This is a genomic window from Actinopolymorpha sp. NPDC004070 (assembly GCF_040610475.1).
In the GTDB taxonomy this organism is placed as follows: domain Bacteria; phylum Actinomycetota; class Actinomycetes; order Propionibacteriales; family Actinopolymorphaceae; genus Actinopolymorpha.
In genome coordinates this window covers 172,416-230,086 of the sequence record NZ_JBEXMJ010000004.1, presented here as the reverse complement: position 1 = coordinate 230,086, position 57,671 = coordinate 172,416, and the positions used below count along the sequence as shown (strand labels likewise).

General features: G+C 72.1%; 51 protein-coding genes (2 of these 51 cut by a window edge). 29 read left to right on the top strand and 22 right to left on the bottom strand.

The annotated features are described in order from the left end of the window. The 4 genes from ABZV93_RS09880 to ABZV93_RS09865 form a co-directional block, all read left to right on the top strand. Nucleotides 1–273, top strand: the final stretch of a protein-coding gene (locus ABZV93_RS09880) for an aldo/keto reductase (RefSeq protein ID WP_354932975.1). 717 nt of this gene lie to the left of the window's left edge; only the last 273 of its 990 coding nucleotides appear in the window; its start codon lies beyond the left edge, outside the window; it ends in the stop codon at nt 271–273. Then, entirely contained in the window at nt 270–1,655 is a 1,386-nt protein-coding gene (locus tag ABZV93_RS09875; protein WP_354932973.1) for a GH1 family beta-glucosidase, read from the top strand. Before ABZV93_RS09880 ends, ABZV93_RS09875 begins: the two co-directional genes overlap by 4 nt. Beyond that, the gene (locus tag ABZV93_RS09870) at nt 1,652–2,476 is read left to right on the top strand and encodes an SDR family oxidoreductase (protein WP_354932971.1); all 825 of its coding nucleotides are present in this window, start codon (nt 1,652–1,654) and stop codon (nt 2,474–2,476) included. The genes ABZV93_RS09875 and ABZV93_RS09870 overlap by 4 nt, the downstream gene beginning before the upstream one ends. Nucleotides 2,477–2,545: 69 nt before the next feature. After that, complete coding sequence (locus tag ABZV93_RS09865) at nt 2,546–3,064, top strand: 2,4'-dihydroxyacetophenone dioxygenase family protein (protein ID WP_354932969.1); 519 nt, start codon at nt 2,546–2,548, stop codon at nt 3,062–3,064. Nucleotides 3,065–3,199: 135 nt separating this feature from the next. Here ABZV93_RS09865 and ABZV93_RS09860 read toward each other — a convergent pair whose 3' ends face one another. Continuing rightward, nucleotides 3,200–4,150 carry a hypothetical protein gene (locus ABZV93_RS09860; RefSeq protein ID WP_354932967.1) on the bottom strand — a complete coding sequence of 317 codons (951 nt, stop codon included), beginning with the start codon at nt 4,148–4,150 and terminating at the stop codon, nt 3,200–3,202. Between the two features lie 2 nt (nt 4,151–4,152). Further along, nucleotides 4,153–5,007, bottom strand: coding sequence for an alpha/beta fold hydrolase (locus tag ABZV93_RS09855; RefSeq protein ID WP_354932965.1), 855 nt, complete (start codon nt 5,005–5,007; stop codon nt 4,153–4,155). A gap of 266 nt (nt 5,008–5,273) precedes the next feature. Here ABZV93_RS09855 and ABZV93_RS09850 point away from each other — a divergent pair, with 266 nt between their 5' ends. The 5 genes from ABZV93_RS09850 to ABZV93_RS09830 all read left to right on the top strand — a co-directional run bounded on the left by ABZV93_RS09850 (nt 5,274) and on the right by ABZV93_RS09830 (nt 10,761). Continuing rightward, entirely contained in the window at nt 5,274–6,137 is an 864-nt protein-coding gene (locus ABZV93_RS09850) for a lysophospholipid acyltransferase family protein (protein WP_354932963.1), read from the top strand. A 12-nt stretch (nt 6,138–6,149) separates the two neighbouring features. Next, nucleotides 6,150–7,517, top strand: coding sequence for a DUF5931 domain-containing protein (locus tag ABZV93_RS09845; RefSeq protein ID WP_354932961.1), 1,368 nt, complete (start codon nt 6,150–6,152; stop codon nt 7,515–7,517). Between the two features lie 33 nt (nt 7,518–7,550). Further along, nucleotides 7,551–8,207 (top strand): response regulator transcription factor, encoded by a 657-nt coding sequence (locus ABZV93_RS09840; protein WP_354932959.1) that lies wholly within the window; start codon nt 7,551–7,553, stop codon nt 8,205–8,207. A gap of 90 nt (nt 8,208–8,297) precedes the next feature. Next, the gene (locus ABZV93_RS09835; protein ID WP_354932957.1) at nt 8,298–9,323 is read left to right on the top strand and encodes a 6-phosphofructokinase; all 1,026 of its coding nucleotides are present in this window, start codon (nt 8,298–8,300) and stop codon (nt 9,321–9,323) included. 109 nt (nt 9,324–9,432) lie between these two features. Beyond that, a complete protein-coding gene (locus ABZV93_RS09830; protein ID WP_354932955.1) occupies nt 9,433–10,761 on the top strand; it encodes a class II 3-deoxy-7-phosphoheptulonate synthase in 1,329 nt (442 codons plus the stop codon). Nucleotides 10,762–10,861: 100 nt separating this feature from the next. Here ABZV93_RS09830 and ABZV93_RS09825 read toward each other — a convergent pair whose 3' ends face one another. The 3 genes from ABZV93_RS09825 to ABZV93_RS09815 form a co-directional block, all read right to left on the bottom strand. Continuing rightward, a complete protein-coding gene (locus ABZV93_RS09825) occupies nt 10,862–12,178 on the bottom strand; it encodes a mandelate racemase/muconate lactonizing enzyme family protein (protein WP_354932953.1) in 1,317 nt (438 codons plus the stop codon). Continuing rightward, nucleotides 12,130–12,978 (bottom strand): RraA family protein, encoded by an 849-nt coding sequence (locus ABZV93_RS09820; protein WP_354932951.1) that lies wholly within the window; start codon nt 12,976–12,978, stop codon nt 12,130–12,132. The genes ABZV93_RS09825 and ABZV93_RS09820 overlap by 49 nt, the downstream gene beginning before the upstream one ends. Nucleotides 12,979–13,112: 134 nt before the next feature. After that, nucleotides 13,113–14,003 carry a phytanoyl-CoA dioxygenase family protein gene (locus tag ABZV93_RS09815; RefSeq protein ID WP_354932949.1) on the bottom strand — a complete coding sequence of 297 codons (891 nt, stop codon included), beginning with the start codon at nt 14,001–14,003 and terminating at the stop codon, nt 13,113–13,115. Between the two features lie 159 nt (nt 14,004–14,162). On the opposite strand from ABZV93_RS09815, the gene ABZV93_RS09810 reads away from it, so the two are divergent. Continuing rightward, entirely contained in the window at nt 14,163–15,230 is a 1,068-nt protein-coding gene (locus ABZV93_RS09810; RefSeq protein WP_354932947.1) for a threonine aldolase family protein, read from the top strand. A gap of 30 nt (nt 15,231–15,260) precedes the next feature. Here ABZV93_RS09810 and aroF read toward each other — a convergent pair whose 3' ends face one another. From aroF to ABZV93_RS09760, 10 genes are all read right to left on the bottom strand, one after another. Continuing rightward, complete coding sequence (gene aroF / locus ABZV93_RS09805) at nt 15,261–16,346, bottom strand: 3-deoxy-7-phosphoheptulonate synthase (protein WP_354932945.1); 1,086 nt, start codon at nt 16,344–16,346, stop codon at nt 15,261–15,263. Nucleotides 16,347–16,498: 152 nt separating this feature from the next. Continuing rightward, nucleotides 16,499–18,079: a Na+/H+ antiporter gene (locus ABZV93_RS09800; protein ID WP_354932943.1), complete on the bottom strand. Its 1,581-nt coding sequence runs from the start codon at nt 18,077–18,079 to the stop codon at nt 16,499–16,501. A gap of 146 nt (nt 18,080–18,225) precedes the next feature. Then, nucleotides 18,226–18,789: a molybdopterin-dependent oxidoreductase gene (locus tag ABZV93_RS09795; protein WP_354932941.1), complete on the bottom strand. Its 564-nt coding sequence runs from the start codon at nt 18,787–18,789 to the stop codon at nt 18,226–18,228. 294 nt (nt 18,790–19,083) lie between these two features. Next, on the bottom strand, nt 19,084–20,433 hold the full coding sequence (locus ABZV93_RS09790; RefSeq protein WP_354932939.1) for an ABC transporter substrate-binding protein: 1,350 nt from the start codon (nt 20,431–20,433) through the stop codon (nt 19,084–19,086). Nucleotides 20,434–20,507: 74 nt separating this feature from the next. Next, on the bottom strand, nt 20,508–21,404 hold the full coding sequence (locus tag ABZV93_RS09785; RefSeq protein WP_354932937.1) for a carbohydrate ABC transporter permease: 897 nt from the start codon (nt 21,402–21,404) through the stop codon (nt 20,508–20,510). 46 nt (nt 21,405–21,450) lie between these two features. After that, nucleotides 21,451–22,410, bottom strand: coding sequence for a sugar ABC transporter permease (locus tag ABZV93_RS09780; RefSeq protein ID WP_354932935.1), 960 nt, complete (start codon nt 22,408–22,410; stop codon nt 21,451–21,453). Between the two features lie 169 nt (nt 22,411–22,579). Then, on the bottom strand, nt 22,580–23,596 hold the full coding sequence (locus ABZV93_RS09775; RefSeq protein ID WP_354932933.1) for a DMT family transporter: 1,017 nt from the start codon (nt 23,594–23,596) through the stop codon (nt 22,580–22,582). Beyond that, entirely contained in the window at nt 23,593–24,570 is a 978-nt protein-coding gene (locus ABZV93_RS09770) for a deoxyribonuclease IV (protein WP_354932931.1), read from the bottom strand. The genes ABZV93_RS09775 and ABZV93_RS09770 overlap by 4 nt, the downstream gene beginning before the upstream one ends. Nucleotides 24,571–24,656: 86 nt before the next feature. Then, nucleotides 24,657–26,627 (bottom strand): Stk1 family PASTA domain-containing Ser/Thr kinase, encoded by a 1,971-nt coding sequence (pknB, locus tag ABZV93_RS09765; protein ID WP_354932929.1) that lies wholly within the window; start codon nt 26,625–26,627, stop codon nt 24,657–24,659. 254 nt (nt 26,628–26,881) lie between these two features. Next, nucleotides 26,882–27,691, bottom strand: a complete 810-nt coding sequence (locus ABZV93_RS09760; RefSeq protein WP_354932927.1) for a class I SAM-dependent methyltransferase — start codon at nt 27,689–27,691, stop codon at nt 26,882–26,884. 79 nt (nt 27,692–27,770) lie between these two features. Here ABZV93_RS09760 and ABZV93_RS09755 point away from each other — a divergent pair, with 79 nt between their 5' ends. The 3 genes from ABZV93_RS09755 (at nt 27,771) to ABZV93_RS09745 (ending at nt 30,027) form a co-directional block, all read left to right on the top strand. Then, complete coding sequence (locus ABZV93_RS09755) at nt 27,771–29,027, top strand: FAD-dependent oxidoreductase (protein WP_354932925.1); 1,257 nt, start codon at nt 27,771–27,773, stop codon at nt 29,025–29,027. Further along, nucleotides 29,024–29,473 (top strand): Rv2175c family DNA-binding protein, encoded by a 450-nt coding sequence (locus tag ABZV93_RS09750; protein ID WP_354932923.1) that lies wholly within the window; start codon nt 29,024–29,026, stop codon nt 29,471–29,473. Before ABZV93_RS09755 ends, ABZV93_RS09750 begins: the two co-directional genes overlap by 4 nt. A 128-nt stretch (nt 29,474–29,601) precedes the next feature. Next, the gene (locus ABZV93_RS09745) at nt 29,602–30,027 is read left to right on the top strand and encodes a barstar family protein (protein WP_354932921.1); all 426 of its coding nucleotides are present in this window, start codon (nt 29,602–29,604) and stop codon (nt 30,025–30,027) included. A 49-nt stretch (nt 30,028–30,076) separates the two neighbouring features. Here ABZV93_RS09745 and ABZV93_RS09740 read toward each other — a convergent pair whose 3' ends face one another. Further along, a complete protein-coding gene (locus ABZV93_RS09740) occupies nt 30,077–31,207 on the bottom strand; it encodes a polyprenyl synthetase family protein (RefSeq protein ID WP_354932919.1) in 1,131 nt (376 codons plus the stop codon). Between the two features lie 48 nt (nt 31,208–31,255). On the opposite strand from ABZV93_RS09740, the gene metF reads away from it, so the two are divergent. Beyond that, nucleotides 31,256–32,179, top strand: coding sequence for a methylenetetrahydrofolate reductase [NAD(P)H] (metF, locus tag ABZV93_RS09735; protein WP_354932918.1), 924 nt, complete (start codon nt 31,256–31,258; stop codon nt 32,177–32,179). Here the strand turns inward: metF and ABZV93_RS09730 are convergent. The 3 genes from ABZV93_RS09730 to ABZV93_RS09720 all read right to left on the bottom strand — a co-directional run bounded on the left by ABZV93_RS09730 (nt 32,176) and on the right by ABZV93_RS09720 (nt 36,028). Then, complete coding sequence (locus ABZV93_RS09730; protein ID WP_354932916.1) at nt 32,176–33,615, bottom strand: FAD-dependent oxidoreductase; 1,440 nt, start codon at nt 33,613–33,615, stop codon at nt 32,176–32,178. The two genes, metF and ABZV93_RS09730, sit on opposite strands and share 4 nt — an antisense overlap. Nucleotides 33,616–33,642: 27 nt before the next feature. Beyond that, entirely contained in the window at nt 33,643–34,236 is a 594-nt protein-coding gene (locus tag ABZV93_RS09725) for a DUF4126 domain-containing protein (RefSeq protein WP_354932914.1), read from the bottom strand. Nucleotides 34,237–34,570: 334 nt separating this feature from the next. Next, a complete protein-coding gene (locus ABZV93_RS09720; protein WP_354932912.1) occupies nt 34,571–36,028 on the bottom strand; it encodes an MFS transporter in 1,458 nt (485 codons plus the stop codon). Nucleotides 36,029–36,556: 528 nt separating this feature from the next. On the opposite strand from ABZV93_RS09720, the gene ABZV93_RS09715 reads away from it, so the two are divergent. The 3 genes from ABZV93_RS09715 (at nt 36,557) to ABZV93_RS09705 (ending at nt 38,640) form a co-directional block, all read left to right on the top strand. Then, nucleotides 36,557–37,051 (top strand): SAV_6107 family HEPN domain-containing protein, encoded by a 495-nt coding sequence (locus ABZV93_RS09715; RefSeq protein ID WP_354932910.1) that lies wholly within the window; start codon nt 36,557–36,559, stop codon nt 37,049–37,051. 95 nt (nt 37,052–37,146) lie between these two features. Further along, the gene (locus ABZV93_RS09710) at nt 37,147–37,956 is read left to right on the top strand and encodes a methyltransferase domain-containing protein (protein WP_354932908.1); all 810 of its coding nucleotides are present in this window, start codon (nt 37,147–37,149) and stop codon (nt 37,954–37,956) included. Between the two features lie 216 nt (nt 37,957–38,172). Then, nucleotides 38,173–38,640, top strand: coding sequence for a DUF3040 domain-containing protein (locus tag ABZV93_RS09705; protein ID WP_354932906.1), 468 nt, complete (start codon nt 38,173–38,175; stop codon nt 38,638–38,640). A 165-nt stretch (nt 38,641–38,805) separates the two neighbouring features. Here ABZV93_RS09705 and ABZV93_RS09700 read toward each other — a convergent pair whose 3' ends face one another. The 3 genes from ABZV93_RS09700 to ABZV93_RS09690 are packed head-to-tail and all read right to left on the bottom strand — an operon-like array spanning nt 38,806 to nt 43,666. Next, on the bottom strand, nt 38,806–41,163 hold the full coding sequence (locus ABZV93_RS09700) for a DUF3488 and transglutaminase-like domain-containing protein (protein WP_354932904.1): 2,358 nt from the start codon (nt 41,161–41,163) through the stop codon (nt 38,806–38,808). Beyond that, on the bottom strand, nt 41,160–42,635 hold the full coding sequence (locus ABZV93_RS09695; RefSeq protein ID WP_354932902.1) for a DUF58 domain-containing protein: 1,476 nt from the start codon (nt 42,633–42,635) through the stop codon (nt 41,160–41,162). The genes ABZV93_RS09700 and ABZV93_RS09695 overlap by 4 nt, the downstream gene beginning before the upstream one ends. Before the next feature lie 5 nt (nt 42,636–42,640). Continuing rightward, nucleotides 42,641–43,666, bottom strand: a complete 1,026-nt coding sequence (locus tag ABZV93_RS09690) for a MoxR family ATPase (protein WP_179787467.1) — start codon at nt 43,664–43,666, stop codon at nt 42,641–42,643. 936 nt (nt 43,667–44,602) lie between these two features. Between ABZV93_RS09690 and mraZ the strand changes: the two genes are divergently transcribed. From mraZ to murC, 12 genes are all read left to right on the top strand, one after another. Continuing rightward, the gene (mraZ, locus tag ABZV93_RS09685; RefSeq protein WP_092655852.1) at nt 44,603–45,043 is read left to right on the top strand and encodes a division/cell wall cluster transcriptional repressor MraZ; all 441 of its coding nucleotides are present in this window, start codon (nt 44,603–44,605) and stop codon (nt 45,041–45,043) included. A 197-nt stretch (nt 45,044–45,240) separates the two neighbouring features. Further along, nucleotides 45,241–45,468: a hypothetical protein gene (locus ABZV93_RS09680; RefSeq protein WP_354932899.1), complete on the top strand. Its 228-nt coding sequence runs from the start codon at nt 45,241–45,243 to the stop codon at nt 45,466–45,468. Nucleotides 45,469–45,483: 15 nt separating this feature from the next. After that, a complete protein-coding gene (gene rsmH, locus ABZV93_RS09675) occupies nt 45,484–46,476 on the top strand; it encodes a 16S rRNA (cytosine(1402)-N(4))-methyltransferase RsmH (RefSeq protein WP_354932897.1) in 993 nt (330 codons plus the stop codon). Continuing rightward, nucleotides 46,473–47,165 carry a hypothetical protein gene (locus ABZV93_RS09670; RefSeq protein ID WP_354932895.1) on the top strand — a complete coding sequence of 231 codons (693 nt, stop codon included), beginning with the start codon at nt 46,473–46,475 and terminating at the stop codon, nt 47,163–47,165. Before rsmH ends, ABZV93_RS09670 begins: the two co-directional genes overlap by 4 nt. Continuing rightward, nucleotides 47,162–49,255: a penicillin-binding protein 2 gene (locus tag ABZV93_RS09665; protein WP_354932893.1), complete on the top strand. Its 2,094-nt coding sequence runs from the start codon at nt 47,162–47,164 to the stop codon at nt 49,253–49,255. Before ABZV93_RS09670 ends, ABZV93_RS09665 begins: the two co-directional genes overlap by 4 nt. Before the next feature lie 248 nt (nt 49,256–49,503). After that, the gene (locus tag ABZV93_RS09660; protein ID WP_354932891.1) at nt 49,504–51,195 is read left to right on the top strand and encodes a UDP-N-acetylmuramoyl-L-alanyl-D-glutamate--2,6-diaminopimelate ligase; all 1,692 of its coding nucleotides are present in this window, start codon (nt 49,504–49,506) and stop codon (nt 51,193–51,195) included. After that, nucleotides 51,192–52,631, top strand: coding sequence for a UDP-N-acetylmuramoyl-tripeptide--D-alanyl-D-alanine ligase (gene murF, locus ABZV93_RS09655; RefSeq protein ID WP_354932889.1), 1,440 nt, complete (start codon nt 51,192–51,194; stop codon nt 52,629–52,631). The genes ABZV93_RS09660 and murF overlap by 4 nt, the downstream gene beginning before the upstream one ends. Further along, a complete protein-coding gene (gene mraY, locus ABZV93_RS09650; protein WP_354932887.1) occupies nt 52,628–53,713 on the top strand; it encodes a phospho-N-acetylmuramoyl-pentapeptide-transferase in 1,086 nt (361 codons plus the stop codon). The genes murF and mraY overlap by 4 nt, the downstream gene beginning before the upstream one ends. Further along, complete coding sequence (murD, locus tag ABZV93_RS09645; protein WP_354932885.1) at nt 53,710–55,221, top strand: UDP-N-acetylmuramoyl-L-alanine--D-glutamate ligase; 1,512 nt, start codon at nt 53,710–53,712, stop codon at nt 55,219–55,221. Before mraY ends, murD begins: the two co-directional genes overlap by 4 nt. A 37-nt stretch (nt 55,222–55,258) precedes the next feature. Continuing rightward, nucleotides 55,259–56,527 carry a putative lipid II flippase FtsW gene (gene ftsW, locus ABZV93_RS09640; RefSeq protein ID WP_354932883.1) on the top strand — a complete coding sequence of 423 codons (1,269 nt, stop codon included), beginning with the start codon at nt 55,259–55,261 and terminating at the stop codon, nt 56,525–56,527. A 4-nt stretch (nt 56,528–56,531) separates the two neighbouring features. Then, nucleotides 56,532–57,659 (top strand): undecaprenyldiphospho-muramoylpentapeptide beta-N-acetylglucosaminyltransferase, encoded by a 1,128-nt coding sequence (murG, locus tag ABZV93_RS09635; RefSeq protein WP_354932881.1) that lies wholly within the window; start codon nt 56,532–56,534, stop codon nt 57,657–57,659. Further along, nucleotides 57,656–57,671: the 5' end (the start) of a UDP-N-acetylmuramate--L-alanine ligase gene (gene murC / locus ABZV93_RS09630; protein ID WP_354932879.1), read on the top strand. It continues 1,421 nt past the right edge of the window; 16 of the gene's 1,437 nt are visible here — the first part of the coding sequence; its start codon is at nt 57,656–57,658; its stop codon lies off the right edge, out of view. Before murG ends, murC begins: the two co-directional genes overlap by 4 nt.

Below are 57,671 nucleotides of genomic sequence, written 5' to 3'. Positions count from 1 at the left end.
TACCGCGAGGCCGACGCCGCGCTGCTGGCCCGGGTGCGGGCGATGGCCGACACCTGTGCGGCGTACGACGTTCCGCTCGGCGCGGCGGCCCTGCAGTACTCCCTGCGGCAACCGCTGATCACCTCCACGGTGGTCGGCATCTCCGCGCCCGAGCGCGTGGACCAGACCCTGGCCTGGGCGACCTGGCCGATCCCGGACGAGCTGTGGGCGTCGTTGCGGACCCTTGCCGAAAGCGGGAACGACCCCGGCAGCGACGAGGAAGGTGGATCATGACGGACGCGACACCGGTGCGGTTCCCCGACGGCTTCTCCTGGGGCGTGGCGACCGCGAGCTACCAGATCGAGGGTGCGGTCGAGGCCGACGGACGCCGCCCGTCCATCTGGGACACCTTCTCGCACACGCCGGGCAACGTCAGCGACGGCTCCAGCGGTGACGTCGCCTGCGACCACTACCACCGCTACCGCGAGGACGTCGACCTGATCGCCGGCCTCGGCGTGGGCACCTACCGCTTCTCGCTGGCCTGGCCGCGGCTGCAGCCGGACGGGCGAGGGCCGATCAACCAGGCGGGCCTGGACTTCTACCTGCGGTTGCTGGACGCCCTGCAGGAGAAGGGGATCCGGCCCTGGGTGACGCTCTACCACTGGGACCTGCCGCAGACGCTGGAGGACGCCGGCGGCTGGCCCGCGCGGGACACGGCGTACCGGTTCGCCGACTACGCGACCGCGGTGTACGAACGCCTGCACGACCGGGTCGCGGACTGGACGACGCTCAACGAGCCGTGGTGTTCGGCGTACCTCGGCTACGGCATCGGCCAGCACGCGCCCGGCGTCCGCGACCCGCGGGCGGCCCTGCACGCCGCGCACCACCTGCTGCTCGGGCACGGTCTCGCCGTCCAGGGCATGCGGGCGGCCACCCCGCAGACGCAGAACAGGTTCGGCATCACGCTCAACCTGTGGCCGGTGTCGGCGGCCACCGACACGCCGACCGACGTGGACGCCGCCCGCCGGGTGGACGGCATCAGCAACCGCGCGTTCCTCGACCCACTGCTGCGCGGCAGCTACCCCGACGATGTGCTCGCCGACGTCGCGGGCACCACCGACACTGCGCACATCCGGCCCGGGGACACCGAGACGATCGCCGCGCCGATCGACGTCCTCGGCATCAACTACTACAGCCCGGCCTACGTCCGGGCGCGCGAGTCGGCCGGGCCCGCGGGCAGCACGCCCTGGATCGGCTGCGACGACGTGGAATCGCTCCCCCAGGGTTTCCCCACCACCGACATGGGCTGGGAGATCGAGCCGGACGGCCTGCGCCGGCTGCTGGTGAGGCTGCGCGACGACTACCCGTCGATCCCGCTGTACGTCACCGAGAACGGCATGGCGGTCGCGGACGTGGTCGACGACGAGGGCAAGGTGCACGACCCCGAACGCATCGGCTACATCGACGGGCACCTGCGTGCCTGCCGGCAGGCGATGGACGAGGGCGTCGACCTGCGCGGCTACTTCGTGTGGACGCTGTACGACAACTTCGAGTGGGCCTTCGGGTACAGCAAGCGGTTCGGCGTGGTGTACCTCGACACGAGTACGCAGGTACGGATCCCGAAGTCGAGCGCCGCGTGGTACGCCCAGGTCGCCCGCACCGGGGAGTTGCCGTGAGCGCCGAGAGCTCGGTGGATTCGGTGGATTCGGCGAACTCGGCGGCGGACGCCGCGGCCGGCCCGGCCGGCGACGCGGCGGCGCCGCACGCGGGCCGCTCGGTCGTCGTGGTCGGCGGCGGGGGCGGCATCGGCGGTGCCGTCGCCAGGCGGTTCGCCGCACTCGGCGCGCGGGTGGCGGTCGCCGACCTCGCCCGCCCCGACGTACGCCCTGACGGGGCGGACGGCGCCGACGGTGCCGACCACCCGGGCGCGATCGCGGAGTACGCCGCGGTGGACGTGACGCGGCCCGACGAGCTGGCCGACTTCCTCACCGGGCTGGAACGCCTGGACGTCCTGGTGAACAGCGCGGGCATCATCCGCCGCCGCGAGGAGTTCCGGCTGGAGGTCTTCGAGCGGGTGCTCGACGTCAACCTCACAGGCACGATGCGCGCCTGCGTCGCCGCCCGGCCGCTCCTGGCGAAGTCGGCCGGCTGCGTGGTCAACGTGGCCTCGATGCTGAGCTACTTCGGCGGCCCGCTGGTCCCGGCGTACACCGCCAGCAAGGGCGGCATCGTCGCCCTCACCAGGTCCCTCGCGGTCGCGTTCGCCGAGGACGGCATCCGGGTCAACGCCGTCGCGCCGGGCTGGATCAGCACCGAGCTCACCACCGCTCTTCGCGAGGACCCCGAGGCCGAACGCCGCATCCTCGACCGCACGCCGCTGCGCCGCTGGGGTACTCCCGACGACGTGGCCGGTGTCGTGGAGTTCCTCGCCTCGCCGGCGGCGGCGTTCATGACCGGTGCGGTCGTACCCGTTGACGGCGGCTACCTCGTCGCGTGAGTGTCGAGGCGAACCCCGAAGTTCGCGTACCCCCTGAGATCGCATATCCCCGAGACGAAGGGACCACCCATGAGTGAGGCCAGCACCCACGACGTGGTGTTCGGCAAGGTGACCGAGTCGTTCGGCGTGCAGCCGGAGATCGCGGTCGCCGCGATGCCGGACGACGAGCGGCTCTGGGTCGAGCAGGAGAACGGCGTGTTCTTCCGCCCGCTGCTGTTCAACACCGTGGTCGGCCAGTGGTGCAACCTGCTGCGCGTCACCCGGTCCGGCGTGGTGTCCCGGCACCGCCACCCGGCCGCGGTGTTCGGCTACGTGATCAGGGGCAAGTGGCACTACTACGAACACGACTGGGTGGCCGAGGCCGGGCACTTCGTGTTCGAGCCCCCCGGTGAGATCCACACCCTCGCGGTGCCGCCGGACTGCGAGGACATGGTGACGTTCTTCAACATCACCGGCGCGATGATCTACCTCGACGAGGAAGGCCACCAGATCGGGTACGAGGACGTCTGGACCAAGATCGAGCTGTGCCGCGCCCACTACGAGAAGGTCGGACTGGGCGCCGACTACGTGGACCAGTTCATCCGCTGACCGGTTCGGTCGAGAATGCCGGATACGCGGATCCACGCGTTTCCGACCCGCAAGCCGATCAACGAGGCAGCCACCGAGGCCACGCGTTCGTATCTCGTACCCATTGCACCTGTCAGGCGAGCTATGACGGTCCGATCAGACGATGGCGCCGTCGTCGTCGTCCGGTGGGCCGCCCTTCATCCGCACCACCAGGGTGAGGAACCCGCCGAAGAACGCCAGTACGCCGAAAGCGACCGTCCAGCTCGGGAGGTAGCCGCCGACGAACACGGTGAGCAGGAGGAGCGCCGGTCCGCCGAGCATGGCCGCCCAGGCGGCCTTCGTCACCGGATCCAGGCGAGGCAGTGGCGGGGGAGGCGGCGGGACGAAGCGTTCCTCCGGCGGGTTGGATGCGGACGGCGCCGGTCGCCGGGGCGCGGGCGCGGACTCCTCCCACGAACCGTCGCGCGCCGGGTCGCTGTCGGCCCTCCTGCTGTCGGCCTTCTTGCTGTCGGTCTTCTCATCGACGGCCGGCTCGTCGCGGCCGGTCCTTCGCCGGTCCTCACCCGACGAACGGTCACCCGCTGACCGGTCGTCAGCCTCACCGTGCTCGTCGGCGGAACCGTCCCGGCCCGGCGGCTCGGGCTCGACGTCCTCGATCGCCGGCCACCGGGGTACGGCATCCTGCAGGATCCGGTCGTACCCCGCCACGATCTCGGCCCAGAGCCGGTCCTCGTCGAAGGTCGCCATCCGGGCCGCGTCGGACCGATGGTCGTCGTCACCGGCACCGGTCCCGGACGGAGCGGCGTCGGCCAGGGGACCGTCGTCGGGCGCGCAGGGGGAGGGAGCGCCCTCACCCTCGCGGATCCTCGTCAGCTGCTCGCCGAGCAGGGCCTTGGCGCGGTCCTGCGCCCCCTCGTCGACGTAGAGCCGGTCACACGGCGTGAGTGGCAGCCGGATCTCGCGGCACGGCTCCGCGACCGGTGGGCACGGGTCGGCGTAGGCGGCCACCTCCGCGCCGGCCAGGATCGCCAGCATGGTGTCGGCGACCTCCGGGGCGAGGTCGGCGATGGCGACGTACGACGGAGCGCTCAGACCGTTGTCCCGCATCGCTACCTCCCGGAGTCGTTCCGAGCTGCCAGGTCCGGGCCTGCCGGATGCAACCCCTTCGGGGGCCGTCCGGTCGGCTGACCGGAGGAGCTCCGCCCGGTCAGGGTCCGGCACAGACGTTCGACGAAACCGGCCGTCTCGGTGAAGATCGTCGGTGCGTCGTAGTCGAGTGTGGCGACATGGTAGCTGTCGGGGAGCGAGTGTTCCTCGATCTCGCGAGAGCCGACCCTCGCGCGCAGCAGCCGCAGGCTCGACCCGTCGACCACGTGGTCCTGCGGCGAGCGGAAGACGAGCAGCGGCGCACGCACCGACGGCAGGTCGGCAGCCACCACCCGCCACAGCCGGGTGAGGGAGTGCAGCGCCGTCAGCGGGGTCCGGTCATAGGCGCCCTCGTGGTCGCCGGGTTTGTGGATGTCGCCGCCGATGGCGGGAACCGAGGCGAGGAAGTGGCGCAGCACGGGCAGCGCCGGAAGCCGGGGGTCGTTGCCACGCAACGCCGGGTTGACGAGCACGATGCCGTCCACGTCGTCGCCGTACACCTGCGCCAGGCGCAGGGCGAGGCACCCGCCCATCGACTGGCCGCCGACGACCACCACCTCGCACTCCTCGCGCAACCGGAGGAAGTCCCGCTCGAGCGCGGCGAACCAGTCCGGCCAGCCGGTGCGGTCGAGGTCGGTCCAGGTGGTGCCGTGGCCCGGCAGCCGGGGTACGGCGACCCGGAAGCCGCGTTCGGCGAGATGGGTGGCCCAGGGCCTGATCGAGGCGGGCGAGCCGGTGAAACCGTGGGACAGCACGACGCCGGCGGTACCGGTGCCGGCGTACAGCGGTTCGGCGTACGGCTTCACTCGCACAGGCACGCTCCTGAAGGTCGCGCGGCAAAGACGCGGAGGTCCGGTCGGCATCGTGTCACGGGCGGTTCGCCCGGGCGGACCCGGCCGGGGGTCGGCCGGGGGTCGGCCGGGGGGCCGGCCGGGCCGCAGGTCCGGTCGCGCCCGTAGAGGCGATACCCCGCCGCCCGGCCGGCATTACTCCGCGATGACCAGGTGACGACCCCGTGGGAGGGTCGCCGTTGCTCCGGGCCCGGACGAGGCCTAGGGTTCTCGGGCAAAGACGGAGGTGGGGTTTGTTCTACTGGTTCCTCAAGGTCTTCGCCCTGGGGCCGTTGCTGAGAACGGTCTTCCGCCCCTGGGTCGACGGCCTGGAGAACGTCCCCCGCGAAGGTCCAGCCATCTTCGCGAGCAACCACCTGTCGTTTTCCGACTCGGTGTGGCTTCCGCTGGTCCTGCCCAGGCGGATCACCTTCCCGGCCAAGATCGAGTATTTCATCGGTACGGGCATCAAGGGCCGCCTCACCGCGCTGTTCTTCCGCGGCATCGGCCAGGTGCCGATCGACCGCACCGGCGGCCGGGCCAGCCAGGTCGCGCTCGACGCCGGGCACAAGCTCCTGCAGAAGGGCGAGCTGTTCGGGATCTATCCCGAAGGCACGCGTTCGCCCGACGGCCGCCTCTACAAGGGCAAGACCGGCGTGGCCCGGCTGGCGCTGGCCTCCGGCGCCCCGGTGATCCCGGTGGCCATGATCGGCACCGACAAGATGCAGCCGCCGGGCAAGGCACTGCCGAAGCTGATGCGGCCCGGCGTGCGAATCGGCAAGCCGCTGGACTTCTCCCGCTACGAGGGCATGGAGGAGGACCGGTTCGTCCTGCGCTCGGTCACCGACGAGATCATGTACGAGCTGATGGAGCTGTCCGGCCAGGAATACGTCGACATGTACGCCCAGAAGGCCAAGGACGAGCTCGGCAAGCAGCGGCGCGGCGGCGACGCGGGCGAGCGGTCGGTGGGTTCCGGGCCGGGCAGCAACGGTGCGGGCAGCAACGGCTCGGGCAGCACGCCCGCGGCCGGCGCGGGTGCGGGCACCACCGGTGAGCCGACCGGCTCCGAACCCGACAAGCCGGGCTCGGACGGCGGCGCCGTCCGCAAGGCGAGCTGAGAGAGTCCGACCATGGGGGCGGGCGATCGGTCGCCGGTGCTGCCGGGATCCGGACGGACGCACGCGAACGCCGGCTCCGACGGCACCGCCTCGCTGTGGAAGGCCCTGGCGGTCCTGCGGTTCGTCGTGCTGGCGCAGGCTCTGGCGGTCAACCTGTTCCGTTGGGAGCGATTCGACCATCCGCTGACCGGCTGGCTGGTCCTCACCGTCATGTCGGCCTGGACGCTGGTCGTCACCTGGGCCTACGACGCACCCGAACGCCGCCGGTGGCCGTTCCTGACCGCCGATCTCGCGGTCGCGGTCGGCTCCATCCTGATCACGCCGTACGTCCTCAGCCCGGAGATGCTGAACCGCCACGACTTCACCCTGCCGACGTACTGGGTGACCGCGGCCGTGCTGGCGTGGGCGATCAGATACGGCTGGATCGGCGGCGTCCTCGCGGCGCTGGTGATCTCCCCGGCCGACATCGCCACCAGGGCGCACGTCACCTCCACCACCTTCAGCAACCTCTTCCTGCTGCTGCTGGCCGGGGCGATGCTCGGTTACGCCGCCTCACTCGCCCGCGACGCCGCGGCCGACCGCGCCCGGGCCACCGAACTGGCCGCCCGGACCGCGGAGCGGGAACGCCTCGCCCGGGCGGTGCACGACGGCGTGCTGCAGGTCCTCGCGTACGTCCAGCGGCGAGGGAACGAGCTCGGCGGGGAGGCCGGAGACATCGCCCGCGCCGCGGGGGAGCAGGGCGAGCTGCTGCGTGCACTGGTCAACGGCCAGCCGATGCCGGTGACGGGTGGGGGCGCCGGCCGGTCCGCCCTGTCGGGGCTGTCAGGGCTCTCGAGTCACGCCATGCAGCAGGCCGTCGACGAGACGGACACCGGCATGATCGACGTCGGTGGCCGGCTCACCGGGCTCGGCACCACGGGGGTCTCCGTCGCCACCCCGGCCGACCCGGTGCTGCTTCCCGGAGAGGTCGCCACGGAGTTGGTCGCCGCGGTCCGCGCCGCGCTGGACAACGTCGCCCGGCACGCGCCCGGTGCCAAGGCGTTCATCCTGCTGGAGGACGACGGCGAGGCGGTGACGGTGAGCGTCCGCGACGACGGGCCAGGCATCCCCGCGGGCCGGCTGGACCAGGCCGAGGCCGACGGCCGGATGGGCGTGAGCCGGTCGATCGTGGGCCGGCTGACCGAGCTCGGCGGCACGGCCACGCTGTCCACGAGCACGGGCGGCACGGAGTGGGAGCTTCGGGTGCCCCGCGCCGCCGCCGACCCGGCTTCCGCGTCCGCCGGACCCCGATGGACGACGCCGGCATGGCTGACGGGCAGACGCGGGGCGGCCGGACCGCAGGGGGATTCCAGACCGGATGCCAAAGCGGATATCGGGTGACGAACCGGCCCGCACGTTGCGTAAGGTCAGGGCATGATCCGGGTGATGGTGGTCGACGACCATCCGATGTGGCGCGGTGCCGTGTCCAGCGACCTGCAGCAGGCCGGATTCGAGGTCGTCGCGGAGGCCGGCGCCGGCGACGAGGCGTTGCGCCGCGCGGAGGCGACCCGGCCCGACGTGGTGGTGCTCGACCTGCAGATCCCCGTGCTCGGCGGAGTCGAGGTGACCCGCCGGCTGGCCGAGAGCGACTCCCGCACCCGCGTGCTGATCCTGTCCGCCAGCGCCGAGCAGCTGGACGTCCTGGCGGCGGTCAAGGCCGGCGCCGCCGGTTACCTCGTGAAGTCCGCCTCGCGGGAGGAACTGCTCGACGCGGTACGCCGCACCGCCGCCGGGGACGCGGTCTTCACGCCGGGCCTCGCCGGGCTGGTGCTGGGGGAGTTCCGCCGCCTGTCGGGTGCGTCCCGCGCCGCCGAGCCGGTCGCCCCGCAGCTCACCGAGCGGGAGACCGAGGTGTTGCGGTTGGTGGCGAAGGGGCTGAGCTACAAGGACATCGCCGACCGTCTGGTGCTGTCCCACCGCACCGTGCAGAACCACGTCCAGAACACCCTGCGCAAGCTCCAGCTGCACAACCGGGTCGAACTCGTCCGGTACGCCCTGGAGAGCGGCCTCGACGGCACCGACGAGACCTGAGGGCGCTGACGGCGGCCCTGCGGAAGGCGGCGAACCCGGCAGGGCTAGGCTCGACAGGACCTGTTCTTGCAGTCTTGGAAAGGACTGTCGATGCGCGTTGGTGTGCTCACTGGTGGTGGCGACTGCCCAGGACTGAACGCGGTGATCCGGGCCGTCGTACGCAAGGGAGCGTCCGAGTACGGCTATGAGTTCGTCGGGTTCCGCGACGGCTGGAAGGGCCCGCTGGAAAACGTCACCTGCGAACTCGGCATCCCGCAGGTGCGCGGCATCCTCCCGCGCGGCGGCACCATCCTCGGTTCGTCGCGGACCAACCCGTTCAAGGTGGACGGCGGCGTCGAGCGGATCAAGGAAAACCTGGCGAGCAACGGCGTCGACGCCTTGGTCGCGATCGGCGGTGAGGACACCCTCGGGGTGGCGACGAAGCTGTCCGAGCTCGGCGTCAACGTCGTCGGTGTGCCGAAGACCATCGACAACGACCTCGGCGCCACCGACTTCACGTTCGGCTTCGACACCGCAGTCAACATCGCGACCGAGGCGATCGACCGGCTGCACACCACCGCCGAGTCCCACCACCGGATCGTCGTGGTGGAGGTCATGGGCCGGCACGCGGGCTGGATCGCGCTGCACTCCGGCCTGGCCGGCGGTGCCAACGTCATCCTGATCCCCGAGGTGCCGTTCGACCTGGAGAAGGTCGTCGACCACGTGGAGAGCCGCTTCCGTACCAACTTCTCGCCGATCATCGTGGTCGCCGAGGGTGCCACGCCGAAGGAGGGCACCAACGCTCTCCAGAACGAGGAGCTGGACGCGTTCGGGCACGTCCGCCTCGGGGGCGTGGGCGACATGATCGCCGCGGAGCTTGAGAAGCGGACCGGCAAGGAGGCCCGCGCGGTCGTCCTCGGCCACACCCAGCGCGGCGGCACGCCCACCGCGTTCGACCGCTGGCTGGCCACCCGGTTCGGACTGCACGCGATCGCCGCGGTCCACGACGGCGACTTCGGCAAGATGGTCGCGCTGCGCGGCACCGACATCGTGCGGGCGCCGCTGGCCGAGGCCACCAAGGAGCTGAAGGTCGTCACCCCCGAGCTGTACGCCGAGGCCAGCGTCCTCTTCGGCTGACGGTTCGGCTGACCGGTTCGGCTGGCCGGTTCGGCTGGGCGGCCGCGATCAATGATCGTCCTGTGGGGTCGGCGCGTCCGCGCGCCGGCCCCGGTCCTACCCTCGTGACGTGAACTCTCTCCACGCCTGGCGTGCCCTCCCGGCCGCCCAACAGCCGGAATGGCCCGACGCGGACGCGGTACGGGCCGCGGCGGCTCAGCTGCGGACGTTCCCTCCGCTGGTCTTCGCCGGCGAGTGCGACTCGCTCAAGGCGCGGCTCGCCGACGTCGCGGCCGGCCGGGCGTTCTTCCTGCAGGGCGGTGACTGCGCGGAGACGTTCAACGGCGTCGGCGCGGACGCGCTGCGCAACAAACTCCGCACGATCCTGCAGATGTCGGTGATCCTCACCTACGCCGGCAGCATGCCGGTGGTCAAGGTCGGCCGGATCGCCGGACAGTACGCCAAGCCGCGGTCCAGGCCGACCGAGGTGCGCGACGGTGTTGAGCTGCCCGCCTACCGTGGCGACGCGGTCAACGGCTTCCCCTTCACCCCCGAGGACCGTACGCCCGATCCGGACCGGTTGGTGCGGATGTACCACTCCTCGGCGGCCACGCTCAACCTCGCCCGGGCCTTCGTCGTCGGCGGCGAGGCCGACCTGCGCCAGGTGCACGCGTGGAACACCGACTTCGTGCGCGACAGCCCGGTCGGCGAACGCTACGACCGGATGGCCCGCGACATCGACCGGGCCATCTCGTTCATGCACGCCTGCGGCGCGGACCCGGCGGAGTTCCACTCCGTCGACTTCTACGCCAGCCACGAGGCCCTGCTGCTGGACTACGAGGAGGCCCTCACCCGGATCGACTCCCGGACCGGCCTGCCCTACGACACCTCCGGCCACTTCCTGTGGATCGGCGAGCGGACCCGTCAGCTGGACGGCGCGCACCTGGAGTTCGCGCGGCACGTCCGCAACCCGGTCGGGGTGAAGCTCGGCCCCACGACGACGCCGCAGGACGCGCTCACCCTGATCGAGCGGCTCGACCCCGACCGCGAGCCGGGCCGGCTCACGTTCATCACCCGGATGGGGGCGGGCCGGATCCGCGACGCGCTGCCTGAGCTGGTGGAGAAGGTCACCGCGAGCGGCGCGAGCGTCGCCTGGGTCTGCGATCCCATGCACGGCAACACCTTCGAGACGCCGAACGGCTACAAGACGCGCCGCTTCGACGACGTGCTGGAGGAAGTGGAGGGCTTCTTCGAGGTGCACCGGTCGCTCGGCACCGTGCCGGGTGGCCTGCACGTCGAGCTCACCGGCGACGCGGTGACCGAGTGCGTGGGCGGTGGCCACGCCCTGGCCGAGGCCGACCTGGTGCACCGGTACGAAACCGTGTGCGACCCCCGGCTCAACCGCGCGCAGTCGCTGGAGCTCGCCTTCCTCGTCGCGGAGATGCTGCACCGCGCCTGAGGTTCTCGCCGTACCCCGCAACGATGCTTCGGGCCGGGTGATCCCCGAAAGGGGATGCCCGGCCCGAGTTTCGTTCAGCGCACGTCGCGATCCGCCGTGGTCAGCTCCACAGCCGGTCGTGCCGGATCTCTGTGTCCCAGACCTCCGTGGGCTCGAAGAAGCCCGGGAAGGCCGGGTCGAGGTGCTCGCGGAAGAGCTCCTCGTTGATGTCGTCGAAGCCCAGGCCCGGCTTGTCCGGCACGGTGATGTGGCCGTCCTCGATCAGCGGGCTGGGCAGCCCGGTCACCAGGTCGCTCCACCACGGCACGTCCACGGCATGGTGTTCCAGCGCGAGGAAGTTGTTCGTCGCCGCCGCGATGTGCGCGCTCGCCAGCGTCGCGATCGGCGAGGCCGCCATGTGCAGGGCCATCGCCACCCCGTGCTCCTCGGCGAGGTCGCCGACCCGCTTGGTCTCCAGGATGCCGCCGGAGGTGGCCGGGTCGGGGTGGACGATCCGGATCGCCTCTGCCTCCAGCAACGGTCTGAAGTTCTCCGCGAGGTAGATGTCCTCACCGGTGCAGGTCGGAGTGGCCAGGGCCGTGGTGAGCTCGCGCCACTGGGCGGTGAACTGCCAGGGGACCATGTCCTCCAACCAGGCAAGGGCGAACGGCTCCAGCGCGCGGCCGACCCGAAGGCAGGAGTCGACACTGATGTGGCCGAAGTGGTCGACGGCCAGCGGGACGTCGTACCCCACCGCCTCCCGCACGGTCGCGACGTGCTCGGCCAGCAGGTCGACACCCTTGTCGGTGACCCGGATCCCGGTGAACGGGTGCATCGTGGTGGTCTGCTCCCGGGCCCCCGGCGGTGCGATCAGCGCACCGGGCACGTCCCACAGCAGGTTGATGCCCACGTCCATCTTCAGGAACTGGTAGCCCAGCTTGCGCCGGCCGATCAGGCGTTCGGCGAGCACCTGCGGGTCGGGGGAGTTCGGGGTGTCGGCGTAGCAGAGAACGCGGTCGCGGAACTTCCCGCCGGCCAGGGCGTACGCCGGAACCCCGTACGCCTTGCCGGCAAGGTCCATCAGCGCCATCTCCACGCCGCACACCCCGCCGCCCTGCCGGCCGTGGTGGCCGAACTGCTTGATGGCGCGGAACAGCTTGTCGACGTTGCAGGGGTTCTCACCGATCAGCCGGGCCTTCAGCAGCAGGGCGAAACTGCGGCTCGCACCGTCGCGTACCTCGCCGTACCCGCTGATGCCCTGGTTGGTGTCGATCCGGATGATCGTGGACCGGAACGGCACCCCGGCAAGCGAGGCGACCCGCAGGTCGGTGATCCTGAGGTCGCTGGGCCGGGAGTGGGTGTTCACCCGGTCCAGCATCCGATCGCTGGTCAGCTCCTGTTCGCGGCCTGCTCCGTCTGTTCCTGCTCCTTGCGCCATCGCTGGAAGTCCTCCTCGATGTGGCTCGCCCACGTGCCGACGTCGATCTCGGCGCTGCTGTAGACCTGTTCTGCCAACCGGAGCTTGCCGAAGACGTCGCGGGTACGGATGTCCGCACTGGACTCGGCGACCATCGCCGCCAGGTGCGGTGGGATGAAGATGAGTCCGCTCGGCGTTCCGAGCACCACGTCACCGGGGAGCACGGTCGCGTCGCCGATCTTGACCGGAATGTTGATGCCGGCCAGTGTCACGTCCCTGATCGCGGTCGGGTCGGCGTCGCGAAAGTAGAAGTTGACACCGCCGTCGAGCTGGCTGATTCCCTGGTAGTCGCGGACTCCGCCGTGGATCACCGCGCCGACACCGGTGCGCGCGGCGACGGCGGTGCTGAGGTTGTCGCCGACGACCGTGCCGTCGCGGACCTTGCCGAAGATGTCGGTGACCATCACGTCGCCGGACACCAGGGTGGAGATGATCCAGGAGTTCTGCTTGTCCGGGGTGAGGTGACCCTCGCGGGCACCGGCGGCGACGACGGCGCTGTCGAGGTCCGGCCGGTGCGGCAGGAACTGCGAGGTGACCGCACGCCCGACGAGGATCGTGCCGGGGTGGGTCTCCCGCCAGCCACCGGCGAACTGGCGTTCGTAGCCCTGGCGGCGGAGGACACCCCACGCCTCCTCGGTGGTGGCCAGCCGGATCTCCTCCAGCACCTCGTCGGGGACCTTCGGCCGCCCGTCCGGAAAGCGCTCGCCCTGCCAGGAGGACGTCAGCTCGATCAGGTCCTCGGGAGTGGGTTGGATTCGCATGAGTGAGGGGAACCTCCGGTCGGTGGATCTTCGCCAGATCGTAGGAGGGGCGCCGGTCGCGGCACAACGCGTACGTCCAGTGCTGGTTACCTGTGCCCGGATGTGGCGACCGGATGGCCGGGACAGGCCGGGTTTCAGGAAAGCGCGGCGAGGTAAGGGCTCATGTCCATGCCGGGGTAGCGCGCGCCGACGTTGGCGATCGTGGACTTGTTCCAGTACGGATCGCCCACCCGGGGAAAGCCGACGAACTCGCGCTGGCGGGGGGTGGCGTGCTCCAGGAAGTGGTTCATCTCCGGGCTGCCGCCGTCGTGCTGGAACGTCACCTGACCGCACCACGGGGTGTCCACCCGCTTGAAGCCGATGTTCTGGGCGTACCGCAGGCCCTCCGAGGCGGTGAGCGCGGAGCCACGGTGGAAGGTGTTCATCGAGTAGATCAGCACCGACCCGGCCGGGACGACCACCGGCACCTCGTGTGCGTACAGCTCCGGCGACCCCTCGCGGGTGTGGAAGCGCGGCTCGCGGGGCAGGTCGCGGGTGAACTTCTGCGAGACGACGTACGTGGGACTGAGGTCCACGGTCACGTCGGTGTAGTAGATGATCGCCGGCAGGTCGACGATCTCCTCGTCCGGCGGCGGGCACACCAGCGTGTTGTTGCCGTAGTCAAGGTGAAGTTGCTGTTCGAAGTCGCGCGTACGGGCGTACTTCCCGCCGAGCTGGCCGTGGCTGAGCATCAGCCGGTCGGTGCCGATGACCCTTTCGGCGAACGCGATCAGCTCCGGATGCAGCGTCGTCTCGTTCAGCGCGTCGCCCACGAACGGGAACGTCGCGTACGTACGAAGGCGTCCACCGCGCGCGGCGACGGACTCCTCGTACCACCGCGGGTGCCGGGCGTACTCCTCCCACGACGGCATGTACTCGTGGATGTTCTCGACGGTGGCCCGCACCTGGTCGTCGTCGAGCAGGGGGACGACGACGTACCCGTGCTCGCGCCAGTGCTGGTAGTCCGCTTCGCGAATGGTGCCCATTCCTCGAGGTTCCCTTCGGTTGCCGCGCGCACGAGCGCACCGGATGCGCGCGGACGCAGCCGGACGGTTCGTTGGTGGTAGGCGATTCGTCCACTCTAGGTAAGTGGCCCTCGGGTCCGGCCGAACCTGTCTGCAATCGGCCGGGGTAGCGTGCTGGACGTGGCCGAGGTGGAGAACACAGATCGCGACCGTCCGGTGGACCTGCGCAGCGACACGGTGACCACGCCGACGCCGGGGATGCGGGCGGCGATGGCCCGGGCCGAGGTGGGCGACGACGTGTACGCCGAGGACCCCACCTGCCGGGCCCTGGAAGAACGCGTCGCGGACCTGCTCGGCACCGAGGCGGCGCTGTTCACCGTCACCGGCTCGCTGGCCAACCTGCTCGGCGTACGTGCCCTGGTGAAGCCGGGGGCGGAGGTGTTGTGCGAGTCCCGCGCGCACATCGCCCGGGCCGAGCTGGGTGCGCACGCGACGGTCTTCGGGGTGACCAGCCGCACCTGGTCCCATCCCCGCGGCCTGGTCGACCTGGCGGCGGTCCGCGAGTTGCTGGCGCCGGACGCCGGGCCGTACTTCGTCTCCACCGCCGCGGTGTCGGTGGAGAACACCCACAACTTCGGCGGCGGCTCGGTCCAGCCACTGGAGTCTCTGCGTGCGCTGCGCGAGCTCACCGCGGCCACCGGCGTCGGCGTCCATCTGGACGGCGCCCGGCTGTGGCACGCGTGCGCCGCGACCGGCGTGGAGCCGGGCACCTACGCCGCCTGCGCCGACCTGGTGTCGGTGGCCCTGTCGAAGGGGCTCGGCGCGCCGGTGGGGTCGCTGCTGGCCGGACCGGCGGCCGCCATCGCCGACGCCCGCGTCTGGCGCAAGCGGCTCGGCGCCGGCTGGCGGCAGGCGGGGGTGCTCGCCGCGGCCGGGATGTACGCGCTGGAACACCACCTGGACCGGATCGCGCAGGACCACGCGAACGCCCGTGCCCTGGCCGACCGGCTGGCCGAGGTCGCACCCGGCATCGTCGAGCCGGACGGCGTACAGACCAACATCGTGGTGCTCGACCTGGCCGCCGCCGGGATCTCCACCGGCGCGGCCGAGATCGCCGACCGGGCCCGGGCGGCCGGTGTCCTGGTGTCGGTTCTCGGGCCGACCGCGCTGCGGCTGGTCACCCACCTGGACGTGGACGAGGCCGGCTGCCGGCACGCGGGCGAGGTGCTGGCCACGGCGCTGAAGTAGGCACCGCGCGGGCGCCGGGGCCGCGACCGGTCAGGTTGGGCTCGAGGTCGACGTCGGGGACGAACTCAGGCGTAGGGAGTCCGCACCCTCCGCACGTGGAAGCGCCGGCCTGCGGCCGAGCATCGGCGGCAGCCGGCGTACGGCAGCGGCGAGCTCGCGCAGCTCGGCACCGGCCAGCGCCTGCGCGCCGTCCACCAGGGCGTTCTCCGGGTCGGGGTGGACGTCGATCAGCAGGCCGTCCGCGCCGGCGGCGATCGCAGCCCGGGCCAGGGGCACGACCAGGTCGCGGCGACCGGCGGCATGGGTGGGGTCGACCACGACCGGGAGATGGGACAGCCGCTGGACGAGCGGGATCGAGGCCAGGTCGAGCGTCGCGCTGGTCGCGGTCTCGAACGTCCGGATGCCGCGTTCGCAGAGCACGATGTCGCAGTTGCCGCGCTGGGCGACGTACTCCGCGGACATCAGCCACTCGTCGACGCTCGCCTGCAGTCCCCGCTTCAGCAGGATCGGCTTGCGCTGGCGGCCCACGCTGTCCAGCAGCGCGTAGTTTTGCATGTTGGCGGCGCCGATCTGGAGCATGTCGGCGTACGACGCCACCAGGTCGACGTCGGCGGGGTCGATCACCTCGGTGACGACGTACAGCCCGGTGGCGTCGCGGACGTCGGCGAGAATCCGCAACCCGTCCTTGCCCAGGCCCTGGAAGGACCCGGGAAACGCACGCGGTTTGTACGCCCCGCCGCGCAGCAGGGTGGCCCCGGCACCGGCCGCCAGCCGGGCCGCGCCGAGGGTCTGCGCGGCGCTCTCCACCGCGCACGGGCCGGCGATGAGGGTGAAGGTGCCCGGTCCGACCGGCACCTCGCGGCCGGCGGAACCGACCCAGACGACGGAGCGTTCGGCGCGAGCCTGGCGGTTGACGAGCTTGTACGGCTCGCTGACGCGGAGCACGGTTGCCACGCCCGGCATCCCCGCGAGGGTGAGCTCGGCCAAGCGCGAGCCCTCGCCGATGACGCCGACGATGGTGCGGTCCATGCCCCGGCTCACGAAAGCCTGCGCACCCGCCGACTCGATCCGGGCCACCACCGCGGCCAGATGTTCCGGTGGTGCGCCAGGACTCATCACCACGACCATGTGAGGCGCACCTCCGTCCTGCACCGGCCACACTCCGGCCGGCGAGAGGGTGAGCGTAACCGCCGGACTCGGCTCCGTTTACCGCAACGTCCGGTATGTGGACGGGATGGAGGTCTCAATCGGGTTGCGGTTGTGGAGCGTCAGGTCCGGCGCCGGCGAACCGCGTGCAGCTGCTCCTGGTCGAGGTGGTCCTGGAGTTGCTGCAGCTCGATGTCGTCGATCTCGTTGCTCTCGTGCAACTCCACGAGAGTGGCGTGCTTGTGGGACAGCAGCGCCAGGTGGAGGTCGGCGTACTGCTGCTGCCATCCGCTCGCCTCGGTGCCCTGGTCGCCGTCGCCGTCGCGCAGGGCGCGCAGGCGGCGGTCGTACTCGGCTCGCACCTGGCCGACGACGTCCCCAGGTGTGCCGAGCCGCTCGGCGGTGTCCGGCAACGCGGCGAGGGCGCGTTCTGTGGCCACCACCTCGGCGCGGTGCCCTTCCTGTTCTGCCGTGAGGTCCTCGTCCATCCTGGCCCAGCGCACGACCCGCGGGAGGAGGGGCGCCTGGACCAGCAGCGTCACCGCGATCACCAACGCGGTGACGAAGATGATCAGGTCACGGTCCGGGAACGGCTCGCCGGAGGCGACGGTGTCCGGCACCGCGAGGGCAGCCGCCATGGACACCGCCCCACGGAAGCCGGCGGTCGCCATCACCGCCCGGGGCCGCGCGCTCAGCCGCCGGGCGCGCTGCGCCGGTCTGCGGTCCAGCGCCCGGATGATGTGCGGCAGCGTGAACAGCCACCCGACCCGGACCCCGATGATCACCGCGCAGACGCCCGCGGCGATCAGCAGCCCACGGGTCACCCCGACGCTGCTCAGCCCGCGTACGGCCGACTGCGCCTCGAGGCCGACGAGCACGAAAAGCGCCGCGTTGGCCACCGCGGTCACGAAGTCCATCACCGTGCGGACCTGCTGGCGGGCGTACGCGGGAAACAGTTGCGGCGAGACCCGGCCTACCCACAGGCCGCTGACCACGACCGCCAGTACGCCGGACACGTCGGCGAACTCGGCCAGGAGGTACGCGGCCAGCGGCGTGACGAGGGCGAAGAGGTTGTGCTGGAAGGCGTCCGTCAGCCGCTTGCGCACCTGCACCGCGACATAGGTGATGGCCAGGCCGATGAGAATCCCGCCGCCGTACGACAGCAGGAGCCGCGTCCCGAGATGGCCGAGGCTGAAGTGCTCCGAGCCGACCGTGACGCCGACGGCCACGGCGTACAGCACGAGGGCCGTGCCGTCGTTGACGAGGCTCTCCGCCCGCAGCAGGGTGCCGACCCGCCGCGGCAGTATGCGGCCCAGCACCCCCACCGCCGTCGCGTCGGTCGGGGCCAGCGCCGCGCCCAGCACCCATGCCGGGCCCCACGGCATGCCCAGCGCGTGGGCGGTGGCCGCGGCCCCCGCCGCGGTCAGCACCACCAGCACCGTGCTCATCAGCACGATCACCCGCAGGTCGCGGCGGATCTGCCGGACGGAGGAGGTGAACCCCTCCCAGTACAGCAACACCGGCAGGAACAGCAGCAGCACCGCCTCCGGAGGCAGGTGCGTCGACCGCAGGGCCGGGACGAAGCCCAGCAGGATCCCGGCGATCAGCAGCGTCACCGGCGGGACGATCCCCAGCCGCCGCGACACTCCGGTGCACACCAGGATCGTGACGCCGACCGCGACGACCAACCCGAGACTGGACACAGGCGCCCTCCGACCCGAAGCGCAGATGCATCCGAAAGCGTACGGGCACACCGGGCCGGCACGGGCGTCTCCGCGGGCGCCGGTCGGTTGAGCCGGTCGGTTGGGCGGTTGGGGCCGGTCGGTTGGGGCCGGTCAGGTGGCGACGGTCAGTTGGGGCCGGTGGCGGCGCCTTCCTGGTAGGCGTACCGCTCACCCGACCAGGGGTCGGCGGAGTTGTGGTAGCCGCGCTCCTCCCAGAAGCCGCGCCGGTCCTCGGTGAGGTACTCGATCGCCCGGAGCCACTTCGGGCCCTTCCAGGCGTACAGGTGGGGGAGCACCAGCCGCAGCGGCCCGCCGTGTTCGGGGGAGAGGTCCTCCCCGCCCACGCCGGTCGCCAGCAGGGTGCCCTCGGCCTGCAGGTCGTCGAGCGAGAGGTTGGCGGAGTAGCCGTACTGCGCCCAGGCCATGACGTGGCGTACGTCCTCACGGGGCGGAGCGAACTCCAGCAGCGCCCGGGTGGGGATGCCCGTCCAGGTCAGGTCGAGCAGGCTGAAACCGTTCACGCAGTGCAGGTCGGCCAGCACGTCGACCCGCGGGAGCGTGGCCAGGGTCGCGAAGTCCAGGATGTGCTCGGTGCCGCTGGCGGTGGCGCCGATGACGCGGAAGTCCCAGCCCCTCGGATCGGTCGAGCGCGGGACCCGGCCGTAGTGCATGACCTTCCACGAGGACACACAGGTCTGCCCTGGCGGTACACCCCGGCGGGCGTCGATTCGCGCCAGGCGCTCCGGTGTGACATCCGCTCCGAAGTGCCGACCCTGCACCCAGTCATGGTCGCAGATCACCGGCACTGGTGTGTGTCGAGGGCAGGAACCAGGCTGGACCCGGGCGGGGGGCTGTCGGGTTCCGGCCACGAACGCGGCGGGCGGTCAGACCGTGAAGCCCGACCGCCCGCGTTCTCGTCGTGTGCCCCGGAAGCGGATGGGATCGCCGTCCGCAGGGGTGATCTCGGTGGTTGCGCTGCCGGGCTACTCCGGGTGGCTGGGCAGCTTGAACGGGCAGAACTGCTTCATCTGCGGACCGGCCCGGTCCTGCGCGATCGACAGCGCCTCCTTCGGCGTGGAGTCGCCGAGGAGCACCGCCTGCTGGGCGGCGTCCATGGAGTCCGAGATCTGCGCACCCACCGGCAGCGGCGGCCGGGAGGTGGTGAACTTCACCATGCTCGGGAAGATGCCCTGGTCGCCGGTGACGCTCTTGTCGTCGACCAGGCTCTGCCAGGTCGGGATCTTGCTGGCCGACTTGGCGTAGATGCGCTGGCCCTGCTCACCGGCCATGAACTTCATGAACTTCCAGGTGAGGTCCTGGTTCGGCGCGCCCTTGGGCATGGTCAGTCCGAACCCGCCGGCCCAGGTCAGCGGCTTGTCGCCCTTCTTCGGCACCGGCAGGTACGTCACGCCGTAGTCGAGCTTCGGGGCGTACTCCTTGATGCTGCCGATCGACCAGTTGCCGTCGACGGCCATGCCGATGTGGCCGGTGTAGAACGGCGACTGGGTGGGCGGCTGGTTCGGCGGCCGGTAGGTCGCGAGGAACGTCTGCACGCGGGAGTAGTCGAACTCCTTGGCCCAGTCGGCGAAGTCCTGCATGGCCTTGGTCCACCCCGGGCTGTTCAGGGTGAGTTCGCAGGTCTTGTCGTCGAACCACTGTGCCCGGTTGATGATCGCCCAGGTGGCGTGGAACGCCTGGCCGTCCCAGGGGATGAACCCCATCCGGGTGTAGTTGCCGCGCTTGTCCTTCTTGTCCATCTTCTTGCCGAGGGCGATGACCTCGGCGATCGTCGGCGGGCCGTTCTTCGGGTCCAGCACCTCCGGGTCGATGCCGGCGTCGCGCAGCGTCTTCTTGTTGTACATCAGCCCGCGCACGTCGGTGTCGAACGGCAGCGCGTACATGTCACCCTTGTAGGTCGCCTCGTCGGCGGCATAGGGGAGGTACTTGCTGCGGAGCTTCTCCCCGTCCCTGTCAATGCGGGGTTGCAGGTCCTCGAACAACCCGACCGAGGCCGCCTGCGCGGTGGTGAACCGGTCGATGATGTAGACGTTCGGCGGGGTGTTGCCGCGCACCGCGGCGATCAGCGCCGCCGAGTCGCCGGTGAACTGTCCCGACTTCGGCACGATCTGCACCTTGACGCCGGGGTTGGCCTTCTCGAACGCGTCGATGACGAGGTTCTGTGCCTTGAGTTCGCGTTCGCCGCCGAGTTGGGTCCACACCAGCAGCTTGCGGTCGGAGGAGTTCCCCGAGCACGCGCCCGCCGTACCGGCCACCAGGAGCATGGCGAGCACGGCGAGGACGACCCTGCGGATCCGGCGCGGTCGCGACCTCATGTCTGCCCGTCCTCTCGGTGTCTTCGCACCCGCTGTCTTCGCGCTCGGCGTCTTCGCGCTCGCGGTCGTCTCGCTCACTTGAAGCTCCCGAGAGTGATGCCGCGGATGAAGTACTTCTGCGCGGCGAAGAAGAGGATCACCAACGGCGCGAGAATCATCAGCGAAGCCGCCATCAGCAGGTTGAACTGCACGTCGTGGGTGGTGCGGAACGCCTGGATGCCGATGGCCAGCGTCTGCTTGGCCTCGTCCTGGAGGTAGAGCAGCGGTCCCAGGAAGTCGTTCCAGGCGCCGACGGCGGTGAAGATGGCCACCGCCGCGACCGCGGGCCGGGCCATCGGGAACACCACCTGCCACAGGATGCGCGCCTCGCTCGCACCGTCGATGCGCGCCGCGTCGAGGTGCTCACGCGGGATCTGCAGCAGGAACTGCCGGAGCAGGAAGATGAAGAACGCGCTGCCGAGGAAGTTCGGGACCACCAGCGGCAGCAGGGTGTTGATCCAGTGCAGCCAGGCGAACAGGTCGAACGTCGGGATGAGCGCGATCGGGAACGGAATGAACAGCGTGGCGAGGACGACGTAGAACACCTTGTCCCGTCCGCGCCAGTCGATGCAGGAGAAACCGTAGGCGACGATCAGGTTGGAGACGATCGAGCCGACCACGCTGAGCGCGGTGATGAGCAGGGAGTTGCCGAAGTACGTCGCGAACGGGAAGGCCCTGAAGGCCTCGACGTAGTTGCCCCAGTGCAGCACCTTCGGGAACAACGTCGCCGGGGTGATTCCCAGCTCCTCGTTGGACTTCAGGGAGGTGATGATCATCCAGTAGATCGGCAGCAGGAACAGCAGCGACATCGCGATCAGGAAGACGCGGACGCCGATGCGGTCCCCGAGAGTGCGCACGGTGCGCTCGCGGGCCGACATCACTGGACCGGCGCCGCCGAGGCGCGCACCGGCTGTATCGGTCTGTGTGGTCATGGACAGCCCTTCTCAATCGTCGGGAAACGTGTTGGGGAGCCCGCGGTCAGGAGGCGACTTCGTAGTTCACGAAGCGTCGCGAGACCTGGTAGACGAGCAGGGCCAGCACGACCCCGATGAGGAAGAGCACGACCGCGAGCGCCGAGGCGTAGCCGAGGTCGGCGTAGCTGAACGCGTTGCGGTACAGGTAGAGCATGTAGAACAACGTGCCGTTGTTCGGGCCACCCCCGGTGAGGACGTACGCCTGGGTGAACACCTGCAGGCCGGCGCTGATCCCGGTGATGAGGTTGAACAGGATCGACGGCGTGAGCAGCGGCAGGGTGATGCGGAGGAACGACTGGAAGGAGCTGGCGCCGTCGATGCGGGCGGCCTCGTACAACGTCTGCGGGATGTTGTTCAGGCCGGCGAGGTAGATGAGCGCGGCGTTGCCCGCGCCGAGCTGGGCCATCGCCACGATGACGAGCTTCGCCGTGGTCGGGTCGCCGAGGAAGTCACGCTCCTGCCCGCCGAACAACGCGATGACCTGGTTGACGATGCCGGTGCCCGGGTTGACCAGCACGATGAAGATGAACGACATCGCGAAGATCGGTGCGAGCGAGGGTAGGTAGAGCGCCGTGCGGTAGACGGCGACCTCGCGGACGCTGCGGTTCATCGCCAGCGCGAGCAGCAGGGCGACGACGAGCCCCACCGGGACCGCCCACCCGGAGTAGAACAACGTGTTGGAGATGGACGTCCAGGCCAGCGGGTCCTGGAACATTCGTGTGTAGTTGCTGAGCCCGACCCACTGCGGGGTTTGCATGCCGCTGTACTTGGTAAGGCTGATGATCAGCGAGTAGAAGATCGGGAAGACCACGAACGCGAGGGTCCCCACGATCCAGGGGCTGATGAAGACCAGCCCTTTCTTGAGATTGGCCTTGTCGCGCGTAGTCCAGGCCGGCCGCGACGAGGTGGTGCCCCGCTGGGCCGGTGAGCCGGTGTCCAGCGCGTCTTGGGTGCTGACTGACACGGTGATGCCTCCGGTGAGGTGGGGATGACGCCGAACCGTCGACCTCCTTCCGGACACGCCCGGGCAGGGGCAGCCTGGGAACGTTCCCAGGTGATGATCACGCACGTGATGGCGCAGATGCTAGGGCACCGGTACAGGTTTACCGATCCGGCCTCGTAACACCTCGGTCTCAAACCGGCAGGTGAGGGCTCTCTGCCGGGAGCCGGCGCCTCGGCGCGAGTTCGGCGGTGTACATAGCGGCCAGAATGAGTCCGCCTCCGGCCACCATTCGCACGGTCAGCGACTCCCCGCCGAAGACCAGTGCGAACGCCGACGCCCACACCGGTTCCATGCACATGATGACCGCGGCCCGGGTCGGTGGCAGGTGTGCCTGCGCCCACGTCTGGGTCACCAGCGCGAACGCACCGGCGATCAGCGCCATGTAGAGCAGGGCGAGCCAGTCGCCGGACCGGTCCGGCACCGCGATCCCGCCGGGAGCGGCGGCGATGCCGCACACCACGGCGATGACACCGAGTTGTACGACGGACAGGCCGAACGCGTCCCGCTGGTTGGTCCACGCGCCGAGCGCGACGATGTGCAGGGCGTACAACCCGGCGGACAGCAGCGTCAGCAGCTCACCGGGCCCGAACGCGAACCCACGCAGGGCAAGGACTGCCAGCCCCGCGGTCGCCAGCGCCACCGCGATCCAGGTGGCCCGCCCGATCCGGTGACGGAGCAGCACTCCGGCCAGGACCGGCGTGAGGACGACGTACATCCCGGTGACGAACCCCGACACCGACGCCGAGGTGTGTGCCAGTCCCTGGGTCTGCAGGATCTGGGCCAGCCCGTAGAGCAGACCGAGGACGACGCCCCGCCGCCACGCGGGCGCACCGAGCCGGGCGAGCGTCGGTGCGGAGAAGACGCCCAGCGCGACGGCGGCGACAGCGAACCTGACCGCGAGGAAGTCCGGCACCGGCACCCGGGTGACCACGTCCTTGATGAGGAAGAACGTCGAACCCCAGGACGCGGTGACCGCGAGCAGCCCGAGCACGGCCAGCTTCGGCACCGCGCCCGCCGGTCCGCCCCCGGTCGTCTCGTCGGGTCGACCGGTGGGGGACGTCGACGCGTCGGCGCGGCCCGTACTGCCGGCGCTCCCGGTGCTGCTTGCTCCACCGGCTCCACGCGCTCCGCGGGTGCTGCCGCTCACCGCCCCCTCGCACGTTTGAGCGCGGCGATGTCCTCACGGGACGCCTCGACGCCGCCGGGCGTCTCGACGACGACGGGCACGCCCGCCACCGCCGGATGGCGCAGCAGTTCCTCGAACGCCCCCGAGCCGATGTGTCCCTGCCCGATGCGTTCGTGCCGGTCGCGGAAGCTGCCGCGAGGGTCCTTGGAGTCGTTGGCGTGCACCAGTCGCAGCCGCTCGGCGCCGCATAGCGCGACCAGCCGGTCCAGGGTCGCGACGGTGCCGCCCGGTGTGTCCAGCGGTGCTCCGGCGGCGAACACGTGACAGGTGTCCAGGCAGATGCCCAGCCGGGGATGGTCGTCGAGGGCGGCGAGGTAGGCCGGCAGGTCGTCCACTCCCGAGCACAGCGACTGGCCCTGGCCGGCGGTGGGTTCGAGCAGGAGCAGGGGAGCGTCGTCGGGCAGCGTGTCCAGGATCGGCAGCAGCGACTCGCGTACCTGCCGCATCGCTGCCTCGCGGCCGCCCTCGGCGACGCACGAACCGGTGTGCACGACGACACCTTCGGCGCCGATGGCGTACGCACGGACGAGGTTGTGCGCCACGATGCCCGCCGAGCGTTCCAGCGTGGCCGGTGTGGGGGAGCCGAAGTTCACGAGGTACGGCGTGTGCACGAACGCGCGGATCCCGGCGTCCGCGCACATGGAGCGGAACGCCTCGTCCTGTTCGGGGTCGCCCGCGGCGCGTGCCCAGCCGCGGGGGTTGCCGACGAAGACCTGCAGCGCCTCCGCGCCGATGTCGACGGCGGTACGGAACGCACCCCTGGCCAGCCCGGCACCCACCGGGAGATGGCTGCCGACCGGCGGGACGGGTCGACGGGCGCGGACCCGGGGACCTCGCGCGGCCGCCGCGGCGCGGGCGCGGCCGGACCCACGGCCGACGGATCCGGCAGCGGCTGTGGAGCGAGCCGGCGCGTCCGGCGGAGCAGAGGATGCCACCGGCACACCCTCTCAGACCGGCTCACTCGCCCACCTTCACGGCCCCGGGCCGACCGGTGCCCCGTGGCCCGTGCCCGGTGGTGGGTTCAGACGATGTCCAGCACGATCACCGAGCCGACCCGCGCGCGGGCGTTTCCGGCCGGCGTCTGGGTCACCACGACGTTCAGCCCGACGTAGACGGGGTTGCGCTTCACCTGCACCCGGAAGCCGGCGTCGGTCAGCGTCTTCTGTGCCTGGGGCACCGGCATCCGCGCCACCGGCGGGACGGGGACGAACTCCGGGCCCTTCGACACCGAGATGCGCACCGTGTCGCCCCGGAAGACCCGGCCCGGCTGCGGCGCCTGACTGATCACCTGGCCGGCCGGCACCTGGTCGGAGAACGCGTCCACCCGGGCGACCTTCAGTCCCAGCGCGGTGAGCGTGGTGTTGGCCGCGGCGAACGGCATCCCGGCCACCGGCGGCAGGTCTACCGGCTCCCGGCCCTTGCTGACGACCAGCGTCACCTCGCCGTCCCGGCGCAGCGACGTGCCGGCCTCGGGAGAGGTGGAGATGATCCGGCCCGCGCCGACGGTGTCGCTGAACGCCGTCTGCACCTCCTCGACCCGCAGCCGGGCCTCGCCGAGCAGTTGCCGGGCGCGGTCCTCGGTGGTGCCGGCGAGCCGGGGGACGTCGTGCACCTCCGGGCCCAGGGACATCCAGACCTGGACCGGCCCGCCCCGCCAGGTGCGGGCGCGGGGTTCGGGCGCGGCGCGGACGACGTGCCCCTTGCGTACGTCCTCGCTGTAGACCTGGCCCGCGACCACGAACTTGACCCCGGACTTCTCGGCCAGGCCGGGCAGCTTCTTCTGGGCCACGTCGACCACCGGCGGGACCCTGGTGAACGGTCCGATGCCGGCGACCCAGGTGGTGAGCCCGGCGGCCAGCAGGACGACGGCGGCCAGGCCGCCCACGACCGACGCCCGCAGCCATCCCGCCCGCTGGGGCGGCGCGGACTCCTCGGTGTCGGGCACGTCCGCGTAGTCGGCCGGCTGTCCGTCGTCGAGCCGGTCCGGACGGAGCACGGCCGCCGGCGACAGCGCGGCCGCGGAGGCGGCGCGGATCTGTTCAAGTGGCGCGATCAGGGTGTGCTCGGCGGGCGGCTGCTCGGGCCGCCGGAACGCCGCGAGGTCCTGGGTCAGCTCGGGGTCGTCCACCCCGTCGCGCAGCGCGATGCGCGCCCGGCGGACGTGCCGGAGGAAGACCCGGGCGTCGGCGGGCCTGACCGCGGGGTCGCGGGCCGTCGCCCGCAGCACCAGGGCGTCCAGGAACGCCGGGATGTCGGGCACCGACTTCGACGGCTCGGGGACGTCCTCGTTGACGTGCTTGTACGCGATCTGGATGGGCGTGTCGCCCTCGTGTGGCTTGGAGCCGACCAGCATCTCGTACGCCATGATGCCGGTCGCGTAGACGTCGGCGCGGGCGTCGGCGGTGCCGTGGGTCACCTGCTCGGGTGCGAGGTAGGACACCGTGCCCATGAGCAGGCCGTGGGTGGAGGTGTTGGTGGCCGCGGACACCGCCCGGGCCAGCCCGAAGTCGGCGACCTTCACCACGTCGCCGTGGTCGCCGCGGCCCAGCAGGACGTTCTCGGGCTTGACGTCGCGGTGCACGATGCCCGCCTCGTGGGCCGCCGCGAGCGCCTGCAGGACCTGGTCGAGCAACTTCAGCGTCCGCTCCGGCGAGAGCGGCCCCTCGTCGTACAGCGCGTCGCGCAGGGTGCGGCCGGCGACGTACTCCATCGTGAGGTACGGCGTGCCCTCGTCGGCGCCCTGGTCGAACACCGCCACCACGTGCGGGTGGGACAGTCGCGCCGCCGACCGTGCCTCACGCTGGAAGCGCCGGACGAAATCGGCGTCCTCGACCAGGCCGGCGTGCAGGATCTTGACGGCCACGGTGCGGTCGAGACGGGTGTCGACGGCCTCGTAGACGGTGGCCATACCGCCTCGGGCGACGCGTCGTCCCACGCGGTACCTGCCGTCGAGCAGGCGACCGACCAGGGGATCGCTGACCGTGACGTCCACGCAGAGGCCTCGCTGAGATAGCGGTTCGGACGTCACGAGTGTAAAGACCTCGGGTGAGAAGGGCGGCAGGCCGCGCCGACTGCCCGCATCACCCGGCCTCGCCCGGGCTCGCCCGCCATCGCCCCGTCGCGCCCGTCATCTCCCCACGTTGTGTCGTACGCCACACCCCGCGCCCGTGCGATGCCGGCGCGATGCCGATGAGATTTCGGTGCGACAGCGGCACGCAGAACGACCCGACCAACCACGCCTCGGGGTCACGCGACGGCGGTCAGAATCCCGGTGTGGCCGGTGAGCACGAACGCGCCGGCCCGGTCGATCTCGGCCCGGATTCGGTCGGACGCGGCGGACCGGAAGTCCGCCCAGGTCAGGCCCTTCGGCAGCGCCCGGGTGCGCTGCCCGCGGGTGCTGTGCAGGTAGGCGAGGACGGGCCCGGCCCCGGGTACGGCGATCTCGTACCGGTGGTCGTGCACCTCGACCGCGCCGAACACCTCCCGCACCAGCGCGGTGCCGATCTCGAGGTCGAAGCGGGAGTCGCCCCGGTCGTACGGCGGCGGGTCCGTGACGCCCAGGTCCCGCAGGGTGTCCGTCCACAACCGCGCCCACTGCGGCTTGTCGCCGGCGGCGTTCGTGCTGGCCACCAGCCGCCCGCCCGGGCGGAGCACCCGGCGAAGCTCGCGCACCGCGTTCGCCGGCTCGGCCGCGTAGTAGAGCATGTGCATCGCCAGCGCCGCGCCCACCGAGCCGCCGGCGAACGGCAGCCGGTCGACCTCGCCCACCACCTCCGGGCGCAGCCCGGCGGAGAGGTCGACCGGGATCACCCGCAGGTCGGGCCGGTCCGCACGCAGCCGCCGGGTCAGCGCGCCCGTGCCCCAGCCCACGTCCAGCACCGGTCCCGGCCCGGGCAGGCCGCGCAGCCGGGCCAGGACGGCGCCGCCGAGATCGAGCCGCGGCCGCTGCCAGGCGTAGACGGAGATGCGGTCGGACAGCCGGCCGGCGTCGGCGTACTCCTCGCCGGTGAGCACGCCCCGGTCGGCAGCCGGGAGAGCGGTCGCGTCGGGGGTCATCGGCCCAGGGTAGGCGTGTCCGCACGCTCCGGCGCCGAGCCGCGCGGCCCCCTTCGAGCATGTCCTAGGGTCGGGACTCGTGGAACGAGTCGTGGTGGTGGGAGCCGGGTTGGCCGGACTGCGCACGGTGGTCGGCCTGCGGGAGCAGGGGTACGCCGGTGAGCTGACGCTGCTCGGCGCGGAGTCGCGGGGACCCTACGACCGGCCGCCGCTGTCGAAGGCGATCCTGGCTGGGAAGTCCGACGACTCCGCGCTGCCGTTCGACCCGGACAAGCTGCGGGTGGACTTCCGTCCCGGTGTACGCGCGACCCGGCTGCGCGGTGGCGTGGTGGAGACGGCAGGCCCCGGCGACGCCTCCGGCCCGGACCTGGACTTCGACGGGCTGGTGCTCGCCACCGGTGCCGAACCGGTCGTGCTGCCGGGCGAGGGCGCCCGCTACCTGCGTACCCACGACGACGCCCACGCGCTGCGGGCGGCGCTGCGGCCGGGCGGGACAGTCGTCATCGTCGGGGCCGGGTGGATCGGCGCGGAGGTGGCCACCGCCGCCCGGGCACTCGGCTGCCGGGTCACGGTCGTGGAGCAGGCGCCGACCCCGGTCGCGCACGCGTTGCCGCCGGAAGTCGGAAGGCACCTCGCGCCGTGGTACGCCGAGGCCGGGGCCGACCTGCTTCTGGACCACCGGGTCGCTTCCGTCGGACCGGACGCCGTCGAGTTCGCCGACGGCACCACCCTGCACGCCGACGTCGTACTCGTCGGTGTCGGCGTGCGGCCGGCCACCGGCTGGCTCGCCGGCTCCGGGCTGGAACTGGACCGGGGCGTGGTGGTCGGCGCCGACCTGGCCGCCGGCCGGCCCGGCGTGTACGCCGTGGGGGACGTCGCCGCCCGCTGGTCGCCGCGCTACCGGACGCGGGTGCGAGGTGAGCACTGGGACGACGCGCTGCGCGCACCGGCGGTCGCGGTCGCCAACCTGCTGGGCGGCGCGCAGACGTACGACCCTGTCCCGTACGTGTGGAGTGAGCAGTTCGGGCGGATGGTGCAGTACGCCGGCCTGCCCGCCGCGGGCCTGCCCACCGGTCCGGCCGCCGGAGCACCCCGCGCCGAACCCGACCTTCCGGGCACCCGGCTGGTGTGGCGCGGCGACCCGGCCGCCGAGGGCCGCTGGTCGGTCTTCTGGCTCGACCAGGCTGCCCGGGTGGTGGCCGTCCTGGCCGTCGACCAGCCGCGCGACTTCGTGGCCGGCCGCCGGATCGCCGAGTCCGGCGCGGCCGTCGATCCCGGGCTGCTGGCGGACCCAGCGGTTAGCGTCAGGACGTCCGTGGCAGGCTCTGCAGGGTGAGCAAGAACGAGCCGATCACGCAGACCGGGCCCACCGGACAGCCCGGACAGCCCGGGCAGGCCGAGCAGCCGGGGCAGGCGGAGCAGGGGAGCCCGGCCGACATCGAGACCTTGGTGCCGGAGTGGCTGAATGTCCCCGAGGTGGCCGAGCGCCTCGGCGTCAACGTCAGCCGGGTACGCCAGCTGCTGCGCGAGGGCGAGCTCGTCGCCGTTCCGCACGGCGAGCGCGGCGCGATGCACGTGCCCGCGGCGTTCCTCGACGGCGACCACATCCTGAAGGGCCTCACCGGCACACTCACCGTCCTGCACGATGGTGGCTTCGACGCGGAGGAGACGGTGCGCTGGCTGTTCTCCGTCGACGACCGGCTGGAGACCCGGCCGATCGACGCGCTGGCCGCCAACCGGATCAAGGAAGTACGCCGGCACGCGCAGGTGCTCGCGTTCTAGCTCGCGTTCCAGGAGATGCCGCGCCCGTCGCGGCACCCCAGCACACAGTCGGGTCGCGCCCAGGACCGAGGTGACCGGGCCCGGGAGACACAGACCACGACCTGCTGCAGAGCGCGAAAGGAGCGCCGATGTCGCAGCTGGACCTGCTGCTGGCCGGTGAGCTCACCCCCGGCGTCTACCGCTGGCCGGCGGCGCCGCCCGCGGTCAAGGCGAGGGCCGTCGTCGACCAGGAGGGCTGGCAGTTCGTCGACCTGGACACCACGACGGTGGTCGACAAGGCCGGCCTGCTGGACGCGGTGGCCAAGACCCTGGGCTTCCCGGCCTATCTCGGCCGCAGCTTCGACGCGTTCGCCGAACTGCTCGCCGAGGGACGCGACGAGCACGGCGTCGTGGTGTGGTGGCAGGGCTGGGCGGGGCTCGCGCAGCTGAACCCGCAGGCGACCGAGCTGGCGCTGGCGGAGTTCGCCACCCGTGCCGCCGACCGCGAGCAGGGCGTGCTGGCTGTGGTGGTCGCGGGGCCGGGCCCGGTCCTCGACGTACCCATCTGGGAGTAGACCGCTCGCACGGGGATGTTCGCGCACCGTCGCGCGGGCCCCTGATGCGTCAGCCGGTGCGCTGGGTGGCGGCTCTGGCCAGCCCGGCAAGCGCCGTCCGCGCGTCGTCGGCTGTCAACGGCGCCTTGTCGAGGGCCAGGGACGCCTCCGCGGTGAGCTCGGCGATGAGGTGTTCGACCGCGGCCAGCGCACCGGTGGAGACGATGACGTCGCGCAGCTCGGCCACTCCCTGGGAATCCAGCTCCGGGTCGCCGAACCATCGCCGGAAGCGTTCCACCTGTGCCGGGGTCGCGGTCTCCAGCGCCTTGGCGACCAGCGCGGTGCGCTTGCCCTCGCGCAGGTCGTCCCCGGCCGGCTTGCCGGTGACCGCCGGGTCGCCGAACACGCCCAGAATGTCGTCGCGCAACTGGAACGCCTCACCCAGCGGCAGGCCGTACGCGGAGTACGCCGCGAGCAGGCCCTCGTCGGCCCCGGCGAGCGCGCCGCCGAGGTGGAGCGGGCGTTCGATGGTGTACTTCGCGCTCTTGAACCGCACCACGCGCATCGCCCGCGCCATCGTGGTGTCGGCCGCGGACTGCGTCACCAGGTCGAGGTACTGCCCGGCCATCACCTCGGTGCGCATCGTGTCGAAGTAGCCGAGGGCGGGGATCAGCCGCTCCGGTGGCAACCCGCACGTGCGCAGCATCTCGTCCGACCAGCACAGGCACAGGTCGCCGAGCAGGAGTGCCCCGCCCAGGCCGAACCGCTCGCCCGGCCCCTCCCAGCCGCGTTCGCGGTGCAGGGCGGCGAACTGCCGATGCATGGAGGGCCGGCCACGCCTGGTATCGGAGGCGTCCATCAGGTCGTCGTGCACGATGGCGGCGGCCTGCAGCAACTCCAGCGACGCCGCGGCGACCATCATCCGCGGATCGTCGGGGTCGCCGCCGGCACCTCGCCAGCCCCAGTACGCGAACGCCGGCCGGAGCCGCTTGCCGCCGGCGACGAACTCCGCCACGAGGTCGCTCTGGATGCGAAGCTCGTCGTCCACCTCGGCGAGTTCGGCGGCACGCCCGGCGAGAAACGCCTCCAGCGCCCGGTCGACCCCGGCCCGCAACGCGGGCAGGTCGGCAAGATCACCGGTGGTCGGGTCGGGGACGGCGGCGGTTTCGGCGTGATCACGAGGCGGCTGGGTGTCCGGCACGCGCGCCAGCCTAGACGGCGCCGGGTGCGGCACCGCTAGCCTGGGCGCATGGCTTCTGGAGCAGCGTCCTCCGGTCCCCGTCCGCTTCGAACCGTCCGTGAGCTGCTCACGGGCGGCGATCGTTCGTTTTCGTTCGAATTCTTCCCGCCCAAGACCGACCAGGGCGAGCAGCAGCTGTGGCGCGCCATCCGCGAGCTCGAGTCGCTGGCCCCCACGTTCGTCTCCGTCACCTACGGTGCCGGCGGGAGCACCCGGGACCGCACGGTCCGGATCATCGCCCGGATCGCCAGCGACACGACGCTGACGCCCGTCGCCCACCTCACCTGTGTGGGGCACTCCCGCGCGGAGCTGCGGTCGGTGATCGGTGCGTACGCCGACGCCGGGGTCCGCAACATCCTGGCGCTGCGCGGTGACCCCGAAGGCGGACCGAACCAACCCTGGATCCGCCACCCGGAGGGGTTCGACCACGCCGACGAGCTCGTCACGCTGGTCCGCGAGCTCGGCGACTTCTGCGTGGGGGTGGCGGCGTTCCCCGAGGGGCACCCGGAGGCGGTCAGCCTGGACGCCGACGCGGAGTACCTCGCCGCCAAGGCGGCCGCGGGCGCGGACTTCGCGGTGACCCAGTTCTTCTTCGACGCCGACGACTACTTCGCGCTGCGCGACCGGGCGCAGAAGCTGTCGTGCGATATGCCGATCATCCCGGGCATCATGCCGGTCACCAACGTCCGGCAGATCCAGCGGTTCGCGGCGCTGTCCGGCGCGGCGTTTCCGCCGGCCCTCGCCGAACGCCTGCTGGCGGTCGAGGACGACCCGGCGGCCGTACGCGCGATCGGGGTCGAGGTCGCCACGGACCTGTGCCGGAAGCTGCTCGACGGGGGAGCGCCGGGCCTGCACTTCTACACCCTCAACCGGTCCACGGCGACCCGCGAGATCTACGCCAACGTGGTCGCCCCGGTCGCCCGCGTGTCCTAGGCCTCGTCCTGGCCCTTGTTCTGGGGTCTGTTCTGTGGTCTGTCCTGGGCCTTGCCGATCTCCTGGGCGACGGTCGCGGCGCCGAGCAGCACCAGCGGCACCCCGGGTCCCGGATGCGCCGTCCCACCGACGAGGAACAGCCCGCCCACCTCGGTGCGGTTGGCGGGTACGCCGAGGCCGCGCCACGCACCGCGCCAGGTGGGCCCGTACGCCGGGGCCGGGGCCTCGACCCGGGTGACGACGCGGGCCCGCAGGTCGAGGCCGCGCTCGGCGAGCAGGTCCAGCAGGTCCGGCGTTCCCTCGCCGGCGCCTCCAACCCCGTCGCCGACCTCACCTGCAGCGTGCACGCTGACCGCCTGGTGCCCCTCGGGCGCGGCCTCCCGGTCGGCGGCGGCACGGATCACGATCGGCGCACCGGCCGAGCCGGGCGCCGGATGCAGAACCGTCTCGTACGGCAGCGCCGAGCCCGCGTCGGCGCGCACACCCACCAGCAGCCGTGGCCTGCCCGGCGGAACCCGCAGTGAACGAGCACTGCGCCGCAGCGTCCCGGGCGGCCGGTCCAGCATCCGGTCGGCCAGCGTCCGTACGTCGACGTCGGCGACCACCACCTGTGCGGGCACCGTCTCGCCGCCGGCCAGGCGTACGCCGGTCACCGAACCCCGCGCATCGCCGGCGGCGTTCGGGTCCGTCGTCACCGCGACCACCTCCGCGCCCAGCCGGACGCGCACGCCGCGCTCGGCGAGGCGGTCGCGCAGTGCCGTGACGAGCTCGATGAGGCCGCCCGGGAAGTACCAGGACCCGAAGGTGCGCTCGACGTAGGCGGCCACCGCGGTGTACGCCGGCGCCCGGGAGGCCGGCACGCCCCCGTCGGGCAATGCGGCGTACTCCAGCATCTGACGCAGCCGCGGCTCGGCCAGCCGGGTGCGAGCGAACCCGCGCAGCGACCGCCCGTACCCCAGTGTCCGCAGCCCGGCCACACCCAGCGCCCGCCCGCCGGCGAACGGCACCTCCAGCGCCCGGGTGCGCAGGACCTCCCACACCGGGGTCAGGCCGTCGACGGTGGTCTCCCATGCCGTCGCCGCGTCCGGGCCCAGCACCGCTTCGAGGGCCTCGCGCTGACCCGATCGGCTCTCCACCGGCAGGTCGAGGATCGTCCCGTCGGCGAAGACGTGCCGGCGGGGAGTGGACACCGGCAGAAGCGTGCGAACGCGTTCCAGGGGGCGGCCGGACTTGCGGAACAGGTCGCGCACCGTCGCCGGCAGAGTCATCGTGGCCGGTCCGAGGTCCCACCGGAACCCGCCGTGTTCCACGCTCGCCACGGCTCCGCCGAGCCGGTCCGTCGCCTCGCACAGGCAGACGTCGTGGCCCAGCTTCGCCAGCCTGGCCGCCGCCGCGAGTCCGCCGAGGCCGCCACCGACCACCACCACCTGTGCCACGCCGCCAGACCCTAGCGTCCGGTGAGGTCAGGGCTGCTCGAGGACCTGGTGCCGGCGTTCGCGCCACCGGCGGTATCCGCGGCGGACCCGCCGGGTCAGCGCCAGGGTCAGCAGGCCACCGCCGGCGAGGGTGCCGAGAACCAGCGAGAACGCCGTCCACGGCCAGGTCACCGCGAGGGCAAGGGCGCCCGCCACCGACAGGTCCTCGCCCAGGCTGATCGCGACGTTGCCGACCGCCTTCGGTGAGGTGTTGACCGCGAACCGCAAGCCCGTCTTGACGGCATGGCTGGCCAGCGCGGTCGTTCCCGCCACGGTCGCCGACAGCGCCTGGTCGAGGTCGCCCGCGTGGCCGGCGATCAACAGCCCGACGATCGCACCGACCGTGGGCCGGATCGCGGTGGAGACCGCGTCCCAGCCGGAGTCGACGTACGGGATCTTGTCGGCCACGAACTCCAGCGCGTACAGACCGGCCGCGGCCAGCAGAACGTCGGTGCGTTCCAGGGCGGCCGGTATGCCCTCGACGCCGAGGAACCTGCCGAGCAGGCCGAGGAGCAGGACGGTCGCGTAGGCGTTGACGCCGCTCGCCCAGCCGGTGGTGAACACCAGCGGAAGCAGTTCCACCTCGCCCGCCCTCCTCTCTCCTCGCGGGACTCCACGCCAGCACAGTCTCACCCACGACCCCGGCCGAACGCGTCCGCCGTGCCGCCGTGTCGGCGCCGGGTACCCAAGCCCGCTGGTGTCCGGCCCCCACCGGACGCCCGGGCCAGGAGTGGTGAGTACCTACGTGGGAATGAGTACGACGCCGGATGCTCGCGTCGGCCGGTCCGAGACAGGATCTTTCCAACGCGTTCGGCGGTCCTCAGGGCCGCGAACGCCCGCCACAGCGGTGGTCCTGGGCCCGGACCATTCGCCGCCGCGGCGGGACGGCGCGGGTGGGCCCCCACGGGGGTGGGGCTCACCCTGCCGGCCGATGCTCCGCCTCCCGGCCGGCCAGCCGCACTTCGGCCGGCCCCGCCTTCGTCGGCCGCACATTCGGCTGTTGCACCTTCGTCGGCTGCCCCTTCGCCAGCTGCACAGTCGCCGGCCGCACCACGTCCGACCGTACGTCGGCCCGTTGCGCTCCCGCCGGGCCCGCCACGCTCGGCGCCACCGGGCTTCCGCTCCGCGGACCGGGGGCGATCTCCGGTCGGGGTCGGCTCGCATGTCGCACGACCGAATCCCGGCCGGCCACGGCAGCGGCCGCGAGCCCGGCGGCCACACCGGCACCGACCAGCACCCCTCGACTCGACGTCGCCTGGGCGATCACCCCGGCGAGCAGGAGGGCCAGTGCCTGGCCGAACTGCAGTGCGGTGTTGGCAAGGCCGATCACCCGGCCCCGCGCGCCGGCGGGCACCAGCCCGACGATGGCTGCCTGCAGTTGGGCGACGTGTCCCATCGCCAGACCGGCCAGCAGCAGGGCCGCCACCACGAGCACGGAGGGCCCCGCCAGCCCGGCCGCCGCCACGCACATCCCGACCGCGACCGCACCAGGAGCCACCAGGCGTTCCCGCGCGGGCGCGGGCATCCGCCCCACCGCGAGCAGGCCGACCGCGCTGCCCAGCGGGGCCGCCGCGAGCAGGATGCCCGCGCCCTGGTCGCCGAGGCCGAGTTCGGCGGCCAGCGGCAGGGCGAGCCCTTCCGCGGTGGCCAGGACCGTCGGCCCCAGGAACAGCAGGCAGAACAGGCTCGGCATCCGGGTGGTGTCCCGGACGACCCGCAGGCCCTGCCAGGTGTCGCGCAGGATCGGCTGACGCGCACCGGCCGGGCGGGCCGGTGCCGGTCGCGGCAGGACGAACACCGCCAGCAGGACGGCCGAGACGGCGTACGCCAGCGCGTTGACGCCCAGCGCCGCGGGCGAGCCGATGAGGACGACGACGAACCCACCGGCCGCGAAGCCGATCACCTGGACGGCCTGCTGGCTGGTGGCGACCAGAGCGTTTCCGGCGGCGAACCGCTCGGCGGGCAGGACGTCGGCCAGGATCGCGGTCCGCGCGGCTCCGAACGGCACCCGGAAGAACTCAGCGAGCAGGAGCAGGGCGAGCGCCAGCGGGACGTGGTCGCCGAGGAGGGCGATCAGCGCCGTGAGCACGGCTCGTACGACGTCGCAGGTGATCAGGATGCCGCGCCGGGGGAGCCGGTCGGCCAGCGTGGACAGCACCGGGCCGCCGAGCAGGCCGGGCAGGTAGGTGACCGCGAACGTCACCGCGGCCAGGGCGGCCGACCGGGTGCGTTCGTAGACGAGGGCGGCCAGAGCGAACTTCCCCAGCTGGCTGCCGATTCGCGAGGTGACGTCCGCGACGAACAGCCCCGAGAACTCGTGGTCCCGGAGCAGGCCGCGATAGCCGGTCTGAGCCGGCCCGTCGGTTGCTCTCACCTTTCGCATCTTGCCGCAACAAAGACACGGTGCGTACGACTTTCGTCACAGAAAATCACTGAAGTTCCCGGCTGCCCGGATTCCGCTCCGGTGGGAGTCCGGCCCTCCTGGCCGGCGTCGGGCGGAACTGTCGGTGGTCACCGCAAGACTGTCGACATGGCAGTACCTGAGTGTCACGCGAGGCCTCGCGCCACCTCGCCCGGGCAGACGTCCCGGGTTCGGTTGACGGCGACGGCCGGGTGGGTTAACTTCTCTCGTAGGTCGAACGTATGTTCGATCTACCGATTCGGGGGAGCCGAGCGATCTCCGGAGTCGGTTCGCGAAGTCCGGCGGAGGAGGCTCGTCCCTTCCTCCGGCGGATCGCCGTTGACCCCGGGCGGGACGTGCAGGGGCAGGGGAAAGCGTCCCGCCCGGTTCGGCGGCCGGCGAGCTCGGCGCCTCGTCGGCGCCGGTGCCGGCGGGCAGCAGGCAGGCTCCGTCCCGGCCACGGCCGGGGCGGGTGCTCTGAGGCAACGGAAGGGCTAACTCATGCGCACACAGTCGAGTCCGTCGTTCCAGGCTCCGCTCGGCCCGAGTGTCTTCGAGGCGCTCGACCGCGCCCGGACGTCCCTGGCCGAGGCCCGGATGGCCCAGCTCGCGACCGAGCGTTACTCCGCCGCCCACGTCGCCGCCCTGCGCACCGCGGCGGCGGTCCTGGCCGCGCGCACCGGGCCGACCGTCCGGCGCGGTCGTCGTGACGCGTGGACGCTCCTGGCCCGGGTCGCCCCGGAGCTCGCGGAGTGGGCCGCGTTCTTCGCCGCGGGAGCCGGCAAGCGCGCGGCCGCCGAGGCAGGACTCCCCAGGGCGGTGACCGACCGGGACGCCGACGATCTGGTTCGCGACGTCGAGCGCTTCATCGCGGTCGTGGAGGCGATGCTGGAGTTGCCGCACCAGCCCTCGCTGCCGCAGCAGTCCGACCCGGCCGACGGCGATCGGCTGAGCCGGACGGGCCTGCGAGTCCACGGTCCGGGGGCGGCCGCCTGACTGGCGCGGACGGCCCGCTCACCACGCGACCCTGATCCGCTGGGCAGACCCTAGGCTGGTGGCGCCTGTCATCCAGCCCAGAGGAGGGCCGTTTCGTGCCCGAGCGCAGCCCGGACGTCGAAGGCGGTGCCACTCACCGGGCCGCCGACTCCTTCAGCGGTTCGGCACCCGGACGTCGCCGCTCCCTTCGTGACGAGGTGCTCGGCCGCCTGGTGCGGGCCGCCCTCGACGACCAGGTGGCCAAGTCCGGTCGGTCTGCTCTCCGGGTGGTCGACGCCGGCGGCGGCACCGGACACCTCGCGGTCCCGATCGCGCGGATGGGTCACCAGGTCACAGTCGTCGATCCCAGCCCGGACTCCCTGGCCGCGCTCGAGCGCCGGGCCGCGGAGGCGCGGGTCACCGAGCGTGTCCAGGCCGTGCAGGGTGACGCGGTGAGCCTGCGGGAGCTCCTCGGCGAGGCCACCACCGACCTGGTGCTCTGCCACAGCGTGCTGGAAGTGGTCGACGATCCGCAGGTGGCCGTGGACGCGATGGCGGGTGTGCTGCGGCCGGGAGGCGCGCTCAGCCTGGTGGCGGCCAACCGCTATGCCGCCGTGCTGGCCAAGGTGCTGAGCGGTCACCTCGATCAGGCGCGGGCGGCACTCGACGCCGCGGACGACCCGGCGGAAGCCGGCCCGACCCCACGCCGCTTCACCCCCGAACAGTTGCGCGGGCTTGCCGAGAACGCCGGACTCGTGGTGGTCGACGAACGCGGTGTCCGGGTCTTCGCCGATCTGCTGCCGGCCGGTCTGGCCGACGAGCCCGGGGCGACCGCCGCCCTGCTCGACCTGGAGTCGCAAGCCTCGGCACATCCGAAGTTTCGCGTCCTGTCCGCCCAGCTCCACGTACTTGCCCGCAGGCAGTGATCCCGCCCGCCGGGCCTGAAGCCGTCCGCTCGGGTACCGTGTCGGTGGGAAGCATCGCATCGAACGTCGCCATGCGGACAGAGGTCGTCGTAGCCGACTTTTACCCGCCGGTACCGTCGAAGGTGCAAGGTCGGCTACCGTGCCGTTCCGAGCCTGCCTAGACTTTCATCTAGGCTCATTGAAGATCGAACACGGCAGTGTCCCGTTGGAGGTCAGGTGCCTCTCTCTGACCACGAGCAGCGACTGCTCGAGCAGATGGAGCGGGCCCTTGCCGCCGAGGACCCGAAGTTGGCCTCGGCGTTGCGGGGGGTCGATCTGCGCACGCGCCAGCGTCGGCGTGCCGTGATCGGAGCCGCCGTCTTCGTCGTCGGCATGGTGTTGATGCTCGGCGGCGCGATCCTGATGACCACCGGCCAGAACTCCGCCTTCGTGGCGGTGAGCGTGCTCGGCTTCCTGGTCATGCTGGTCTCCGCCTACTACGTCGCGACCAGCCTGCGGCACATGCCCGCGGCCGGCGAGACCCCGAAGGTGGTGCCACTACGGGGTCGCGGGCAGCGACCGCGCGGCGGCCAGGCAAAGCCAGGCGGACAGCCGAAGCCGAGGGGCCGCCGTCCCAAGCCCAGCGGCACGTTCATGCAGCGCGTCGAGGAACGCTGGCGGCGCCGCCGCGAGTCCGGCTACTGACGCCACCTCCACGGCCGACTTCGGCCGCCGCTGACACCGCACCTACCTCGCCACAGTCACACCTCGCCGAACGCGTCTCGCCCTGTGTAGGTGCTCGGTGGCCGGTGCAGCGACCGGTGTTCGGTGACCGGGTTCGGTGCTCGGCGGCTGGCCGGTGACCGGCGCTCAGCGGCTGGTGCCGGCCATCCGGCCGCGCCGCCACCGGCGGGCAAGTCGCGGCCCGAGCGTGTCCACCCGGTCGAGCAGGCCGCTCACCGGGGACCACAGCGCCGGCAGCCGACGCCACAGGGAGACCGGCGCCAGCCACGCCCGTAGTTGCCGGGTCCGGGTCACCTGACCGGACAGCCCCCGGGTCACCGTGACCACCGCGGCGCGCACGTCACCGACCTCGCCCGGAGCCGGCGCGTACCGACCGCGTTCGACCGCGTCGACCACGGTGCGCAGCGCCTGCTGTGCTGACTCGGGTAGCCGGTCGGCCAGCCGGGCACCGGCCGCGCGCGGCGTCGTGCCGGTGTCCCACGGCACCCCGAGGTCGGTCGTCACGTCGGAGAGTTCCCGCCAGGCGGCCTCGACCAGTCGTTCCGGGTCCCGCTGCGTCAGGCGGTGCCGGCGAATCCCGACCCGTGCCAGCATCGGCGTGGCCACCACCAGGAGAGCCGCCAGCACGACCAGCACGGGCAGTACGTGGAACGACCGGCCGGTCGGCGCGGTGGGTACGGCGTTGATGTGGTCGTTCCGGTTCGGCAGCGGCGTCGGCGACGACGACGGGTTGCGGTTCTGCCGCGGATCCTCGGGGTTGTTGCGCTGGTCGGGGACCCGCGTGTTCGGCGTGGCGGTGTCGGGCACGGTCCACACCGGGGCGACACCGGTCTGCGACTGCGGCGTGGGCTCGAACCGCACCCAGCCGTATCCCGCGAAGTAGAGCTCGGGCCAGGCGTGGGAGTCGTGGGAGGTCACCAGCCAGCGCCCGTCGGCCTGCCGCGTGCCCGGCATGTAGCCGACGCCCACCCGGGCGGGGATGCCGAGCGAGCGCGCCATGATGGCCATGGTGGCGGCGAACTGCTCGCAGTAGCCGCGCCGGTCGGCGAGGAACTCGAGCATCGCCGACCCGCCGTGGCCGGGCTGGACCTCGAGGTCGTAGATGAAGTCGTTGCGGAACCACGCCTGCAGCGCCACCGCCTTGTCGTAGGCGGTCTGCGCCTTGGCGGTCTCCGTCCTGGCAAGGCGCAGAACTTCCTTCGGGATGTTCGGCGGGAGCTTGGTGTAGCGGTCGAACACCGCGGCCGGCGGCGGGCCGGCGTCCCGGAGCTCGGCCGGGGTGTAGCCCACCTCGAGGGTGCGTACGTCGTAGGAGAGCCCGGCCGACTCCTGACCGCGGAGCACGATGTCCAGCGTCGCCGGGTCGTACCCCCAGTCGGCCGTCGTCCTCACCGCGGTCGCGGGATACGGCGTCGGCAGCCACCTCGACTGCAGCGCGTCGGTCACCTGGAACTTCGTCGTCACCGAGGTCTTCGCGACGTTGCTGCGCAGTCCCGGCGGGTCGGGGAGCCGCGCGTAGTCGGTCCGGTCGGGGGTGACGTTGCTGACGCTGCGGGGCGAGGGCCGCCAGCGGTCGCCGTCGAACTCGTCCAGCGTGACGAGCTTGATGTAGTCGGGGGAGTTCGTTCCGGTGGTGTACGTCATCACCGGGAAGTCCTGCGGGCGCTTCAGGTCGCGCTTGAGATCGACGATGGGGTTGTTCACCTTGATCGTCCTGCTGGCCGGTCCGAGCCCGCCGCCCTCCCCGCGCCCGAGCACGCTCTCCGGAAGCGTCGGCACGACCGCGGGCACGACGACCGCCAGCCCGATCACGGCGGCGCTCACCCGCCGGCCGGTCTGGCCGAGAAGCGACGTCTGCACGGTCTCCTGCGGCCCGGCGACGTCGTCGGCGAGGCCGATCACGCGCCCCCAGCGACCGAGGCGTTCGCGGCCCTCGCCGAGCAGCAGGACGACGTAGCCGATCGCGGCGGGAATGAACGCGAGGGCGGAGATGCCGCCGGAGACCGTGGTGGCCGGGATGCTGTAAACGAGCAGCAGCGGAAGGCCTGCCCACGGGGTCAGCCGGTACGTCGCCGCCAGCAGGTCGACGGCGATCGCCACCAGGCCGATGCCGATCGCGGTCACCATCACCAGGTCGGCGTCGTAGGGGACCGGTGCGGCGTACCGCACCACGATCAGCAGGCCGTCGTTGATGCGGTGCGCCAGCGCGAGCACCGACTCGCCGGTGGGCAGGAACCCGAACCGCAGCTCGTGTGGTGCGTAGACGAGTACGAACGCCCAGCCGAGCGCGGCGAGCTGCCCTAGGGGAACGAGCAGTCGCGGCGTGCCGACCTGGCGCAGGACGAACCCGATCGTGGAGACGAACAGCGCGGCCAGCACCGCCGACCACAGCCACTCGGTGCTGGCGTAGGCGGGGAACAGCGCGAGCGAGGCGAGGACGGTGGCGAGGAAGCCCGCGAGGCTCCGGCGAAGCGCGCTGCTCATGAGGCCTGGCCTCCCCAGGTCTGCTCACGGGACACCGGTGCCGAGGTCGCGGCCGGAGGGGCCGGAGAGTCGTTCGCGACCCCGGCCAGGTGTCCGGTCGCGCCGACCGGCGCGGACGAGGACGAGTGAGATGCGGAAGACGCAGAAGATGCCGGAGACGACGGAGACGACGGAGACGACGGAGACGACGGGGGCCCGGACTGAGTGGCCTCCTCGCCGAGCATGAGCTGGGCCCAGGCCGCCGGAACGCTCGTGCCGTGCCTGACCACGCAGACCCGCCACCCGCCGCGGCGCAGCATCTGCACGCTCTCGGCGAGCTGCTCGGCCACGGCCTGGGGCGAGCGCTCGCTGCCGGCCGCCCAGGACGGGGTGTCGACGACGATGGCGAACGCTGCACTGGACCGCTGCCGTGCCTGCACCAGCGCCTGGGCCTCCGCGGGTGTGACGACGCCGAGCACCGCCACCAGCAGGCCGTGCGACCCGTCGCTGCTCGCCGTCAGGGACGTCTGGGAGAGGTGGCCGATCGACGACGGGCCGACCACGGCGAGTGCGTCCAGGATCTGACCCTCCGACTCCACCGACGGGCCGGACTCGCGCGCGGTCGCCAGCACCGTGGCGCCGGCGTCGGTCTGCAGGCGTACGGAGAAGCCGCGGCGCAGCAGGTGCACGCCGACGGAGCCGGCCGCGCTCACCGCCCACTCGAAGGACGACGTGGCGCCGCTGCCGCGATGGCTGATCCGGCGGGTGTCCAGGAACACGGTGGCGCGGCTCTGCCAGGGTTGCTCCTCCCGTCGCACCATGAGCTCCCCGCGACGAGCGCTGGACCGCCAGTGCACCCGGCGCAGGTCGTCGCCCTCGCGGTACTCGCGGACGGTGACGTCCTCCTCGCCGTCGGCGGACACCGCGCGCTGGTTGTTCTCACCGCTGCTGGACCACTCACCGGCCGCCTTCGCCGCCGGGAGGGCGTGCACCCGCGGCGTCACCAGGAACACCTCCTGGGACCGGAACGACCGCGACATCTCCACCAGGCCGAACGGATCGGTGACGCGCAGGGTCAGCGGGCCGACCGTGAACCGGCCGCGGGCCTCCGACCGCACGGGGTAGGTGACGTCGCGGCGCCACCGGGCCGACATGCGGTCCAGCACGAACCGCGGCTTGGAACCGAGGAGGTGGGGCACCTGGTCCTCGAGGAGCAACAGTCCGGTGGGCATCCGGCCGACGTTCTCCAGCCGCAGGCGTACGGTCGCCTGCTCGCCGACCTGCACCCGCACCGGCTCGATCGTCCGGGAGGCGGCGATGCGGTAGCGGGTGCGGGTGACCACGAGGACGGTCACCAGCGGCAGTGCGAGGAGGAAGATCGCCACCCGGAGGAGGTCCTTCTGCCCGAGGGCGACGGCACAGACCGCGGCGGCGATACCCGCGGCGAGAAAGGCCCGGCCGCGGGTGGTGAGGGAAGAGAACCGTCCCCCCATCCGCGTCACCGAGAACGGCGGTGCGGGTCGGGGACCGGAACGGTCCGCACGAGGTCGGTGACGACCTGTTCGGCCGAACGCCGGGCGATCTGGGCCTCCGCCGCCGGCAGTAGGCGGTGCGCGAGGACGGGGACGGCGAGAGCCTGCAGGTCGTCGGGCAGGACGTACTCCCGGTCGTCGAGCGCGGCCGCCGCCCGGGCCGCCCGGACGAGGTGCAGAGTGGCCCGCGGCGAGGCGCCGAGCCGCAGGTCGGGGGAGTTGCGGGTGGCGGTCACCAGTGCGATGGCGTACTCCTTGACCGCCGGGGAGACGTAGACGCCCTGCACGATGTCGACCAGCTTGGCGACCTCGCGGGCGTCGGTGACCGGCTCCAGGTCGTCCAGCGGCGAGGCCGCCCCGTGGGCGTCGAGCATCTCCAGCTCGGCCTGGGGGCTCGGGTAACCCATCGAGACCCGGGCCATGAACCGGTCCCGCTGCGCCTCGGGCAGTGGGTAGGTGCCTTCCATCTCGATGGGGTTCTGCGTCGCGATGACCATGAACGGTGCCTCGAGGTGATAGGTCGTGCCGTCCACGGTGACCTGGCGCTCCTCCATGCACTCCAGCAGCGCCGACTGCGTCTTGGGCGAAGCGCGGTTGATCTCGTCACCGACCACGATGTTGGCGAAGATGCCGCCCGGCCGGAACTCGAAGTCGTGCGTCTCCTGGTTGTAGACGGACACACCCGTGACGTCGCTCGGGAGCAGGTCGGGAGTGAACTGCACTCGGCGTACGGAACAGTCGATCGAACGCGCCAGTGCCTTGGCGAGCATCGTCTTACCCACGCCGGGCACGTCCTCGATGAGCAGATGACCTTCGGCGAGCAGGACCGTCAGCGCGGTCCTCACCACGTCGGGCTTGCCCTCGATCACGCGCTGGACAGCGTCGCGGACGCGGCCCGCGGTCTGCGCGAGATAGGGAAAGTCCGCCGCCGGAGCCCAGCGCGGCTCCTCCGGTCGCCTCGTCGGCTCGAACGTCGGGCCGGTCGACACCATGGCCTCCCTCACCAATGGGCCGCTGGCGAAGCGGCGCGTGGGTCGAGTGTCTCAGGTTCTGGTCCTGCTGGGGATGGGGGATCGCATCTGCTGTCTGCTGCTTTGCCGGCGCTGCCGACGACGATCCTCCTGTCGGGCATCCCGTTGGACAGAACCGATACGGACGACTCCTGGCATCGACCGTACGTCGCCCGGGCCGCGGAATCCCCGCTCGGCCGGAAATTCCTGCCTCCACTCTTTTCCGTCCTCACCTATTCCCTGTCCTCATCTCTTCCGTACCCCGTGCATCCCACGTCTCCGGCACCTCCGTGCCCCCCTCCCCGGTGTCCCGTCACGACCTCGACCCGCACCTGGTCGCCGGCCGTCTTCGCCATGCCGGCTCGTCCGGGTCCGGTGCGACGAAGGTGCGGTCCGACATCGCTCCACCACGTCGCTCCACCACGTCGCTCCGGCGGGCGCACCATTGCGCTCCACCACGTCGCTCCACGGGGCGCACCACTGCGCTCCACCACGTCGCTCCGGCGGGCGCACCACTGCGCTCCACCACGTCGCTTCACCGGGCGCATCACCACCACCCGACGCAGGCGCCGAGTGTGCATCGCCGCACGTCAATCCCCGCAGGTCGCACGCGCTGGACGCGGCGGCGGTTCGACGAGAGGCCGAGCGGCCGGACCGGGGGTGCGCCGGGTGACACGCCGTACGACACGCCGACGGACACGAACGGGTCGCCGGGTTGCCTCCACCGCTCCACCGAGGCCGCTCCACCGCTCCCTTTTCCTCCACCGTTCGCCAGAGCTGCTCTGACCTGCGCAAACACCCGAAGCTTCCGGTACGAGGAAGCGCCGCGCCGAGGCGAGAGCTGGTTGACGGTGGAGGGCGGTGGGGTAAAGTGGCGCGCAGTGGTGGACGGCGGTACCCAGCGAGCCTCAGGGGGAGGTGGCGGCCACGTTTCTCGGCACCCACACCCCACGACTGGACGAGAAGGGTCGGCTGTTCCTCCCAGCCAAGTTTCGGGACGAGCTTGCGGAGGGGCTTGTGGTCACACGCGGACAGGAGCGCTGCCTCTCCGTCTGGCCGCTGGCCGAGTTCGGTCGGCTGACCGAGCAGATGCGGCAGGCGCCGGTCACGAACAAGGCCGCGCGCGACTACCTCCGGATGCTGTTCGCCGGAGCCTCCGACGAGAAGCCCGACAAGCAGGGCCGGATCACTCTTCCGCCGATGCTGCGGGAGTACGCCGGCCTGCGGCGCGACTGCGTGGTGATCGGCGCCATGAACCGCGTCGAGATCTGGGACGCCGAGGCCTGGGCGAGCTACTCCAGCGACCAGGAACAGGCGTTCTCCGAGCTGAGCGAGGAGGTGCTGCCCGGAATCCTGTGATGCTCCACCCTGCTCCATACCCCCGTCCGCTGGTCTCCGGCGGACAGTCCATCCGATCGAGCAAGCAGTGGTCGTGCGGTGAGGTCTCCAGCCCGCTCCCTGCGCCTTCTGACGCACCTTCCCCGGCGCCAGACGGCGGTTTCCCCAGCGAGCGGGCGGGGACCTGGCCGCATGGCGACGACACGCAGCAGCACGCAGTGGGGGTCGAGGTGAAGGAACCGGTACGCCGGCACGGCGGAGACCGCTCCGGTCACGTGTCCGGTGCGACCGACCCCACCTCGGCCGCCCGCTCGTGGCCGCTCGACCCAGGTCAGGAAGCGTTGCGGCCGCTGCTGCGTGCGCGGTTCGTCGCGGCCGGGATCACCCTTCTCGCCTGCACCGCCGTGTCGTTCGCCCTCTCGACCCTGCTGAGCCTGCCGGGCTGAGAGGACAGAATCCCGATGAACCCACGTGCCGGCGAGCCGACCCACGTCCCCGTCCTCGCGGCACGGGTGGTGGCTCTGCTCGCTCCCGCACTGACCGAGCCCGGTTCGGTGGTGGTGGACACCACGCTCGGCCTGGGTGGCCACGCGGAGGCGCTCCTGGAGGAGTGCCCGCAGGCCCACCTGATCGGCCTCGACCGTGACCCGCAGGCACTCGCCGCGGCCGGCAGGCGGCTGGAGCGGTTCGGTGACCGCGCGACCTGTGTCCACGCGGTGTACGACCAGCTTCCGGAGGTCCTCGACGACCTCGGCCACCGCCGGGTGCACGGCGTCCTGTTCGACCTCGGGGTGTCCTCCCTCCAGTTGGACGAGGTGGAGCGCGGGTTCGCGTACAGCCGCGACGCCCCACTGGACATGCGGATGGATCCCACGCAGGGCCCGACCGCCGCCGACGTCCTCAACACCTATTCCGCCGCCGAGCTGGCCCGGATCCTCCGGACGTACGGCGAGGAACGCTTCGCCCGGCGGATCGCCGACGCCGTCGTCCGGCAACGCGAGACCACGCCGCTGGCCACCAGCAGGCAACTGGTCGACCTTCTTCGCTCCGCCATCCCCGGCGCCGACCGGCAGGTCGGCGGCCACCCGGCCAAGCGCACCTTCCAGGCGCTCCGGATCGAGGTCAACGGCGAGATCGCCGCCCTCGAACGCGCACTGCCGGCCGCGGTGGACCGGCTGGCAGTCGGCGGCCGGGTCGTCGTCCTCGCGTACCACTCGCTGGAGGACCGCCTGGTGAAGCAGACGTTGGGTGCGCTCGCGCGCCCGGACGTCCCGCCGGGTGTCCCGGCAGTACCACCGGGACACGAAGCCGTACTCCGCCTGCTGACCCGCGGGGCCGAGAAGGCCACGCCGGAAGAGGTGGAGTCGAACCCACGTGCCACGTCGGTGCGGATGAGGGCAGCGGAACGGATTCTTGACAGTCGCCGTACGGCGAGCAGAGGGGGAGCGGCATGAGTGCCCTGGAGAGTCTCAACCGGCCAGTACGGGAGGTGGCTCCGCGGCCACGGCTCCGGGTGGTGCCGAAACCGGAGCCCCAGCCGTCCAGGGCGCCGTTCGTCATCCTCGTCGTGGCGATCCTCAGCGCCGGCCTGCTCGGTCTGTTGCTGCTCAACACCACGGTCCAGCAGGGTTCGTTCACCATCCATGACCTGTCCCGCCGGACGACCCTGCTCCAGGACCGCCAGGCGGAACTGGAGCAGCAGGTCGCGGCGATGCGGGCGCCGGAGCACCTGGCCGGACAGGCCGAGCGTCTGGGCATGGTGCCCAACACCAACCCGGTGTTCCTGCGCCTTCGCGACGGCGCCGTGCTCGGCGACGCGGTGCCCGCGAAGGCACGCGTGACGCCGGCGCCGAGCCCGTCGGCCCAGGTCGGCGACAGCATGTCGCCCCAGGTGTCGACGGGCCGGCCGGGCACCCAGACCAGTACTCAGCCCGGCACTCAGCCGGGCACTCAGCCGGGCCAGGGGCCCACCGATCCCGGCGCGGGCGGGACGACCGCTGGCCAGGGCACCCAGTCGCAGCCTGGGACCAACCAGCCGCAGGACGGGCAATCCCGGGCCGGGCAGTCCGGGACGGAGCGGCCCTCGGGTTCGACGCCTCTGGTGACGCTGGAGCCGCCGACCTCGGGCGGGGGTGACCGGTGAGCGAGGAGCGTCCGCGCAAACCGTCCGGCCGCGCCAAGGGCGCCGGCCGTCCAACCGGCTCGGGCGGCACCGGCTCCGGCGGCGGCCGGGGCACCGGTGACAACACCTCGGGTGCCCACCGGCCCGGTCGGCCGGCGCGTCCGGCAGCCGGCCGTCAGTCCGCGCGGGGAGCCGACCGCGGCACCGGCCGGTCCACCACCGGCCGATCCACCAGCCGCTCGGCCGGTGCTCCGCGTTCGGGGGACACCACCCGCCGGTCCTCCCCGGCAGCGACCGGTGTGCCCGTACGCCGCCGGCGGCCCGCCACCCAGGCCCGGGTGGTCCGGCCCTCGCCCGGCCGCCCGCCGCGGACCCTGCGGCTCGGCCGCACCGAACGCCGGCTGCGGGTGGGCTTCCTGCTGGTCGCGTTCGTGATGTCGGTGTTCGCCGGGCGGCTCGTCCAGTTGCAGGGCTTCGACGGGGCGGCGTACGCCAACGCGGCCGTGAAGGAACGCATCAGCCGGGTCACCCTGCACGCGACTCGCGGGGAGATCACCGACGCGACGGGCGTACCCCTCGCGACCACCGTGGACACGCTGGCGGTCACCGCGGACCCGACGCTCACCCGGCCCGACGCCGGGCAGATCGCGGAGACCCTCGCCCCGATCCTGAAGGTCGACCAGGCCGAGCTGACGGCCAAGCTGCGTACGCCGAGGACGAGGTTCGTCTACCTCGACCGCAGGGTTCCGACGCAGACCTGGAAGAAGGCGCGTGACGCCCTCCGGGCGGAGGGTCTGGGCGGCGTGCTGACCGAGCCCGACCCGATGCGGACCTATCCGTCCGGCCAGGTGGCGGCGAACATCATCGGCTTCGCCGGCTCCGACGGCGGCGGACTGTCCGGGATCGAGTACGCCCTGGACGGCAGGCTGCGGGGCAAGGACGGCCACATGGTCTACGAGCGGGGCCTGAACGGCCAGCAGATCCCGCTGGCGCACAGTTCGGAGGAGGACCCCGTACCCGGCGCCAACGTCCGGTTGACGATCAACCGGGACGTCCAGTGGGCTGCGCAGCAGGCGATCGCCGCGCAGGTCAAGGCCACCGAGTCCCGCAGCGGCGACGTCGTGGTGATGGACACCCGTACGGGCGAGCTGGTGGCGGTAGCCACCGCGCCCACGTTCGACCCCAACCACCCGACGAAGTCGCCTGCCGAGGACCGCGTCAACCGGCCCTTCCAGGAGGTGTACGAGCCGGGCAGCGTGGCCAAGGTGCTGACCGCCTCGGCACTGGTCGACAGCGGCTACGTCACGCCCTCCACGAGAATCAGGGCACCGGGCTATCTGATCCGGGACGGCCGCCGGATCGGCGACTGGTGGGGACACGGCACGGTCAACCTCACCTTCGCGGGCGCCCTGGCGAGGTCGAGCAACATCGGCGTCGTGCTGGCCGCCGAGGGCATGCCGAAGAAGCTGCAGGCCTCCTACCTCCGCAAGTTCGGGATGGGCAAACCCACCGCTGTGCAGTACCCGGGTGAGTCGGGAGGCACCATCGGCAAGGTGTCCGACTGGAGCCCGCTTCGCCGGGCGACGATCTCGTTCGGCCAGGGCATGTCGGTGACCGCGGTCCAGCTGACCGCCGCGGTGGCCGCGGTCGCCAACGGCGGCGTACGGGTCGACCCGAGCCTGGTCAAGGGGTTCGTCGACGACGAGGGCAAGCTCACCCCGAACCCCGCGCCCAGGCGGACCAGGGTGGTGAGTAAGCAGGCCGCGGCCACCGTGGCCCGGATGATGGAGCAGGTCGTCCAGGGACCCGACGCGCTGGCCACGAAGGCCGCGATCCCGGGCTACCGGATCGCCGGAAAGACGGGAACCGCCCAGCGGGCGGACTCAAGCTGTGGCTGTTACCGGGGTTACACCGCGTCGTTCGCGGGATTCGCTCCGGCCGACGACCCACGCTTCGTGGTGTACGTCGACCTGCAGGACCCCAAGAAGGGCGGCAACAGCGGAAGCGGGCTCGCCGCGCCCGTCTTCCACGACATCATGGCGTTCACCCTGCAGAAGTACGGCGTCCCGCCCACCGGCACCAAGTCGCCCGTGCTGCCCCTCTACTGGTGAGCCCTGGTGAGCCCTGGTGAGCCCTGGTGATCACCGGTGACCGTGACCCTCGCGGCCGCTGCCCTGGGAAGGGGCACCTGAGGTGGCGGCGACGCGTCCGGAGGCGATCACCGCTGTGACGCTGTAACCTCACGGCCCAGACGGTGGCGCGTGGGGGAACGCGCGTCCGGCCGCGCCCCGGCCGCACCGCGCCGGCCCGCCCCGGACGGGGGTGGGTGAAGAAACTCGACATCGAGGGAGGAAACCCCGTGGCCGTCCCAGCCACCGGCGCGATGACCCCGCGTCCGACACGTCCGCTCCGCCGGACGCTGCCGGAGGTCGTCTCCTTCCTTTCCGCGCTGCCGGGGGTCGAGCTCGCACCGGCCGAGGTGTCGTACGCCGAGCGTTCCGACGCCGGCTGGGCCGACGTGGTGATCACCGGCGTCAGCCAGGACTCGCGGGCGGTCGTGCCAGGTGACCTGTACGTCGCCCGGCCGGGTGACCGCTCCCACGGAGCCACCTACGCCCGGACCGCCGCCGACGGCGGTGCCGTCGCCGCTCTGACCGACCCGGCAGGCCGTGGCCGGTGCGAGGCGGCCGGACTGGCGACGCTCGTGGTGCCCGACCCGCGGGCCGCGGTGGGCGAGCTGTCCGCCTGGATGTACGGCAACCCCGCCCGTGACCTGCTGATGCTCGGGATCACCGGCACCAACGGCAAGACCACCACGGCGTTCCTGCTGGAGGCCGCACTCCGGTACGCCGGGCGGCGCACCGGCCTGCTCGGCACCACCGGCACCCGCATCGGGACCGAGACCCTGCCCAGCGCCCGGACCACGCCGGAAGCGCCGGACCTGCAGGCGCTGCTCGCGGTGATGCTCGAGCGCGGCGTGCAGGCGGTGTCGATGGAGGTCTCCAGTCACGCCCTGGTCCACGGCCGGGTGGACGGGACGATCTACGACGTGGCCGGGTTCACCAACCTCAGCCAGGACCACCTGGAGTTCCACGGCGACCTGGAGTCCTACTTCCTGGCCAAGGCGCGGCTGTTCACCCCCGAGCACGCCCGGGTCGGCGTGGTCAACCTCGACGACGAGCACGGACGGCGGCTGGCCCGGGAGGCGCCGATCGAGGTGGTGACGTACTCCGCGGCCGGCGACCCGGCGGCCGACTGGCGGGCCGAGGACGTCGAGGCGGCGGCCGACGGCGGCAGCGGTTTCCGGGTGTGCGGTCCCGGCGGGATCGACGAGGCCGTCTCCTTGTCCCTGCCCGGGGACTTCAACGTCGCCAACGCCCTGCTGGCGACCGCCGTGCTCGCCACCGCGGGGCTGTACCCCCGGGAGTTCCTGCCGGCGTTCGCCGAGGTGGCCCTGCCCGGCCGGATGGAACGCGTGGCCGCCGGCCAGGATTTCGTCGTACTGGTGGACTACGCCCACACCCCGGACGCGATCGCCCGGGCCCTGGACACCATGCGGGCGCGCACGCCCGGACGCCTGGTCACGGTGCTGGGATGCGGCGGCGACCGGGACCGGGGCAAGCGACCGCTGATGGGTGCCACCGCGGCCCGGCACGCCGACCTCACGGTGATCACCGACGACAACCCGCGCTCGGAGGACCCGGCGGCGATCCGGGCGGCGGCGCTCGCCGGTGCCCGCGAGGTGCCCGCCGCCGACCGGGGCGAGGTGCGGGAGGTCGCCGACCGGCGGGAGGCGATCCGGTACGCACTCGGGGCCGCTCGGCCCGGGGACGCCGTGCTCGTCCTGGGCAAGGGTCACGAGCAGGGCCAGGAGATCGGCGGGGTGGTGCACCCCTTCGACGACAGGGTCGTCGTCTCCGAGGAGCTGGCGCGGATGTCCGGCGGCCACGGCGCCGCCCCGGCCGCCGGCCACGAGGCGGGGCACAAGGCCGGGCACGAAGCGAGGCACGAAGCCGGTCAGGGAGCCGGGCAGGAAGGGGCGCAGCGATGATCACGATGACGCTGGCGGAGATCGCGGCCGCGGTCGGCGGGGAACTGCACGAGGCCGACCCCGACTCGACCGTCACCGGGGGAGTGGCCGCCGACACCCGGAAGCTGTCGCCGCGCGGGCTGTTCGTCGCCGACGGGCGCGGGCACGACTTCGCCGCCGAGGCGGTCCACAAGGGCGCTGCGGCGGTGCTGAGCAGCCGGCCGCTGCCGGGCCTGCCGTGCGTGGTGGCACCGCCGGCGCAGGGTCACCGGGACGCCTCCGTCGCGGCCACGGGCCGGCTGGCCCGGCATCTGCTCGACCGGCTTCCCGACCTCACGCTGGTGGCGGTCACCGGGTCGGCGGGCAAGACCACGACCAAGGACCTGCTCGCGCAGCTCCTGGCCGGTGCCGGTGAGACGGTGGCGCCGGAAGGGTCGCTGAACGACGAGCTGGGCATGCCGCTGACCGTCCTGCGGGCCGACGAGGAGACCCGCTACCTCGTACTCGAGATGGGCGCGAGGGGGGTCGGGCACATCCGCTACCTCACCGAGCTGGCGCCGCCCGACATCTCCGTCGTCCTCAACGTCGGCCTCGCCCACGTGGGGGAGTTCGGCGGCAAGGAGATGACGGCCAAGGCCAAGGGCGAGCTGGTGGAGGCCCTCGGCGAGGACGGCGTCGCGGTCCTCAACGCCGACGACCCGCTGGTCGCCGCGATGGCCGGGAAGAACCGCGGCCGGACCGTCTGGGTGGGCGAGGGTCCCGACGCCACCGTCCGTGCCGAGGGCGTTCGTCTCGACGACGCCGGCCGGGCGGCGTTCGAGCTGGTGACCCCGGGAGGGAGCGCCAAGGTGGCGCTCGGCCTGGTCGGCCGGCACCACGTGGCCAACGCGCTGGCGGTCGCCGCGGTCGGCCTCGCGGTCGGCCTGGACGTCGTCGCGGTCGCCGAGCGCCTGTCGGCCGCGGTGGCGCTGTCGCGCTGGCGGATGGAGGTGAGCGTCCGCTCCGACGGCGTGACGATCGTCAACGACGCCTACAACGCCAACCCGGACTCCATGCGGGCGGCCCTGGAGACGTTGCCGGTGCTGGCGAGGGGTGGCCGCTCATGGGCGGTGCTGGGTGAGATGCTCGAACTCGGGGAGGCCGCGGACGAGGCCCACGAGGGTGTCGGCAGACTTGCGGTGCGGCTGGGTGTGTCCCGGCTGGTGGCGGTGGGCGCGGGCGCCCGTGCGATCGAGCGCGGAGCCCGGGCGGAAGGTTATTCGGGAGAGGAGTCGGTCTTCGTGCCGGACACCGATCAGGCGCTCGCGCTTTTGCGGCGAGAGCTCCGTGCCGGTGACGTCGTACTCGTCAAGTCCTCGCGGGACGCGGGGTTGCGTCACCTGGGTGACACCCTGAGTGAGGACGCGGGCGGCAGTGGGAGTGGTCGGGGGACCGGGACCGTGGAGGGCCGCGCGTGAAGGCCATCCTCCTCGCCGGCGGGGTCTCACTACTGATCTCGCTGCTGGGCACTCCCGTCGCGATCCGGATGCTCGCCGCCCGGGGGTACGGCCAGATCATCCGTGACGACGGACCGACGTCGCACCACACCAAGCGGGGTACGCCCACGATGGGCGGCGTCGTGATCATCGTGGCGGCGGTGCTCGGCTACGTGGCCGCGCACCTGTTCGTCTGGCGGCTGCCGTCGGCGTCCGGCGCGCTGGTGCTGATGCTGATGGTCGGGCTCGGCCTGGTCGGGTTCCTGGACGACTACCTCAAGGTGTCCCGGCAGCGCAGCCTGGGGCTGCGGGCCAAGACCAAGCTGGCCGGGCAGACCTCGGTCGCGGTGATCTTCGCCATCCTGGCGCTGCAGTTCCCGGACGAGCGCAACGTCACGCCGGGCTCGACCTTTGTCTCGTTCATCCGCGACATCCGGGTCCCCTGGCTGGAGCTCGGCTCGATCGTCTTCGTTCTGTGGGTGCTCTTCCTGATCGCGGCGACGTCCAACGGGGTCAACCTCACCGACGGTCTGGACGGCCTGGCCACGGGCGCCTCGGTGATGGTGTTCGCGGCGTACACCCTGATCTGCGTCTGGCAGTTCAACCAGGCGTGCTTCAACCAGCCGGCCGCGAAGTGCTACGAGGTCCGTGATCCGTACGACCTGGCGGTAGTGGCGTTCGCCGTCACCGCGGCCTGTTTCGGCTTCTTATGGTGGAACGCCTCACCAGCCAAGATCATCATGGGCGACACCGGCTCGCTCGCGCTGGGCGGCGGGGTGGCCGCGATGGCGGTCTTCACCCGCACCGAGCTGCTGCTGATCGCCATCGGAGGCCTCTTCCTCATCGAGGTGGCCTCGGTGATGCTGCAGACCGGCTTCTTCAAGTTCACCCGATGGCGCACCGGCACCCCGCGCCGGATCTTCCGGATGGCACCGATCCACCACCACTTCGAGCTGAAGGGCTGGAACGAGGTCACCATCGTGATCCGGTTCTGGATCATCTGCGGAATCTGTGTGGCCGGCGCGATCGGGATCTTCTACGCCGAGTGGGTGTCCGGAGCATGAGCGAGACCGACGCCCGGAACGCACAGCACGCGGGGCCGGAGTGGCTGGACACCGCCGACCGGCATTCGCCCTGGCCGCAGCTGTCCGCGCTCGTCACCGGGATCGGCGTGTCCGGCTACTCCGCCGCCGCCGGCCTGCTGGGTGTGGGCGCGCGGGTGGCTGTGGTGGACGAGCGGGACGGCGACGCCGAGCGCGAGCGCGCGACGATCCTGGAGACCCTCGGCGCGGACGTCCGGCTCGGCCCGGGCTCGACCGACGCCATGCCCGGCTCCTTCCCGGGGCAACTGCCCGACGTCGTGGTCACCTCGCCTGGCTGGCGGCCCGACGCCCCGATCCTGGCCCAGGCGGCCGCCGCCGGCGTCCCGATCCTCGGCGAGGTCGACCTCGCCCTGCGGCTGCGCGACCCCGAACACGTCGCGCCCTGGCTCACTCTCACCGGCACCAACGGCAAGACGACCACGGTCGGGATGCTGGCCTCGATCCTGTCCGCCGCCGGGTTGCGGACCGCGGCGGTCGGCAACATCGGCGCCCCGGTCGTGGACGCCGTCCTCGACCCCGAGCCGTACGACGTCCTCGCCGTCGAGCTGTCCAGCTTTCAGCTGCACTGGTCGCGCCGGCTGTGGCCGCGGGCCGCGGCCGTGCTGAACGTCGCGCCCGACCACCTCGACTGGCACGGCACTCTGGACCGCTACGCCGCCGACAAGGGCAAGATCTTCGAGGGTTGCGAGATCGCCTGCGTCTACAACGTCGCCGACGCCGCCACCGAGGAGCTCGTCCGGGCGGCCGACGTCGTGGAGGGCTGCCGGGCGATCGGCTTCACCGCCGGCATCCCGGCCGCCGGGATGCTCGGCGTGGTCGACGGGGTGCTCGCCGACCGGGCCTTCGTCGAGCAGCGCCGCACCTCCGCCGCCGAACTGTGCAACGTCCGCGACCTTCCCTCGTCGGCGCCGCACAACGTCGCCAACGCGCTGGCCGCGGCGGCGCTGGCCCGCGCGCACGGCGTCCCTCCGGGCGCGGTCAAGGCGGGTCTCACCAACTTCACGTTGGAGCCGCACCGCATCCAGCGGGTGGCGGACGTCGACGGCATCCCCTACGTCGACGACTCCAAGGCCACCAACGCGCACGCCGCGCTGGCCTCGCTGCTGTCGTACGACTCGGTGGTCTGGGTCGCGGGCGGTCTCGCCAAGGGCCAGGATTTCGACGACCTGGTACAAGCGGTGAAGGACCGGCTGCGGGCTGTCGTGCTCCTCGGCCGCGACCGGAGACTGATCTTCGAGGCACTGTCGCGACACGCGCCCGAGGTCCCCGTCGTGGAGGTCGCCGACGGCGAGACTGAGGTCATGGATCGCGTCGTGGCGCACGCGCGGCACCTGGCCCGGCCAGGCGACACCGTGCTCCTCGCGCCCGGCTGCGCGTCCTTCGACCTCTTCGCGAGCTACGGCGCGCGCGGCGACGCGTTCAGCGCGGCGGCGCGGCGGCTCGCCGGAGGTGCACCGCACAGCAGCTGAACGGGAGGCCGCGCTTGCGCACAGGGACGGGAGTCTCGTGACCACTGCCGAGGAGACCGGGGACGCAGGGGCGGAACGCCGGTCGAGCTGGCTGGCCGACCTGCGCGGACTGCTGGACCGGCCGCTGACGTCGTACCACCTGATCGTCGGGGTGAGCGGGCTGCTGCTGACCCTCGGCATCGCGATGGTCCTGTCGGCGTCCAGCTACGACTCGCTGGAAAACTACGGCAACTCCTACACGATGGCCCTGCGCCAGCTGATGTGGGTGGCCGGCGGCATCCCGGTCGCCTTCGTCGCCACCCGGCTGCCGCTGCGGCTGCTGCGGGCGTTCACCTACCCCATGATGATCGTGGCGTTCGTCCTGCTGGCGCTGACCTTCACCCCGATGGGCGTCGAAGTCAACGGCAACCGCAACTGGCTGTCGTTCGGCGGGCCGTTCATGCTGCAGCCCAGCGAGGCGGCCAAGCTCGCGCTGGTGCTGTGGGGCGCGGACGTGCTGGCCCGCAAGGAGAAGCTGCTCCAGCACTGGAAACACCTGGTCATCCCTTTCGTGCCCGGGGCGGGGCTGGTGCTCGCCCTGGTGCTCGGCCAGCGCGACCTCGGCACGTCACTGGTGCTGTTCTCGCTGGTCCTGGTGCTGTTGTTCGTGGTGGGCACCCCGATGCGCTACTTCGCGATGTTCGTCGCCGTCGTGGGCGTGCTGGTCACCTACCTCGCCATCACCAGCGCCTACCGCATGCGCCGGCTGGTGAGCTTCCTGGACCCCTTCGCCGACTACAGCAACACCGGCTGGCAGGCCGCGCACTCGCTGTTCGGGCTCGGCACCGGAGGGTGGTGGGGCGTCGGAATCGGCAACAGCCGGGAGAAATGGGGCTGGCTGCCCGAAGCCCACACCGACTTCATCTACGCCGTGATCGGGGAGGAACTCGGCCTGGTGGGCACCCTGGTGGTGCTCGGGATGTTCCTCACCCTCGCCTATGTCGGCATCAGGGTCGCCCTGCGCACCGAGGACACCTTCACCCGGCTCGCCACCGCCGGGATCGTGGGCTGGATCACCGCCCAGGCACTGGTCAACATGGGCGCGGTCCTGGGTCTGCTACCCATCACCGGGATACCCCTGCCGCTGGTGTCATACGGTGGGTCCGCCATGCTTCCGACTCTGTTCGCCCTCGGGCTTCTCGTGTCGTTCGCACGGCGTGAGCCGGCCGCTCGCGCCGCGCTCGAGGAGCGTGCCACCAACCGGGCGGCGTCCAGGGCAGCCGCGCGGGCCCGGCGGAAGAGTTCGGCCCGCCACGACGAAGGGTGAGTTTGTGCACGTCGTTCTCGCCGGCGGTGGTAGCGCCGGCCACATCAGTCCGGCACTCGCCCTCGCCGCGGCGCTCCGGCGTACCGACCCCGAGGTGGGTCTCACGTTTCTCGGTACGGAGGAGGGCCTGGAGGCGCGGCTGATCCCGGCCGCGGGATACGACCTGGCGCTCATTCCCCGGGTGCCGCTGCCCCGGGAGCTGACCCCGCGGCTGCTCACTGTGCCCGGCCGGCTGGCCGGCGCCGTGCGGGCCTCGGCCGCGGTGCTCGAACGCACCGGCGCGCAGGTGGTGGTCGGCCTCGGCGGCTACGTCGCCATGCCCGCCTACCTCGCCGCCCGCCGGATGAAGTTGCCGGTCGTGGTGCACGAACAGAACGCCCGCCCGGGGATCGCCAACCGGTTCGCGGCCCGTTTCGTCACCTCCGAGGTGGCGGTGAGCTTCCCGGCGACGCCGCTGCGGCACGCGAAGTTCGTCGGGCTGCCGATCCGGCGGGAGATCGCCGCCCTGGACCGGTTCGCGCTACGGGCCGAGGCCCGGGCGGCGTTCGGGCTGGATCCCGACCGCCCGACGCTGCTGGTCACCGGCGGGTCCCAGGGCGCCCAGCGGATCAACCAGGCCGTCTCCCAGGCAGCGCCCGCGCTGGCCGCGGCCGGTGTCCAGGTGCTGCACGCCACCGGGTCGCGCAACACGGTCGAGATGCCCCCGGCGAGCCCGGGCGACCCGCCGTACGTCGTGGTGTCGTACATCGAGCGGATGGACCTGGCCTATGCTGCGGCCGACCTCGCGGTCGGCCGGGCCGGTGCCAACACCGTGACCGAGCTCGCCGCGGTCGGGCTGCCCGCCGTCTTCGTCCCGTACGCGGTCGGCAACGGCGAGCAGCGACTGAACGCACAGCCCGTGGTGGATGCCGGCGGCGGCCTGCTCGTCGACGACGCCGCCCTCACTCCCGACTGGGTGCGCGAGCACGTGGTCGGGCTCGCGACAGACCCCGCCCGGCTGACCGCGATGGCCAAGGTCGCCCAGGACCTCATGCCGGCCGACGCCGACGAACGGCTGGCCGAGATGGTCCGGGCGGCGGCCGCGGGTTCGCAGGGCAGTACCGGAAAGAATGCCGGAAAGGTTGGCCGATGATCGTTCCTCCCC

Coding starts and splice junctions, on each gene's coding strand:
- ABZV93_RS09700 (WP_354932904.1), bottom strand. CDS start 41,163: ATGAGCAGCGCGCTTCGCCGGAGCCTCGCGGGCTTCCTCGCCACCGTC.
- metF (WP_354932918.1), top strand. CDS start 31,256: ATGGCTTCTGGAGCAGCGTCCTCCGGTCCCCGTCCGCTTCGAACCGTC.
- ABZV93_RS09845 (WP_354932961.1), top strand. CDS start 6,150: ATGGGGGCGGGCGATCGGTCGCCGGTGCTGCCGGGATCCGGACGGACG.
- ABZV93_RS09715 (WP_354932910.1), top strand. CDS start 36,557: ATGCGCACACAGTCGAGTCCGTCGTTCCAGGCTCCGCTCGGCCCGAGT.
- ABZV93_RS09790 (WP_354932939.1), bottom strand. CDS start 20,433: ATGAGGTCGCGACCGCGCCGGATCCGCAGGGTCGTCCTCGCCGTGCTC.
- ABZV93_RS09670 (WP_354932895.1), top strand. CDS start 46,473: ATGAGTGCCCTGGAGAGTCTCAACCGGCCAGTACGGGAGGTGGCTCCG.
- ABZV93_RS09840 (WP_354932959.1), top strand. CDS start 7,551: ATGATCCGGGTGATGGTGGTCGACGACCATCCGATGTGGCGCGGTGCC.
- ABZV93_RS09820 (WP_354932951.1), bottom strand. CDS start 12,978: ATGCGAATCCAACCCACTCCCGAGGACCTGATCGAGCTGACGTCCTCC.
- ABZV93_RS09825 (WP_354932953.1), bottom strand. CDS start 12,178: ATGGCGCAAGGAGCAGGAACAGACGGAGCAGGCCGCGAACAGGAGCTG.
- ABZV93_RS09690 (WP_179787467.1), bottom strand. CDS start 43,666: ATGGTGTCGACCGGCCCGACGTTCGAGCCGACGAGGCGACCGGAGGAG.
- ABZV93_RS09875 (WP_354932973.1), top strand. CDS start 270: ATGACGGACGCGACACCGGTGCGGTTCCCCGACGGCTTCTCCTGGGGC.
- ABZV93_RS09745 (WP_354932921.1), top strand. CDS start 29,602: ATGTCGCAGCTGGACCTGCTGCTGGCCGGTGAGCTCACCCCCGGCGTC.
- murD (WP_354932885.1), top strand. CDS start 53,710: ATGAGCGAGACCGACGCCCGGAACGCACAGCACGCGGGGCCGGAGTGG.
- ABZV93_RS09785 (WP_354932937.1), bottom strand. CDS start 21,404: ATGACCACACAGACCGATACAGCCGGTGCGCGCCTCGGCGGCGCCGGT.
- murF (WP_354932889.1), top strand. CDS start 51,192: ATGATCACGATGACGCTGGCGGAGATCGCGGCCGCGGTCGGCGGGGAA.
- ABZV93_RS09865 (WP_354932969.1), top strand. CDS start 2,546: ATGAGTGAGGCCAGCACCCACGACGTGGTGTTCGGCAAGGTGACCGAG.
- ABZV93_RS09835 (WP_354932957.1), top strand. CDS start 8,298: ATGCGCGTTGGTGTGCTCACTGGTGGTGGCGACTGCCCAGGACTGAAC.
- rsmH (WP_354932897.1), top strand. CDS start 45,484: ATGAACCCACGTGCCGGCGAGCCGACCCACGTCCCCGTCCTCGCGGCA.
- ABZV93_RS09760 (WP_354932927.1), bottom strand. CDS start 27,691: ATGACCCCCGACGCGACCGCTCTCCCGGCTGCCGACCGGGGCGTGCTC.
- ABZV93_RS09695 (WP_354932902.1), bottom strand. CDS start 42,635: ATGGGGGGACGGTTCTCTTCCCTCACCACCCGCGGCCGGGCCTTTCTC.
- ABZV93_RS09860 (WP_354932967.1), bottom strand. CDS start 4,150: ATGCGGGACAACGGTCTGAGCGCTCCGTCGTACGTCGCCATCGCCGAC.
- ABZV93_RS09815 (WP_354932949.1), bottom strand. CDS start 14,003: ATGGGCACCATTCGCGAAGCGGACTACCAGCACTGGCGCGAGCACGGG.
- aroF (WP_354932945.1), bottom strand. CDS start 16,346: ATGAGTCCTGGCGCACCACCGGAACATCTGGCCGCGGTGGTGGCCCGG.